General features: G+C 47.3%; 60 protein-coding genes and 1 pseudogene (1 of these 61 running past the window's edge). 51 read left to right on the top strand and 10 right to left on the bottom strand.

Annotated elements, in window-relative coordinates:
* From FLB61_RS05055 to rlmD, 10 genes are all read left to right on the top strand, one after another.
* Positions 1–823, top strand: partial view of a V0D/AC39 family V-type ATPase subunit gene (locus FLB61_RS05055; protein WP_087200634.1) — the 3' portion only. The gene continues 224 nt to the left of window position 1, outside the view; the window shows 823 of its 1,047 coding nt (coding positions 225–1,047); the start codon falls outside the window, past its left edge; its stop codon occupies positions 821–823.
* Positions 820–2,751, top strand: coding sequence for a V-type ATP synthase subunit I (locus FLB61_RS05050; protein WP_221919547.1), 1,932 nt, complete (start codon positions 820–822; stop codon positions 2,749–2,751). The genes FLB61_RS05055 and FLB61_RS05050 overlap by 4 nt, the downstream gene beginning before the upstream one ends.
* 14 nt (positions 2,752–2,765) lie before the next feature.
* Positions 2,766–3,200 (top strand): ATP synthase subunit C, encoded by a 435-nt coding sequence (locus tag FLB61_RS05045; RefSeq protein WP_087200637.1) that lies wholly within the window; start codon positions 2,766–2,768, stop codon positions 3,198–3,200.
* A 3-nt stretch (positions 3,201–3,203) separates the two neighbouring features.
* Positions 3,204–3,512, top strand: a complete 309-nt coding sequence (locus FLB61_RS05040) for a V-type ATP synthase subunit F (protein ID WP_087200638.1) — start codon at positions 3,204–3,206, stop codon at positions 3,510–3,512.
* Between the two features lie 15 nt (positions 3,513–3,527).
* On the top strand, positions 3,528–4,115 hold the full coding sequence (locus FLB61_RS05035) for a V-type ATP synthase subunit E (RefSeq protein ID WP_087200641.1): 588 nt from the start codon (positions 3,528–3,530) through the stop codon (positions 4,113–4,115).
* The gene (locus FLB61_RS05030; protein WP_087200643.1) at positions 4,108–5,874 is read left to right on the top strand and encodes a V-type ATP synthase subunit A; all 1,767 of its coding nucleotides are present in this window, start codon (positions 4,108–4,110) and stop codon (positions 5,872–5,874) included. Before FLB61_RS05035 ends, FLB61_RS05030 begins: the two co-directional genes overlap by 8 nt.
* Positions 5,875–5,892: 18 nt before the next feature.
* Positions 5,893–7,323 carry a V-type ATP synthase subunit B gene (locus tag FLB61_RS05025; protein WP_087200645.1) on the top strand — a complete coding sequence of 477 codons (1,431 nt, stop codon included), beginning with the start codon at positions 5,893–5,895 and terminating at the stop codon, positions 7,321–7,323.
* Between the two features lie 12 nt (positions 7,324–7,335).
* On the top strand, positions 7,336–7,953 hold the full coding sequence (locus FLB61_RS05020; RefSeq protein WP_221919546.1) for a V-type ATP synthase subunit D: 618 nt from the start codon (positions 7,336–7,338) through the stop codon (positions 7,951–7,953).
* 4 nt (positions 7,954–7,957) lie between these two features.
* Entirely contained in the window at positions 7,958–9,580 is a 1,623-nt protein-coding gene (locus tag FLB61_RS05015; protein ID WP_087200649.1) for an amidohydrolase, read from the top strand.
* 179 nt (positions 9,581–9,759) lie between these two features.
* Positions 9,760–11,190, top strand: coding sequence for a 23S rRNA (uracil(1939)-C(5))-methyltransferase RlmD (gene rlmD, locus FLB61_RS05010; RefSeq protein WP_221919545.1), 1,431 nt, complete (start codon positions 9,760–9,762; stop codon positions 11,188–11,190).
* 133 nt (positions 11,191–11,323) lie between these two features.
* Here the strand turns inward: rlmD and FLB61_RS05005 are convergent, their stop codons facing one another.
* The gene (locus FLB61_RS05005) at positions 11,324–11,686 is read right to left on the bottom strand and encodes a hypothetical protein (protein WP_221919544.1); all 363 of its coding nucleotides are present in this window, start codon (positions 11,684–11,686) and stop codon (positions 11,324–11,326) included.
* Positions 11,687–11,695: 9 nt separating this feature from the next.
* Here FLB61_RS05005 and FLB61_RS05000 point away from each other — a divergent pair, with 9 nt between their 5' ends.
* From FLB61_RS05000 to FLB61_RS04900, 23 genes are all read left to right on the top strand, one after another.
* Positions 11,696–12,817 (top strand): DNA primase family protein, encoded by a 1,122-nt coding sequence (locus tag FLB61_RS05000; RefSeq protein ID WP_330625502.1) that lies wholly within the window; start codon positions 11,696–11,698, stop codon positions 12,815–12,817.
* Positions 12,818–13,004: 187 nt separating this feature from the next.
* The gene (locus tag FLB61_RS04995) at positions 13,005–13,190 is read left to right on the top strand and encodes a hypothetical protein (RefSeq protein ID WP_221919543.1); all 186 of its coding nucleotides are present in this window, start codon (positions 13,005–13,007) and stop codon (positions 13,188–13,190) included.
* A 17-nt stretch (positions 13,191–13,207) separates the two neighbouring features.
* Positions 13,208–13,429, top strand: a complete 222-nt coding sequence (locus tag FLB61_RS04990) for a phosphoribosylglycinamide formyltransferase (protein ID WP_087200895.1) — start codon at positions 13,208–13,210, stop codon at positions 13,427–13,429.
* Positions 13,426–14,340, top strand: coding sequence for a MobV family relaxase (gene mobV, locus FLB61_RS04985; RefSeq protein WP_330625501.1), 915 nt, complete (start codon positions 13,426–13,428; stop codon positions 14,338–14,340). The genes FLB61_RS04990 and mobV overlap by 4 nt, the downstream gene beginning before the upstream one ends.
* Positions 14,258–15,601: a relaxase/mobilization nuclease domain-containing protein gene (locus FLB61_RS04980; RefSeq protein WP_330625507.1), complete on the top strand. Its 1,344-nt coding sequence runs from the start codon at positions 14,258–14,260 to the stop codon at positions 15,599–15,601. The genes mobV and FLB61_RS04980 overlap by 83 nt, the downstream gene beginning before the upstream one ends.
* Positions 15,602–16,054: 453 nt before the next feature.
* Positions 16,055–17,275, top strand: a complete 1,221-nt coding sequence (locus FLB61_RS04975; RefSeq protein ID WP_204889954.1) for an IS110 family RNA-guided transposase — start codon at positions 16,055–16,057, stop codon at positions 17,273–17,275.
* Between the two features lie 391 nt (positions 17,276–17,666).
* Entirely contained in the window at positions 17,667–17,801 is a 135-nt protein-coding gene (locus FLB61_RS13125; protein ID WP_275533167.1) for a hypothetical protein, read from the top strand.
* A gap of 213 nt (positions 17,802–18,014) precedes the next feature.
* The gene (locus FLB61_RS04970; protein ID WP_204874005.1) at positions 18,015–19,310 is read left to right on the top strand and encodes a hypothetical protein; all 1,296 of its coding nucleotides are present in this window, start codon (positions 18,015–18,017) and stop codon (positions 19,308–19,310) included.
* 18 nt (positions 19,311–19,328) lie between these two features.
* Positions 19,329–20,276 carry a DUF5104 domain-containing protein gene (locus FLB61_RS04965; RefSeq protein WP_221919542.1) on the top strand — a complete coding sequence of 316 codons (948 nt, stop codon included), beginning with the start codon at positions 19,329–19,331 and terminating at the stop codon, positions 20,274–20,276.
* A 65-nt stretch (positions 20,277–20,341) separates the two neighbouring features.
* Positions 20,342–20,476, top strand: a complete 135-nt coding sequence (locus tag FLB61_RS13120) for a hypothetical protein (RefSeq protein WP_275952200.1) — start codon at positions 20,342–20,344, stop codon at positions 20,474–20,476.
* Positions 20,477–20,509: 33 nt separating this feature from the next.
* Positions 20,510–20,941: a hypothetical protein gene (locus tag FLB61_RS04960; RefSeq protein WP_221919541.1), complete on the top strand. Its 432-nt coding sequence runs from the start codon at positions 20,510–20,512 to the stop codon at positions 20,939–20,941.
* On the top strand, positions 20,929–21,186 hold the full coding sequence (locus FLB61_RS04955) for a hypothetical protein (protein ID WP_221919540.1): 258 nt from the start codon (positions 20,929–20,931) through the stop codon (positions 21,184–21,186). The genes FLB61_RS04960 and FLB61_RS04955 overlap by 13 nt, the downstream gene beginning before the upstream one ends.
* The gene (locus tag FLB61_RS04950; RefSeq protein ID WP_087169880.1) at positions 21,186–22,001 is read left to right on the top strand and encodes a hypothetical protein; all 816 of its coding nucleotides are present in this window, start codon (positions 21,186–21,188) and stop codon (positions 21,999–22,001) included. Before FLB61_RS04955 ends, FLB61_RS04950 begins: the two co-directional genes overlap by 1 nt.
* Positions 21,998–22,327 carry a hypothetical protein gene (locus FLB61_RS04945; RefSeq protein ID WP_221919539.1) on the top strand — a complete coding sequence of 110 codons (330 nt, stop codon included), beginning with the start codon at positions 21,998–22,000 and terminating at the stop codon, positions 22,325–22,327. Before FLB61_RS04950 ends, FLB61_RS04945 begins: the two co-directional genes overlap by 4 nt.
* A gap of 21 nt (positions 22,328–22,348) precedes the next feature.
* Positions 22,349–22,882, top strand: a complete 534-nt coding sequence (locus FLB61_RS04940; RefSeq protein ID WP_087169878.1) for a hypothetical protein — start codon at positions 22,349–22,351, stop codon at positions 22,880–22,882.
* The gene (locus FLB61_RS04935; protein ID WP_070087484.1) at positions 22,879–23,391 is read left to right on the top strand and encodes a hypothetical protein; all 513 of its coding nucleotides are present in this window, start codon (positions 22,879–22,881) and stop codon (positions 23,389–23,391) included. Before FLB61_RS04940 ends, FLB61_RS04935 begins: the two co-directional genes overlap by 4 nt.
* A 314-nt stretch (positions 23,392–23,705) precedes the next feature.
* On the top strand, positions 23,706–24,944 hold the full coding sequence (locus FLB61_RS04930; protein WP_330625499.1) for a ParB/RepB/Spo0J family partition protein: 1,239 nt from the start codon (positions 23,706–23,708) through the stop codon (positions 24,942–24,944).
* Positions 24,920–25,504 carry a plasmid recombination protein gene (locus FLB61_RS04925; RefSeq protein ID WP_246599116.1) on the top strand — a complete coding sequence of 195 codons (585 nt, stop codon included), beginning with the start codon at positions 24,920–24,922 and terminating at the stop codon, positions 25,502–25,504. The genes FLB61_RS04930 and FLB61_RS04925 overlap by 25 nt, the downstream gene beginning before the upstream one ends.
* Positions 25,494–25,676 carry a hypothetical protein gene (locus FLB61_RS04920; RefSeq protein WP_204873998.1) on the top strand — a complete coding sequence of 61 codons (183 nt, stop codon included), beginning with the start codon at positions 25,494–25,496 and terminating at the stop codon, positions 25,674–25,676. The genes FLB61_RS04925 and FLB61_RS04920 overlap by 11 nt, the downstream gene beginning before the upstream one ends.
* Before the next feature lie 110 nt (positions 25,677–25,786).
* Positions 25,787–26,824 (top strand): virulence RhuM family protein, encoded by a 1,038-nt coding sequence (locus FLB61_RS04915; protein WP_204651337.1) that lies wholly within the window; start codon positions 25,787–25,789, stop codon positions 26,822–26,824.
* A gap of 47 nt (positions 26,825–26,871) precedes the next feature.
* The gene (locus FLB61_RS04910) at positions 26,872–28,554 is read left to right on the top strand and encodes a recombinase family protein (protein ID WP_221919538.1); all 1,683 of its coding nucleotides are present in this window, start codon (positions 26,872–26,874) and stop codon (positions 28,552–28,554) included.
* A 221-nt stretch (positions 28,555–28,775) separates the two neighbouring features.
* A complete protein-coding gene (locus FLB61_RS04905; RefSeq protein ID WP_087200681.1) occupies positions 28,776–29,168 on the top strand; it encodes an SRPBCC family protein in 393 nt (130 codons plus the stop codon).
* 318 nt (positions 29,169–29,486) lie between these two features.
* Positions 29,487–30,590: a Fic family protein gene (locus FLB61_RS04900; protein ID WP_221919537.1), complete on the top strand. Its 1,104-nt coding sequence runs from the start codon at positions 29,487–29,489 to the stop codon at positions 30,588–30,590.
* A 102-nt stretch (positions 30,591–30,692) separates the two neighbouring features.
* Here the strand turns inward: FLB61_RS04900 and FLB61_RS04895 are convergent, their stop codons facing one another.
* Together FLB61_RS04895 and FLB61_RS13340 are read right to left on the bottom strand one after the other, a co-directional pair.
* Positions 30,693–32,585, bottom strand: a complete 1,893-nt coding sequence (locus FLB61_RS04895) for an ABC transporter ATP-binding protein (protein WP_221919536.1) — start codon at positions 32,583–32,585, stop codon at positions 30,693–30,695.
* 2 nt (positions 32,586–32,587) lie between these two features.
* Positions 32,588–34,239 (bottom strand): annotated as a pseudogene (locus FLB61_RS13340) (ABC transporter ATP-binding protein).
* Positions 34,240–34,396: 157 nt separating this feature from the next.
* Between FLB61_RS13340 and FLB61_RS04885 the strand changes: the two are divergent.
* From FLB61_RS04885 to FLB61_RS04870, 4 genes are all read left to right on the top strand, one after another.
* Positions 34,397–35,287, top strand: coding sequence for a LysR family transcriptional regulator (locus tag FLB61_RS04885; protein WP_221919535.1), 891 nt, complete (start codon positions 34,397–34,399; stop codon positions 35,285–35,287).
* 22 nt (positions 35,288–35,309) lie between these two features.
* Entirely contained in the window at positions 35,310–35,735 is a 426-nt protein-coding gene (locus FLB61_RS04880) for a GNAT family N-acetyltransferase (protein ID WP_246599115.1), read from the top strand.
* Between the two features lie 81 nt (positions 35,736–35,816).
* Positions 35,817–36,494 carry an HD domain-containing protein gene (locus FLB61_RS04875; RefSeq protein ID WP_087200689.1) on the top strand — a complete coding sequence of 226 codons (678 nt, stop codon included), beginning with the start codon at positions 35,817–35,819 and terminating at the stop codon, positions 36,492–36,494.
* Complete coding sequence (locus tag FLB61_RS04870) at positions 36,445–36,597, top strand: hypothetical protein (protein WP_221919534.1); 153 nt, start codon at positions 36,445–36,447, stop codon at positions 36,595–36,597. The genes FLB61_RS04875 and FLB61_RS04870 overlap by 50 nt, the downstream gene beginning before the upstream one ends.
* Before the next feature lie 65 nt (positions 36,598–36,662).
* Here FLB61_RS04870 and FLB61_RS04865 read toward each other — a convergent pair whose 3' ends face one another.
* Both FLB61_RS04865 and FLB61_RS04860 read right to left on the bottom strand, forming a co-directional pair.
* On the bottom strand, positions 36,663–37,328 hold the full coding sequence (locus tag FLB61_RS04865; protein WP_221919533.1) for a nitroreductase family protein: 666 nt from the start codon (positions 37,326–37,328) through the stop codon (positions 36,663–36,665).
* Complete coding sequence (locus FLB61_RS04860; protein ID WP_246599114.1) at positions 37,328–37,693, bottom strand: ArsR/SmtB family transcription factor; 366 nt, start codon at positions 37,691–37,693, stop codon at positions 37,328–37,330. Before FLB61_RS04860 ends, FLB61_RS04865 begins: the two co-directional genes overlap by 1 nt.
* Positions 37,694–37,978: 285 nt before the next feature.
* Here FLB61_RS04860 and fabV point away from each other — a divergent pair, with 285 nt between their 5' ends.
* Positions 37,979–39,154 (top strand): enoyl-ACP reductase FabV, encoded by a 1,176-nt coding sequence (gene fabV, locus FLB61_RS04855; RefSeq protein WP_087200899.1) that lies wholly within the window; start codon positions 37,979–37,981, stop codon positions 39,152–39,154.
* 82 nt (positions 39,155–39,236) lie between these two features.
* Here the strand turns inward: fabV and lon are convergent, their stop codons facing one another.
* Positions 39,237–41,501: an endopeptidase La gene (lon, locus tag FLB61_RS04850; RefSeq protein ID WP_221919532.1), complete on the bottom strand. Its 2,265-nt coding sequence runs from the start codon at positions 41,499–41,501 to the stop codon at positions 39,237–39,239.
* A 215-nt stretch (positions 41,502–41,716) separates the two neighbouring features.
* Between lon and FLB61_RS04845 the strand changes: the two genes are divergently transcribed.
* The 10 genes from FLB61_RS04845 (at position 41,717) to FLB61_RS04800 (ending at position 51,066) form a co-directional block, all read left to right on the top strand.
* Entirely contained in the window at positions 41,717–43,720 is a 2,004-nt protein-coding gene (locus tag FLB61_RS04845) for a glycoside hydrolase family 31 protein (protein WP_221919531.1), read from the top strand.
* Positions 43,721–43,734: 14 nt separating this feature from the next.
* Positions 43,735–44,373, top strand: a complete 639-nt coding sequence (locus tag FLB61_RS04840) for an endonuclease III domain-containing protein (protein ID WP_221919530.1) — start codon at positions 43,735–43,737, stop codon at positions 44,371–44,373.
* 13 nt (positions 44,374–44,386) lie between these two features.
* Entirely contained in the window at positions 44,387–45,208 is an 822-nt protein-coding gene (locus FLB61_RS04835) for a putative ABC transporter permease (protein WP_246599113.1), read from the top strand.
* A gap of 138 nt (positions 45,209–45,346) precedes the next feature.
* Complete coding sequence (locus tag FLB61_RS04830) at positions 45,347–45,559, top strand: FeoA family protein (protein WP_087200701.1); 213 nt, start codon at positions 45,347–45,349, stop codon at positions 45,557–45,559.
* A gap of 111 nt (positions 45,560–45,670) precedes the next feature.
* On the top strand, positions 45,671–47,671 hold the full coding sequence (gene feoB / locus FLB61_RS04825; protein WP_221919529.1) for a ferrous iron transport protein B: 2,001 nt from the start codon (positions 45,671–45,673) through the stop codon (positions 47,669–47,671).
* Positions 47,672–47,750: 79 nt separating this feature from the next.
* On the top strand, positions 47,751–48,128 hold the full coding sequence (locus tag FLB61_RS04820) for a heavy-metal-associated domain-containing protein (RefSeq protein WP_087200705.1): 378 nt from the start codon (positions 47,751–47,753) through the stop codon (positions 48,126–48,128).
* Positions 48,129–48,183: 55 nt separating this feature from the next.
* On the top strand, positions 48,184–48,369 hold the full coding sequence (locus FLB61_RS04815; RefSeq protein ID WP_221919528.1) for a FeoB-associated Cys-rich membrane protein: 186 nt from the start codon (positions 48,184–48,186) through the stop codon (positions 48,367–48,369).
* Positions 48,370–48,433: 64 nt separating this feature from the next.
* Complete coding sequence (locus FLB61_RS04810) at positions 48,434–48,796, top strand: heavy-metal-associated domain-containing protein (protein WP_087200709.1); 363 nt, start codon at positions 48,434–48,436, stop codon at positions 48,794–48,796.
* Between the two features lie 180 nt (positions 48,797–48,976).
* A complete protein-coding gene (locus FLB61_RS04805; protein WP_221919527.1) occupies positions 48,977–50,179 on the top strand; it encodes a class I SAM-dependent rRNA methyltransferase in 1,203 nt (400 codons plus the stop codon).
* 14 nt (positions 50,180–50,193) lie between these two features.
* Complete coding sequence (locus FLB61_RS04800) at positions 50,194–51,066, top strand: aldose 1-epimerase family protein (protein ID WP_087209019.1); 873 nt, start codon at positions 50,194–50,196, stop codon at positions 51,064–51,066.
* A 23-nt stretch (positions 51,067–51,089) separates the two neighbouring features.
* Here FLB61_RS04800 and FLB61_RS04795 read toward each other — a convergent pair whose 3' ends face one another.
* Positions 51,090–52,031, bottom strand: a complete 942-nt coding sequence (locus FLB61_RS04795; RefSeq protein ID WP_246599112.1) for a radical SAM protein — start codon at positions 52,029–52,031, stop codon at positions 51,090–51,092.
* Complete coding sequence (locus FLB61_RS04790; RefSeq protein WP_087200732.1) at positions 52,031–52,828, bottom strand: Cof-type HAD-IIB family hydrolase; 798 nt, start codon at positions 52,826–52,828, stop codon at positions 52,031–52,033. Before FLB61_RS04790 ends, FLB61_RS04795 begins: the two co-directional genes overlap by 1 nt.
* A gap of 171 nt (positions 52,829–52,999) precedes the next feature.
* On the opposite strand from FLB61_RS04790, the gene rpiB reads away from it, so the two are divergent.
* The 3 genes from rpiB to FLB61_RS04775 all read left to right on the top strand — a co-directional run bounded on the left by rpiB (position 53,000) and on the right by FLB61_RS04775 (position 55,578).
* Positions 53,000–53,446: a ribose 5-phosphate isomerase B gene (gene rpiB / locus FLB61_RS04785; RefSeq protein WP_087200734.1), complete on the top strand. Its 447-nt coding sequence runs from the start codon at positions 53,000–53,002 to the stop codon at positions 53,444–53,446.
* Positions 53,447–53,473: 27 nt separating this feature from the next.
* Positions 53,474–53,896: a bacteriohemerythrin gene (locus tag FLB61_RS04780; RefSeq protein WP_087200736.1), complete on the top strand. Its 423-nt coding sequence runs from the start codon at positions 53,474–53,476 to the stop codon at positions 53,894–53,896.
* 149 nt (positions 53,897–54,045) lie between these two features.
* On the top strand, positions 54,046–55,578 hold the full coding sequence (locus FLB61_RS04775; protein WP_221919526.1) for a nitrite/sulfite reductase: 1,533 nt from the start codon (positions 54,046–54,048) through the stop codon (positions 55,576–55,578).
* Between the two features lie 53 nt (positions 55,579–55,631).
* On the opposite strand, the gene FLB61_RS04770 is transcribed toward FLB61_RS04775, so the two are convergent.
* Both FLB61_RS04770 and FLB61_RS04765 read right to left on the bottom strand, forming a co-directional pair.
* The gene (locus tag FLB61_RS04770) at positions 55,632–56,987 is read right to left on the bottom strand and encodes a hemolysin family protein (protein WP_246599111.1); all 1,356 of its coding nucleotides are present in this window, start codon (positions 56,985–56,987) and stop codon (positions 55,632–55,634) included.
* Between the two features lie 322 nt (positions 56,988–57,309).
* Positions 57,310–57,648: a hypothetical protein gene (locus tag FLB61_RS04765; RefSeq protein ID WP_087200743.1), complete on the bottom strand. Its 339-nt coding sequence runs from the start codon at positions 57,646–57,648 to the stop codon at positions 57,310–57,312.
* Positions 57,649–57,671 lie beyond the last annotated feature (23 nt).

Raw genomic sequence — 57,671 nt, 5'->3', positions numbered from 1 at the left:
TCGGGATTATATGAAAATCTACCGGTTTTCCGGGATGGAGCAGCGGAAGTTTTTGAAGCTTTATCTGAAGAAATATGAGGTGGAGCTTATCAATTACTGTCTGAGGATCGTCATCAATCACTACAAGGAACCGTTTGACCTGAATTATAAAAAAGATTTTTTTGACCGGTATTCCCAGATTTCCATAGAGAAGCTGATCCATTCCAGGACGACGGATGAAGTGATCGAAAATCTAAAAGGGACAGAATATTATCGGACACTAAAGATGTTAAGAGACGGAAAGGCGGCGACACTTTTTGACTATGATCTGGCATTGAATCTTTATTATTTTACAGCGATGTGGAAAGAAAAAAAGAAGATTCTGAAAAAGAAAGAACTTGAGATTTTCACAAGGGACTACGGAGCTCAGATCAATATGCTGAATATCGAATGGATCTACCGTTCGAAAAAGTATTTCAGCCTGCCGCCTGCGGATATTTATTCGCTCCTGATCCCGATCCAATATAAGATAAGTACGGAGTTGATGAAGGAGATGGTGGAGGCTCCGTCTCTGGAGGAATTCTGGAAGGCGCTTCAAAAGACAAGTTACGCCAGACATTATGATTTCGGAAAGGAACTGACGGTGGATAAAATCTATGCTGACTGTCTGTATCATCTGTATATGGCAGACAGAAGAAGAAATCCGTATTCCATCGCTTCTATCAATACGTACCTGTTCCTCAAAGAGGAGGAGCTTCGCAAACTTACTACCGTGATGGAGAGTGTGCGCTATGGCGTTGCTCCGGATGAGATCGCAGTGTATGCAGGAGGGAAGAAGACATGATTGTAAAAATGAAATTCGTCAATATATCCGGACCGCAGAACGATATCGACCGTGTGATGGATCTTTATCTGTCAAGATACGAGATACAGCTTGAATCAGCGCTGTCCGAACTAAAGACAGTGGACAATCTTCGGCCTTTCGTGGAGACGAATCCATATAAGGACGCGCTCCTTAAGGCAACGCAGTTTGTGGGATACCTGAGTGATCCGGAGGATATCGTGCCGGATAACAGTATGGGGCTCAATGAAATCTTTGAGCTGATCCGGACCACCAATGATGAGTACCTGAAGGTTCAGGCAAAACAGGACACACTGAAGAAGAAGCGGGAGGAGAAGGAAGCAAAACAAAGAGTGATCGAGCCGTTTCGCCCTCTTAACGGGGATTTGGGTGCGGTCATGAATTACAAATACATTGCTTACCGATTCGGAAAGCTCCCGGCAGAACAGTATCAGAAGTTAGAGAAATATCTGCTTCACGATCTGGAGGCTATATTTGTAAAAGGGGAACAGGATGACAATTTTGTGTACGGGGCATATTTTGCTGCGCCGGCAAAAATCCAGAAAGCGGACGCGGTCTTCCGTTCCCTCCATTTTGAAAGAATAGAGATTCCGCCGGATTATCAGGGAACCCCAGACGAGGCATGCAGAAAACTTACACAGGAGATCTTTGAGATCCAAAAAGAAATGACGGATCTGGATCGCCAGACGGAAGAGATGCTTGTCAAGGAGGCGCCGAAGCTTGTAGCGGCAAAGAAAAGACTTGAGGAGCTGGCTCACAATTTCGACGTCCGCAAGGTGGCTGCCAAAGTAAAGGATAAAAAAGAAGATTACTATATCCTGTGCGGCTGGATGGCGGAGGATGATGTGGAAAAATTCATGGCAGAGGCACAAAATGACGACAAGGTTTTCGTCGTTGTGGAAGATGACCATGACAGCTATTTCGGGGAACCGCCGACAAAGCTTGACAATCCAAAACTGTTTAAGCCATTTGAAATGTTTGTGGGAATGTACGGACTGCCGGCACATAATGAGCTGGATCCGACGATCTTTGTGGGCATCACATACTCGTTTATTTTCGGTGTGATGTTCGGGGACGTGGGGCAAGGCCTTCTCCTCGTTATTGCAGGGGCGCTCATCTATCACTTCAAGAAGGCGCCGCTTGCCGGGATCATCGCTACCGCGGGGATTTTTTCCACTATATTCGGATTTATGTTTGGAAGTATATTCGGATTTGAAGACTTGATCGAGCCGCTCTGGCTTAGGCCCATCGACCATATGACAACGCTGCCGTTTGTCGGAAAGCTGAATACCGTATTCATCGTGTCTATTGCTTTTGGGATGGGGCTCATCGTGGTGGCCATGGTACTCCATATCATCAACGCCATGAAAGAGCATGATACCCAGAGCGCCTGGTTTGACGCCAACGGAGTGGCGGGACTTGTGTTTTATGCATCGGTCATCGTCGTAGTGGCGCTTTTTATGTCAGGTCACAAGACACCGGCGGGTATCGTCCTGTTTGTGATGTTCGGCGTACCGCTTATCCTGATTCTCTTTAAGACACCGTTGACCAACAAGATCAAAAAGAAGGCAGAAAAGATGGAAGAAAGCAAGGCCATGTTCCTTGTGGAAGGATTTTTTGAATTATTTGAGACGCTGTTGAGCTATTTTTCCAATACGCTGTCCTTTGTTCGTATCGGAGCGTTTGCCGTCAGCCATGCGGCCATGATGGAGGTCGTGCTGATGCTGGCAGGTGTGGAAGATGGAAATACAAACTGGGTAATCATCGTGTTTGGAAACCTTTTCGTCTGCCTGATGGAGGGGCTGGTCGTAGGAATCCAGGTACTCCGTTTGGAATATTACGAGATGTTCAGCAGGTTTTATAAAGGAAGCGGGAGAGTATTTCAACCATATAGCAAAAAGAAAAATTAAAGGAGGAGCTTATTATGACTCTTGCAGCCAAACTGATTTTGATAGCAGCATTGATATTAAGTATTGTGATTCCCTTCGGATACTATCTGATAGGGGAGAGAAACAAAGGGCGTTACAAATGTGCCCTCGGTGTGAATGTGTTCTTTTTCTTTGGAGCATGTCTTGTGGGAGCCATCATGATGTTTACTGGGCAACCGGTAGAAGCAGCGCAGTCAGCTGCTCAGGCATCTTCTATGGCGACGGGACTTGGGTATATCGCAGCCGCTCTGGTAACCGGTTTATCCTGTATCGGCGGCGGTATTGCCGTGGCGAGCGCGGCAAGTGCAGCGCTTGGAGCCATCAGTGAGGACTCCAGTGTGCTTGGTAAGTCGCTCATTTTCGTAGGACTTGCAGAAGGTGTGTGCCTGTACGGGCTTATCATCTCCTTCATGATCCTTGGGCAGCTTTAAGCCATGAAGATGTTTTTGATCAGTGATAATGTCGACACGTACACAGGGATGCGTCTGGCGGGCGTGGATGGAGTCGTCGTACATGAGCGAGGGGAGCTCTACGATGCGCTCCAGAACGTCCTGAAAGATAAGACAGTAGGCATCGTTCTTCTGACAGAGAAATTCGGAAGGGAATTTCCGGACATCATCGATGAATTCCGTCTGGAGAGAAAGATGCCGCTTCTTGTAGAGATCCCGGACAGGCACGGAACCGGCCGCAGCAAAGACTTTATCACATCGTATATTACCGAAGCGATCGGACTGAAATTATAAAAGGAGGGATTCCTTTTGACATTAGAAGAAAAAATCGAACAGCTCAGGGTCACTTCCATGGAGGAGGCGAGAGCGGAAGGAAATGATATCATCAATTCCTACCGTACCGCTCTTGAGAAGGTATTACAGGACCACAAGGTGGAAGCGATCCGGCAGATGGAGACTCGCATTAAGGCAGAGACGACCAATGCGAAGCAGCAGAAAAATCAGGCTATGGCCAAAGCGCAGCTCAACCTGAAACGGAAAGAAGGGAGGGTGCAGCAAGAGTTAAAAGATAAGATTTTCCGGGAAGTCATGAAGATGGCAGAGGAGTACATGAAGACGGAAAGCTACAAGGAATTTTTGTTACGATGCATCCGAAAATCCGTGGAGTTTGCCGGACGGGAGGAGCTTACCTTATATATCAATCCTTCGGACGTGGAGATGAAAGAAGAGCTGGAAGTAAAGAGCGGGACGTTCCTTACGGTAAGCCAGGAAGATTTTATCGGAGGAATCCGCGCTGTGATCCGGGGGAGAAATATCCTGATCGACCATTCTTTCAGGACTGCTCTGCGAAATGAATACGACCAGTTTATTTTCTCGGGAGGTGATGACATTGAGTAAGACAGGAATTATATACGGGATCAACGGACCTGTCATCTATCTGAAGGGAAATACCGGGTTTGAGATGTCGGAGATGGTCTATGTAGGAAAAGAGCGTCTTGTAGGGGAGGTCATCGCCCTTGACAAAGACCGGACAACCATTCAGGTATATGAAGAGACATCCGGGCTTCGGCCGGGAGAGGAAGTCATCGCTACCGGGGATGCAGTGTCAGTCATTTTGGCGCCAGGTATCCTGAACAATATTTTTGACGGTATCGAGCGCCCTCTTGAGAAAATCTCCGAGACAGGCGGTGCATTCATCACAAAAGGAGTGTCAGTAGACAATCTGGATAAGACAAAGAAATGGAAAACCCATTTTACGATAAAAGAAGGGGACTATGTAAACGGAGGAGATATCTTTGCGGAAGTACCGGAGACAAGAGCTATCGTCCACAAATGTATGATCCCTCCGCATCTGCACGGAACCGTTGTGTCTGTCAAGGAAGATGGTGCTTATACGATCGAAGAACCGCTCATTGTCATCGACCCGGGAACCGGTCGGACAGTGGAAATTCCGATGGCGCAGAAGTGGCCAATCCGGACACCGAGACCAGTCAGTCGGAGATTTTCAGCGTCTGTGCCTCTCATAACCGGTCAGCGGATCATCGACACGATGTTTCCTATCGCAAAGGGCGGAACAGCTGCCATCCCGGGCGGATTTGGTACCGGGAAGACGATGACCCAGCATCAGATCGCAAAATGGTCGGATGCAGATATTATTATCTACATCGGATGCGGGGAACGTGGAAATGAGATGACACAGGTACTGGAAGAGTTCGGCGAACTTACGGATCCGCGTACCGGAAATCCTCTGATGGACCGGACGACTCTGATCGCAAATACTTCCAATATGCCGGTGGCGGCCCGTGAGGCAAGCATTTATACCGGACTTACTTTGGCGGAATATTACCGGGATATGGGATATGATGTCGCCATCATGGCGGATTCCACTTCCCGGTGGGCGGAAGCGCTCAGGGAGCTCTCCGGCCGTCTGGAAGAGATGCCGGCGGAAGAAGGATTCCCGGCTTATCTGGCCTCCCGGCTTTCTGCGTTTTACGAACGTGCCGGAATGATGCAGAACTTAAACGGAACGAAAGGATCGGTCAGCATCATCGGGGCAGTCTCCCCGCAGGGAGGCGATTTTTCCGAGCCGGTCACACAGAATACGAAGCGATTTGTGCGCTGCTTCTGGGGGCTTGACAAAAGCCTTGCCTACGCAAGACATTTCCCTGCCATCCACTGGCTTACAAGCTACAGTGAATATCTGCAGGATCTCTCACACTGGTATCAGGACAATGTATCGCCGAAGTTTGTAGACTATCGGAACAGACTGATGGCTCTCCTGAATCAGGAGAGCAGCCTTTTGGAGATCGTAAAGCTGATAGGAAGCGATGTGCTGCCGGACGACCAGAAGCTGATCCTTGAGATCGCGAGAGTTATTCGTCTGGGATTTCTGCAGCAGAACGCATTCCACAAAGACGACACGTGCGTATCTATGGAAAAACAGTTTTTGATGATGGATACAATCCTGTATCTTTATAAACAGGCAAGAGCGCTTGTGACAATGGGGCATCCAATGTCCGTGCTGAAATCGGAACCGATCTTTGAACGGGTCATCTCCATCAAGTACGATGTGCCAAACGACCGGCTTGAAATGTTCGCTCAGTACCGGCGCGATATCGATACGTTTTATCAGAACGTATTGGAAAAGAATGCATAAAAGGGGGAAATGAAAACTATGCCAATCGAATATCTTGGATTAAGCAGCATCAACGGCCCCCTGATCGTACTCGAAGGGGTTCAGGATGCATTTTTCGATGAGATCGTGGAATTCGTCATCAATGGTACAGAGCGGAGGATCGGACGTATCATCGAACTGTATGAAGATAAAGCGGTCATCCAGGTGTTTGAAGGATCCGAAGGGATGTCTCTTCGAAATACCCACACGAGACTTACAGGGCATCCGATGGAGATTGCTCTGTCAAAAGAAATGCTTGGAAGGACTTTCAACGGAATCGGCCAGCCCATCGATGACCTGGGGCCGATCCCGTCAAGACTTAAGCGGGATGTGAACGGACTTCCGCTGAATCCGGTTAAACGGGAATATCCGCGAAACTATATCCGAACTGGGATTTCTGCTATTGATGGACTTACAACGCTGATTCGAGGACAGAAACTTCCGATTTTCTCTGGAAACGGGCTTCCGCACGATCAGCTTGCAGCCCAGATCGTAAAGCAGGCTTCCCTGGGAGAAGAGTCCGGGGAAGAGTTTGCCATCGTCTTTGCGGCTATGGGAGTCAAACATGACGTGGCGGATTTTTTCCGGAGGACATTTGAAGAAAGCGGTGTCGCCGACCACGTGGCTATGTTTTTGAATCTGGCCAACGATCCGGTGGTAGAGCGTCTCATCACGCCGAAAGTCGCCCTTACGGTGGCTGAGTATCTGGCATTTGAGCAGAACATGCACATCCTTGTGATCCTTACGGATATGACTTCCTTTGCTGAGGCCATGCGTGAAGTCTCTTCCTCAAAAGGAGAGATCCCAAGCAGAAAGGGATTTCCGGGTTACTTATACAGTGAGCTGGCTTCTCTCTATGAACGTGCCGGTATCGTGAGCGGAGTGGAAGGTTCTGTGACACAGATTCCGATCCTGACTATGCCAAACGACGACATTACCCATCCGATCCCGGACTTAACCGGATATATTACGGAAGGACAGATCGTTCTTGACCGGAACCTGAACGGCCAGTCCATCTATCCGCCCATCAGTGTACTTCCGTCCCTTTCCCGTCTGATGAAAGACGGTATCGGGGAGGGTTACACGAGAGAAGATCATCAGGATCTGGCAAACCAGCTTTTCTCTGCCTATGCGAAAGTAGGAGATGCAAGAAATCTTGCATCCGTTATCGGAGAAGATGAACTGTCTCCTATCGACAAAGAATACCTGGCTTTCGGAAAGGAATTCGAAGAGAAATATATCGGGCAGGGGATGGAGGAAAACCGGACGATAGAGGAGACATTGGATTTGGGATGGGAGCTTTTGGGCAGGCTTCCGAGAGAAGAACTGGACCGTGTCAATACAAAGATTCTGGACAAGTATTATCATCCAACTAAAAGAGATGAAGGGGTCACGACAAGTGCAAGTCCGGGATCCATTGCGAATAAATAAAGGGGTGATGATGTGGATCCGCGTACATTTCCTACAAAAGGGAACCTGATGCTGGCAAAAAATTCCCTTCAGCTGGCAAAGCAGGGATATGAGCTGATGGACAAAAAACGAAATATCCTCATCCGGGAGCTGATGGAGCTCATCGACCAGGCACGCACGATCCAGGAAGAGATCGACAGTACCTTTACCCACGCGTATCAGTGTCTGCAGAGAGCCAACATTGAAAATGGAATCAATACCGTATCCCAGATCGCCTACACAGTGCCGATCGAGGATTCCATCGTCATACAGACGAGAAGTATCATGGGGACAGAAATCCCACATGTAAAGTATACGCCTCAGACACCGGTTCCAACCTATGCTTTCAGCACGACAAAAGAGTCGGTGGATCAGGCTTTGGAAGCATTTCGGAAGGTAAAAGATCTGACAGTCAAACTCTCCATGGTGGAGAATGCCGCATACCGTCTTGCCAGCAATATCAAGAAGACACAGAAGCGCGCCAATGCTCTTCAGAATATTACGATTCCAATGTATTCCAAGTTGGTATACAGTATCAGCAACGCCCTGGAAGAAAAAGAAAGAGAAGAATTTATAAGGCTAAAAGTTATAAAAAGAAGAAAACAGGGGTAGACAAATGGCAGAAAAAACAAACCAGCGAGTAAAATACAGAAACGGAAAAATTTTCACAGCCGATGAAAACCATTCTTTTGTCGACACTATGATTGTGGAGAACGGCCGCATTGTGTGGACAGGAAAGGAAGAAAATGCAAAAGACTGTGGATACGAAGAGAACGACAGGACGGTAGATCTTGCAGGAGCCTGTGTTCTGCCGGGATTTGTGGATGCCCACATGCACCCGGTCATGCTGGCGGATTTCAGCAAGAAAATATCTGCCCTTCCTCCGAAGGTCCATTCTATCGAAGAGCTGATTCAGGAGATCACACATGTAAGAGAACGGCAAAAGCCAGGACAGTGGATTGAAGGCTGGGGATACGACGAAGGAAAATTTGCGGAAAAGCGCTCTGTCAACAGATATGATCTGGATCGAGGCTGCAGCGATTCCCCGGTATCCATCATCCGCACATGCGGACATATCCGATGCGTCAACAGTATGGCTCTTCGCCTGGCTGGTATCGACCGGAACACGCCGGACCCGGAAGGGGGAGAGATCGAGCGGGACGAAAACGGAGAGCCGACAGGAGTTCTCAAAGAGAACGCAAGGAATCTGATCCTTCCATTCATGCCGGAAGAGAAGGAAGAAGACAAGATCGAAAATCTTGTAGCACTCGGAAATCTTCTCACATCCCAGGGGATCGTAGCAGTCTGCGACATGGGAAATTTAGATGACAGCGACAATGAACCACTTTTCCAAGAGGCAGCCAGAAGAGGGTTTGCCCAAAAAGTAGGGATTTATTATATGTGGGATTATTTCATGGGAAATCAAACATTTGATATTCCGAAAGAAAAGATGGACCGGTCGCGTCAGATCTTTGCTGCAGGGCTCAAGCTCATCGGGGACGGAAGTGTTTCAGGGAGGACGGCATGGATGTCCCGGCCATATGTTGGTTCATGTGAAGAGTATGGGATCTCCGTCTGCACGGACGAACAGATGGAAACAGCATTTTCTTTCTGTAAAGAACACAAATGCCAGCTTTCCATGCACGCTATGGGCGGGCAGGCTATCTCACGCGTCGTCGAGCGGGCATACCGGGAAGACAACTGGATGGAAGATGACACCCCATATGTGCGGGTAGAGCATATAACGGATCCTTCCGACGACAGTATCCGAAAAGCTGCGGAAAAAGGGATCGCGTTTGTGACTCAGCCCATCTTTATGTATGCTGAGATCGAGAGCTACCTGAAAAATTTGGGAGAAGAATGGATGAAGACATGCTATCCTGTACAAAAGATGCTGGATGCAGGAGTGAAACTCTGTTTTTCTACCGATGCTCCGGCTACATCCTGGGCGGTTCCATCAGATCCGTTTCCGTGTATAAAAGGAGCGGTAACAAGAAAAGCCTATGATGGAACCGACTGTGGGCAGGCCGAAGCCATCGATATTCGGACAGCCGTCTGTCTCTATACGAGAGAAGCGGCAAAAGCAGCAGGATTTGGCGTCCTGGGGATGATCAAAAAAGGATATGAGGCAGATTTTATCGTACTGGACAAAGATATCTTTGAGATCCCGCCGGAAGAGATAGATAAGGTAAAAGTAAAAGCGACTTATATCGGGGGAAACTGTGTATACCGCCGGTAACAAGCAGATACAGATAAGATAGGAGAAGAAGCCTTTCTGATGATATGTACATGGATCCTGGATACATATCTCGACAGGCTTCTTTTTCTGTTTCATTTTGATTTTTTGTCTGTTAAGACTAGCCCTGCTGCGGTCGTCTTGTTACAATAGAAAGATAAGAATGAACGAAGAGGTGGAATATGGACACACAGGAATATACATGCAGATTAAAAGAGAAAGGATGCGGGGGATGTCCGCTTCTTGGAATACCGTACGAAGAACAGCTCAAGAAAAAACAGAAAGACGTCAAAAAGCTTTTGGGAAAATTCGGGAAGATCCAGCCGATCCTGGGGATGGAGAATCCATGGCATTACAGGAATAAGGCGATCTCCACGTTCGCTTTCGGGCCAGGCCGCCAGCTGATCAGCGGGATTTATGCGAAAGGCTCCCACTACGTTCTGCCTGTAGAAACCTGCCTTCTGCATCATCCGGAACTGGATGCGGCAGTCAAAGCAGTGCGGAAAGCTGCACGCCTGTGCAAATACAAACCGTACGATGAGGACAGAAAGACCGGACTCATCCGTCACACCCTTGTAAGACACAGCCTGCTCACAGATGAGATTCTTGTCGTGCTTGTCACAGCGGAACCATCCTTGCCGGGAGCAAAAACTTTTGTAAAAGAACTCCGGAAAAGCTGTCCGAAAGTCGCTACAGTGATCCAGAATATCAATCCGCGATCCACAAGCGCCGTCCTGGGATTCCAGGAGAAGATCCTGTACGGAAAAGGCTATATCACAGACTCCCTCTGCGGCGTTCGTTTCCGCATTTCCGGATCCAGCTTCTATCAGATCAATCCGATCCAGACAGAAGTCCTTTACCGTACAGCAATCGATGCGGCAGGACTTACAGGAAACGAGACAGTGCTGGATGCATACTGCGGAGTGGGAACGATCGGACTTGCAGCCGCGGCACATGCAAAAAGCGTGTTGGGAATTGAGAAAAATGCAAGTGCAGTCAGATGTGCCGTACAGAATGCAAAGGACAACCAGATTCAAAATGCAAAATTTATCAACGGCGATGCAACAGAAGTGATACTGAAGATGGCTGCAAGAGGCGAGCGCGCAGACGTCGTCTTTCTGGATCCGCCGAGAGCCGGCAGCACACCGGAATTTTTGGGCGCGGTAAGCCGCATGAACCCGGAAAAGATCGTCTACATCTCCTGTAATCCGGAGACACAGAAGCGAGATCTGGAAACACTGCGCAAGACAGGATGGAAAGCGAAGAAAATTGTGCCGGTGGATCTCTTTCCGGGGACAGAACATGTGGAGACGGTTGTTCTTTTGTCCAAACTCAATACTAAGCAACATATCGAGGTGGAGTTGAATCTGGATGAGCTGGATTTGACAGCGGCGGAGAGCAAGGCTACCTATGAGGAAATCAGAGAGTATGTGCTGGAACATACAGGGCTGAAAGTCAGCCACCTCTATATCGCTCAGGTCAAGCAGAAGTATGGCATTATTGAGCGAGAAAACTATAATAAACCGAAGTCTGAGAATTCCAGACAGCCGAAATGCCCACCGGAAAAGGAAGCGGCAATTACAGAGGCATTGAAGTTCTTTGGGATGATTTAACGCACAATATAAGTCATCCCATATTGTGCTAACATAAAATAGGTATTTAAAGAATTCGAAATTGCTAATATATCTGAACGAAGCAACATCGCCCACCGATCCTCAGTGATTGGTGGGCGATGTTTTACTTTACTTATTTGGCTTGAGAATACTCTGCTGTTTCTACCATCCTAATCTCATCTGCCGTTAATCCAACCAGATTATAAATATAGGCATCAAACTCGTTATCACTCATAGATTGAAAATCTGTTTGCTCTGATGGTAAGAGAATTGGCATAGTTTTTAAGAAAGCGTTTTTGTATATTGAATAGCCATTTGCTTTAGGAACCGATATTTTTTTATATACATACGTGGCGAGCTTGCTATTTAGATAACGATATATAAAAGTTTCATATTGCTTGTACTCATCTTTGAGTTCGGCTCCACAGCAACTATCGGTATAGAAGCACTCATCTGCTAATACAAAATCGTTTATCAAACCAATTTCAGAAAACACAAATTTTCTGTGGAGGATTTTCCCCCGGAGCCGGATCGGATTCATCTCTCCAATGGGACGCTTTTTCTGGATGGAACTTTTGCGAAAGGAAAGCCGAAAATCGTCCGCAACCGGTTCCCCGTGTCCTACAACCCCAACGCTCCAAAACCTGTTCTCTGGCTGAAATTTCTGGATGGCCTGCTCTATCCGGAGGACATCTCCACCTTGCAGGAATATATCGGCTACTGCCTGATTCCCAGCAACAAGGGACAGCGGATGATGGTGATTAAAGGCAACGGCGGCGAAGGAAAGTCGCAGATCGGCGCTGTGCTGGGAACCATGTTCGGCTCGAATATGAAGGATGGCAGCATAGGGAAAATATCCGAGAACCGCTTTGCCCGTGCGGATTTGGAACACATCCTCCTGTGCGTGGATGACGATATGCGGATGGAAGCCCTGCGTCAGACCAACTATGTAAAGTCCATCGTCACTGCCCAGGGCAAAATGGATTTGGAGCGCAAGGGCAAGCAGAGCTATCAGGGATGGATGTGCGCCCGACTGCTGGCTTTTTCCAACGGGGATTTGCAGGCACTGTTTGACCGGAGCGACGGATTTTACCGCCGCCAGCTGGTGCTGACCACGAAAGAAAAACCGGCTGGCCGTGTGGATGATCCTGACCTTGCCGAGAAGATGAAATCCGAGGTGGAGGGCATTCTACTGTGGGCTTTTGAGGGATTGCAGCGGCTGGCCACCAACAATTTCAAGTTTACCGAGAGCCAGCGCACAAAAGACAATCGGGAGGCTGTCAAACGAGATAACAACAATATCTTTGATTTTCTGGATTCAGACGGGTATATTCGCCGGAAAGCCGATATGTCTGCCAGCTCCAAAGAGCTATATGAGGCATATCAGATTTACTGCACCGAAAATAATCTGCCCGCCCTAAAACCCCGCAGTTTCAGCGAAGCCCTGATTGCCTGCCAGAGCCGCTACAATCTGGAATACTGCAACAATGTGACCAATGCTGCCGGACGGCGGGTGCGTGGCTTTCTGGGAATTGAGGTACTGGTGAGAAACAATATGTCGGTGTTTTCCGGTGATTCGATGCGTACGTACGTACCGGAAGATGTACCGGAGGAATGGAGGCGCTGATACCGTGTACGTACGTACACTTTGATTGACCGTTGTTCTCCCTTTTATAAGCAATTCAGCGGTTATGGCTCAAAATTACCGGCAAAATTGGAGGGGTAAATCAAGGCAAGTGAGAATCGGAAAGTATTTGACAATTGGCAGAAATTATTTTACGAAACCATGCTTCTCGAACCAGCGAACTGGGTGCATGGAATCATGGGAAAACGCACGGCTTCGAGCCAAGTCACACGGAACGGGAAAGTCGGAAGGTGCAGGTAATGGACAGGACATCGCACCGGCAATTCTGAACGGATTTGGTAACAAGAGAAGTTTTCACGACACAGCGAAGCGGCTATGCCTGAGGGCGTACCGGCTTCGCTTTTTTATTAAGTAAATTTAGGAGGATTTTTGATTATGACGGTACGCAACGAGATTAAGGCGCAGATCGTCCGGGCAGGATACACCATGCAAGAGGTAGTTGACTTGCTCCATGAGGAATACGACTGGTCGGACAGTGTTTCCAACCTGTCGGCCAAGCTCCAGCGGGAATCTATTCGCTACAAGGAGGTCGTGGAGCTGGCCGACGTGCTAGGCTATGACCTGATTTGGCAGAAAAGGAGGGACAGAGTATGAGCAAGCCGCAGTATGCCATTCTCCGCTTTGCCAAATACAAAGGGCCAGAGATCGGGAACATTGAAGCCCACAACGAGCGCACCAAAGAGAAATACGCTAGCAATCCCGATGTGGACATCAGCAGGAGCAAGTATAATTTCCATCTGATCGAGCCGGAACGAAAATATCGTGCGGAGGCAGAGCGGCAGATCAAAGAGGCCGGTTGCCGTACCAGGTCAGACAGTGTTCGAGTCGTGGAAGCCCTGGTAACTGCAACGCCAGAGTTCTTTCAGGGAAAGAAGAAATCTGAGGTCAGAGCCTATTTTCAAGAGGCGCTGAACTTTCTCCAGCAAAACCAAGACCCCAAAACAATCATATCCGCTGTGGTGCATATGGACGAGAAAACGCCCCATATGCACCTTTCTTTTGTCCCGCTGACTGCGGATGGCAGACTCAGCGCCAAGGAGATTGTGGGAAACAAGAAAAAGCTAATCCAGTGGCAGGACAAGTTCTGGGAACACATAGTGCGCAAATACCCTGATTTGGAGCGTGGGGAAAGTGCCAGCCAGACCGGACGTGACCATATCCCGCCCAGAGTGTTCAAGGAGATGACCCGCCTGACCAAACAAAAAGCCAAGCTGGAGGAACTACTGGCCGGTATTGGAGCCTTTAACGCAAAAAGCAGAGCTGCCGAGATTGCGGCTCTGCTGGATAAGTATATGTCAATCCCCATGAAAAAAGCAAAAATCTTCTTCGTTTACGGGAAAGGAGGAACTTGTTATGGCTACCACCCGCATCATGCCGCTGCATACCGGCAAAGGCCGAACCGAGAGCAAAGCGGTCAGCGACATCATCGACTATGTGGAAAACCCGCAAAAGACGGACAACGGCAGGCTCATTACCGGCTATGGCTGCGACAGCCGGACCGCTGATGCAGAATTTCTGCTGGCAAAGCGCCAGTATATCGCTGCCACCGGGCGGATACGCGGCGCGGACGATGTAATCGCCTACCATGTGCGCCAGTCCTTCAAGCCCGGCGAGATCACCCCGGAGGAGGCCAATCGCCTGGGCGTGGAATTTGCCAAACGCTTCACCAAAGGCAGACACGCCTTTGTAGTCTGCACTCACATAGATAAATCGCACGTTCATAATCACATCATCTGGTCGGCGGTGAATCTGGACTGCGACCGGAAGTTTCGCAACTTCTGGGGCAGCACCAGGGCCGTCCGCCGTCTGAGCGACACCATCTGCATCGAGAATGGCCTGTCCATTGTGGAGAATCCGAAACCGCATGGGAAAAGCTACAACAAGTGGCTGGGAGACCAGGCCAAGCCCTCCCACCGGGAGCTGCTGCGGCTGGCCATCGACCAGGCGCTGGCGCAGAAACCCGCTGACTTGGACGTGCTGTTTCAGTTGCTCCGGGAGGACGGCTGCGAGGTATCAAAGCGCGGGAAATCGTACCGGCTGAAGTTGCCCGGCTGGGACAGAGCGGCCCGGCTGGACAGTCTGGGCGCGGGCTACACGCTGGACGATCTTCTGGCGGTCCTCTCCGGCCAGAAAGAGCACACGCCCCGCAAGAAAACCACCGCACAGGCCGAGCCGCCGAAAGTCAATCTGCTGGTGGACATTCAGGCAAAATTACAGGCCGGAAAGGGCGCGGGGTACGTCCGCTGGGCGAAGGTATTTAACCTGAAGCAGATGGCCCGGACTATGAATTTCCTCACCGAGCACAACCTGCTGGAGTACGCCGAACTGGCGGACAAAGCGGCGGCGGCCACCGCCCATCACAACGAGCTGTCGGCGCAGATCAAGGCAGCGGAGAAGCGCATGGCGGAGATCGCCGTACTGCGCACCCACATTGTCAATTATGCTAAGACCCGCGAGGTCTATGTTGCCTACCGGAAGGCCGGTTACTCCGCAAAATTCCGGCAGGAGCACGAGTCGGAAATCCTGCTTCACCGGGCCGCCAAGGATTCCTTTGACAATCTGGGCGTGAAGAAGCTGCCCAAGATGAAGGAGTTGCAGGCGGAGTACGCCAAGCTGCTGGAGGAAAAGAAGAAAAACTACGCCGAGTACCGCCACTCCCGCGAGGAAATGCGGGAGCTTTTGGCGGCCAAAGCCAACGTGGATCGCATCCTGAACATGGAGGCAGAGCACGACGCCGAAAAAGAAAAAGACCACGGCCAGCGGTGAGCTGGCTATGGTCAAAAGCGTTCGCAGAACGCGCAGCCGCAGATTGAAAATCTGCGTTCAAGGGGGCTTGGGGGCGATGCCCTCAACAAGCATAGCGGGACGGAAATCCCTGGGGGGATTTTCCGTCCCGCGGCCTGTGTGTATTAACACAGGCATTGCTTGCTACAATATGTTTGACCCCAAGGACAGCGTTCCCAAGTAATGCTGTTCAGAGGTTCAAGCCTAAGCTACAATGATGAGGTAATCGGTCTAACGGGGCATTGCTTGAGCTAACCACGCTCGTCCGTGCAAACTGTTAACCGACCCTCTCATTGCAGCGTTCGATTTACGCAGGTTGAATCATCGGAGCAATCCGTACATTCGTGTAACTAAGCAAGCTGAATCGGTAATGAACTGTGGCGGTCGCCGATTATAAAACCAAACAAGGGAGGAATGTGTATGAGTGCAGGAGTCATTACAGCGGTTGGGATAGATGTCTCAAAGTATAAAAGCACAGTTGCGGCCAGAAGGCCAGGCGGCGAAGTGGCCTTGCTCCCATTTGATGTCAGCCATGATGTCGCCGGTATCAAGAAGCTGCTTGAAAAACTGCATAGCCTTGAAGATGAAGATGGCGAGATTCGGGTTGTTATGGAGCATACGGGAATGTATTGGAGACCCGTGGCTTTGGCTCTGCAACAGGCCGGATTTTTTGTCAGCGTTGTGAACGCGATCCTGATTCACAACTTCAGCGATAATTCACTGCGCAAGATCAAAACGGATAAAGCGGATGCGTTGAAAATCGCAAATTATGGTCTTACATTCTGGATGGATCTGAGGGAATATTCCACAGAGGATGAAACTCGGCAAATGCTGAAGATCCAGAGCCGACTTTATGAGCGGACAACTACCACTGGTACGATGTTAAGAAACGGCTTGATTTCACTCCTGGATCAGACATTCCCTGGTGCAAATAAGCTGTTTCTGAATGAAGGCAGGAACACAAAGGGCCATGTCAAATGGGTGGATTTCGTGATCCGTTTTTGGCATAAAGAATGCGTGGCAGCATTATCCCTACATACTTTTGCAGACACCTTCCAAAAATGGTGCAAAAGAACCGGTTATAGATTCAGCACTTCTGATGCCGAACGAATCCATACCGCAGCCAGGAATGCCGTTGCCACGCTTCCTAAAAATGATAGTACAAAACTGCTGATAACACAAGCGGCAATCAGCCTGAATACCGTGTATGACTCGCTCCATGCTCTCCGCACGGAAATGAACCGGCTGGCCTCCCTGTTGCCAGAATACGAACTGGTAATGGCGATGGAAGGCGTCGGAAAAATCACCGGACCGCAGCTGATGGCTGAGATCGGTGATGTCCGCCGTTTTTCACACAAAGGCGCTCTGGTTGCTTATGCCGGTGTGGATGCACCACCGTATCAATCTGGTACATTCGATGCAAAGAATCGCCATGTTTCCAAGCGCGGTTCGCCTCACTTGCGCAAAGTGCTGTTTGAGATCGCCTCCATGATTCTTGTTCACGGGAATCCCGACAATTCTGTATTCTGCTTCATGGATAAGAAACGAGCAGAAGGAAAGCATTTCTACGTTTACACCGTGGCCGGAGCTGCAAAGTTCCTGCGGATTTATTATGCAAGAGTAAAAGAATATCTGAACACGCAAGAAATCGCTTAACTCTGCTGTAAACACAAAATCTCAAAGTCACAAAACACTCAGGTCTGCAATTTTCACTTTGTTGCAGGTCTGTTTTGTTATGCTCATTTTCTGACATCCGATTTTCCATTTTGGGGCTTGACACCTATTAGCAGGTTTGCTGCTCGCTGCTCGTGTGCTTACATTATTATATATAGCTTCTCAAAGTGCGTATTTGTAATTTCCCGGCGCAGAATGCCCATCCTATACAATAAATATGAAAAAAGTATAGGAGGCAGGAATCTAAAAACAATACATGGAATCACAGCACAGGCTGCTGCGCCGTAATCTGTACCAGCAGTAAAATTTTTCATAATTTTATGGTATTCTTATCTATATACCCGGATATGTAGAAATAGAAAATCCGTAGTTTGTGATCTCAGACTCTAAAGCGGCGCCGCAGTTTGTCGATATTGGCATGGAGAATGAGGGAAGCAGCGTGACATATACAGACGTCGAAGGCAGAGTATATGAATATGAGATCACGGCAGTAGTGACCGGATACTAGTCAGAAGAAGGCGGTGGAGCACTCGTACTAATCATGGAAGAACAGTTGTCAGGACAGAGAGTGGAGATACATTGCGCACAGATACCCTGACTGCCTGGGGTGTTGCCGTTCTTAGCAGATCTGAGATGAAAAAATCTATAAAAACGGTAACTTTTACAGCTTGAATATGGTATTATTATCAGCATAGAAATGTGTTTTCAGAGGAGTGAGAGGATGGACAAGCTATATAAAACAGTGCTCGCAGCGGTAACAGCTGCTTCGGTACTCGTCTGCAGCGCCTGTGCGGGCGCTCCGGCAGCAGATCAGGTCCAGGACCCGGATGCCGGAAAAACATTGCCGGAGATGACAGAGAAGATTACCATACCTGCCTCGATATTTAAGTTTGCCAATACAGATATCGAGGACAACATGGAGGCTTTTGAAGATTACTGTACCGATGTAAGGCGTGACGGGGATGATCTAATTCTGGAAGTGACGCCGACGCAGAAAGAAGAACTTATAGAGATGTACGCCGGGTCCATTGACGATGTGCTGGAAGATATGGAGAAAGACGAACAGGGCTATTATGTAGAGGCGGATACCGATCACAGCCGTTTCATATATCATATCGACGAGAATATCGACGGTATTCTACAGGCAAAGATGCTGTTGACGATCACGACATCGGATGTCCTGACCGGAATCATGGAAACAGGGGATCCAAACTGGAGTGTCAGCGCAAAGATCGTGAACTGCCATACGGGGCTGACTGTCGGTGAAGGCACATTTCCGGACGGGAGCATCACCTTCGGGCCCGGCGAATGGAAGGCCAGCTATGACGGCGGCGCATGGCTTGGTGCCAGACAGGAAGAGGTTATGGACATGACAGGCCTTACCGGGCCTTATGAGGGACTGACCGATACACAGAAAGGGGTCGTTACATCTGTCGTGCAGATGCTGGACTGGATCGAAGGGAAATATGAGCAGCAGTTTCATTATATATCCTACGCGCCGGGAGACGCCGTCGAGCAGGAACACCTAAAGGTGTATCCGGAACAGGGCGGTGAATCGGATGTCGTGACAGTGTACCGTACCTATGAAAACGGCCTGTACCGGTATGAAGATGATTACGGAGAAATTCTGAAGCGCCCTTCCTACGAAGAGCAGGTCCGCATATTTGCGGAGCAGTATCTGCCTTCCGAAGGGATAAAGATATACACGGAAATTAAGGATGGAGGAAACGGTGCGGCGGATGGAGAATCGTTTTTAAAGGAGGTTTCCGCTGTGACGTATATTTTTATGGATGAGGCCCTATGTTCAGGCCAGTACGAGACATTTTTGGAAGCCGTACCGGACTGGCTGACGGAGAACTGTCAGGGCGTGCCGGCTGGGATCTATCTGCGCATGGCAGAGTCTGAAGCGTGGAAACAGATTGGCAGATCTGATTATGAGGATAAGCTCCGGGAAGATATCTATACCGAAGAGGCGGAGTGCGCGATATCCGGGAGCGGGAAAGTGACCGTATATTAGCTGAAAGGAAGAGAATTTATGAGGAAGGTATTACTGCTTATCGTATGCTGCGCCCTTGTATGCAGTTTGAGCGGATGCATCGTTTTCAAGCGGGGATCATCCAATGCATATCGTTCTGATGAAGAATTGGCGGATGAAATGATAGAAAACATTATCGGGTGCGCAGAGAAGGAAGATGCAAAAGCGCTGACGGGATTATTTTCGCAGTATGCCGGGGAAAGTACGTTAAACTTAACGGAACAGGCGGAAGAATTCATAGAGTTTTTTCAGGGCGAATGCAAAAGCTGGAAAGGAAATGCAAGTTCCCATGAAAAAAGTGAACACGGAAAAATAACATGGCGGGAATTGAGAGGGCACTATTCGGTTATTACAGATGAAGCACAATATGAAATCGCATATATTTATATTCCTTTTTACAGAGAAGAACCGGATAAAGAAGGGCTTACTGCGATAGAGATCACTACGGAAGAAACTTTTAACAAGGATGAATTTCTCTGGAGTCTGGATCAGAAACCGGGTATCTATGTGACAGAAACCGGGGAAGAGACGTATTCGGAACAGAGGCTGATCACTCCGGAAGAACTGATCCGGGCGGCAGGACTTACAAAAGAACAGTACAGCAAAGTTGATCTGGAACAGTTTATTGAGGATTTTGACATCACGACAGAAGATGTGGATACGCTCAACATACCTTTGCTCCTGGAAGAATACGAACCGGAACGCAAATTCGGCATGTATGATGTAAGTTATCTCCTTGAAGACGGCATAGAAGAACGCACATCTGACTTTACGGAAAATGTATATGCTGTCGCTTTTATGGAAAATAAGAACACAAGTACAGAATGTGTATACTATGATCTGTTGGACAGTAAAAGATATCGAACGTCGGATGCGTATCTTTTGATGATCTCCACCAGGTACAGGGCGGATATTATGCGGATGGACAGCAGATTGTTGAGGCGTTAGACAAGTATGGTGTTTTTGACTGGGAATCCGGAACGGGTGAAGAGGAAATCACAGATCCCCAGCATATGGTGCTGGCTGTATTATATGATGACGGAACGGTCTTCCGTGTAGAAGCGTCCGGCTTGTTGTCGCAGGCGCTGCCGGACGAGTACGATGAAGTGAGGGATATGCTCCTGTCAGGAGAATACAGCGGAAGTTAGGGGAAAATAAGTATTGTTTCAAAGGAGGAGGCTATGGACAGAGTATTTGAAGATGAATTTATGGAGGCCCAGTCGCGGATTGTTGCACTATGCGTCGAATTCGCGGGCAACAGGGCAGATAAGGTTTATGCTTATGGATCCATCGAAGAAAGCAGTATTTCTTTCAATGCATTTTTCAACATTGACGGTCAGATTAAAACAACAAATAATATAGCTGCCGATTCGGACGCGATATGGGATTTTCTGGATCTTGGAGAATCAGATCTGGAGAAGATAAGACAAATATGCATACATTACGGAAAACCTGTCCCCACAGAATTAAAAATAATCTATGACTGTAAAAGCGGTAAAATAGACACGGAATATAAGTATGAAAGTATCTGTTCCGCAAAGACGGGGATAGATTCAAGCGAGATTTTTATGAAGTGGTTAGATGAGGTTCGCCAAAGCACATGGAAGAGATAAAACAGCATTGTGAAAAAGTCATACAGATACTCTGTTCCGATTATAGTATGCAGTTACAGTATTCGGGAATAATCAAAAAAATATACGACGTTATGCAGCAGATCATATCCTGCGATAATGTTAATGAACTCCCGGATATCCACTGGAACAGCATAGCGCGGTGCTTTGCTGACGAAACGACGGATTATCAAAGTCCTGTACTTTTTGAGATAGATAAAATCGCGAAGCTGACAGAGGAAAAATAATGAAACAGTTGAGAAAAACAGAATGGCGGAGAGGATACCCCATTAAGAAAAACCTTGCCCTGTGTGCATGGGGAATGCTGGCGCTCGCAGGCTTCGCCGGGATACTGGCGCGCCCGGAGAATATTCCGTCGCTGGCAGCGTGTGTTCTTGCATTGGCGGGCGCAGTCCTGACGCTGCCGCGCCTGCTCCGATATTATAGAACAACATACCAGAGTCTGCCCGCTCTGAACAGGCGGTTTACAAAAGAAGAGCAGGAGGAGCTGATCGAACAAGAAAATTTTGAGACGATCACTGAGTTGAAGACAGAATCAATGCGGTGGACAGACTTTGCTGAAAGTGTGCACTGGCTCCGGATTAATGGAAGATATGTTCCGAAAGAACTTGTGATCTTAGGAGGGGCTGAAGTAACTTACAGTGTAATGAATCGGGACACAACACCGTTGATATTCCTTTATGCGACCGGTGATATGGTAAAAATTGACCTTGGAGTTCAGGTCAGTGTTCAGAAGATCCGGGAACTTAACGCATATCTCTGGTCCTGTTATCATATTTTCCCGGGACGCACAGACAGGAAAAAGGCAGATGAACTCAGCAGTATATTCAGGGTAATTTACACAGAATATCTGAAAGAAAAAGAACCCAGGAAAGAGAGCAGAGTTCTTGCAGACCTTATAGAAGATGCAGGAGAATTGCGGAAGAAATGTATCGAGAGAATGCCGTCATATTTGAAAAAGGTTGACGAAAAAGCATGGTGGAATGAGAAAACGAGAAAGAAGATGCAACAGTGGAAAAAAGACCGGGAGAATACATCATGAGTGAAATAAAGTTTAAAGTTATTAAAGATGGGAATGAAAAGAAATATATTCCCTTGATCAGAAAAATGCTGAATCGTTCCCTTATGGAAATAAAAGAATGCTTAAGTAATAATGGCTATATTGATATATGCAGTCTGGATAACATAGACGGACTGCAGCATATGAATGAACTGATTGATGAGTTACAGAAAAAAGGAGCGGAAATTGTACTGTATGAGAATGACAGAGTTGTAGAAACTGAATTCTTGAAAAACATTCTTGAATCACATTTCGATACAGAAAGATATATGCAGGAAACGGACGATAAAGTTATTGAGCAAGATTGAGTGATTTTAGGAGTGAGATTTATGAGGATTACAGACATTTTTGATGCGGTAAGAGACGCAACTTATTCGGACTTCCGGAAGTTTTATACAGGTGATCCGAATCTATTCCATAAGTATACAGGATTAAGTTTGTTTCAGTTACTGTTTGTCAATGACCACAACACAGACGAAAAAATAAAGATGATTCGATTTTTAATATCTGAGGGGGCGGATGTTAACTTTAAAAGTCCAAAAGATCAAAGAAATGCACTGCATATATTTTACTTTTCGGTTATGAGGCCCGATCCACAGTACATATTAAAAGTAACTCAGCTGCTGGTTGAGGCTGGGGTGGACATAAACGCCAAAGACAAATATGGGGCAATTCCACTTAATTATGCGATTACTGTTGTAAAGCTGCCGACAGAGACGGCTATGCCGGTATATCAATATTTAATAGATCACGGTTCAAATATCTATGAAAAAGACAATTTTGGGAAAGCATGCATTGATTATGCAAAGGAATTTTCATGGAGAAATGATCTTGTAAGTCTAATGGAAGGAACCGAATCATGAGCAAAGTGAGAAGAAAAATAACAAAATATGAGATCATTCTCTGTGTTCTTGTACTGGCGGTCATAGTTGCCGGTCTGCTTCTGCCTAAGACAGGAGAGCTGGTGTTACTGGATGAATTCTGCAATATATCCGTCATATGGATCGTGTGCATCTATGTGGTCGTGCGGGTCATACATAACTGGAAAACAGGGGAAAAAAGTAACAAAACAGCAGGAGTGATCATCGCGGTTTTCTGTGCGGCAGTCTGCATGTGGTTTACGAAGGATTTTGCCGCTGATCTGGCGTCGGGTACGAAGACGGTCACGCTGACAGATATAGAAGTAAGTGAAACACAAGCGCATACCAGCATTTTTTCGCATCATTATTATCTGATGGGGACGGATTCTCAGGGATTAAGGACCCGTGTGGAAATATCAGCAGATGACTATACGATGATGAGCCAGACAGGAAATGGAACTGCGGTTCTTGTGTATTATGAGCATACCGGACGGGCTGTGTCGGCACGCTGAGAGGAAGTTATTGCTACGACAGCATAAGGGAAGTGGTACGCAGGGTTAATCGAAACACCGGGATAGGGATCTTGAACAAAACGACCATATATACAAAGTCCAGACATGTCTCGGTGGAAACCCTTGCAACGGTGTACAAAGGGAACATAATAAAAAACTTAATAATGGACTGCCAATCTTACAAAAAGTACCGCCCAAACGAGACTACGGGCGGTATTTTTGTATCTTGGCGGAGAAAGGAGGAACTTCCCACGGGGGCTTGACTGAAAAGTTGAGCCCCTTTTTTTACGCCCAAAAACAGGAGGTAAATGCTTATGGCAGATGATAAAACCACGAATATGCCGGAGCAGCCGGTAACGGATACCGGGCCGGGCAAGGAAACTCCGCCCGAGCAGGAGAAAACGCCTACTCCCCCGGAGGCCGAAAAAAAGACGGAACAGCAGGCAAAGAGCCCGCAGGTGTCCGTCTATGACTTCGCTGAAATTATGAAAGGAAAGAAAGCCGAGGAACGGGCGGCAGCTTCCGGCGGGGAAAAGCCTGCCCCGGCAAAAACGGAGAAACCGGAAAAGCAGCCGGAGGCTCCGAAAAAGGCCGAAGGAAAACAGGAAAAGCCCAAAGAGCCCGAGCAGCCGAAGCGCCGGGGCCGTCCTCCGAAAGAGGATAAGGACAAGGCCGCCGCTCCGAAGCCCAAAGCCCCCGCACAGAAAAAGCAGGAAAAGGCCCCCAAAGAGAAACCGGAGAAAAAAGCGGCTCCTACGGTGCAGGCCGCTCCCGCTCCAAAGGAACCCGAGGGACCGAAAGAGGCTCCCCGCCGTGGCGAGGAACAGATCGTATATATCAAGCTGAACGAGCTCCACGCCTTCAAAAACCATCCCTTTGAGGTCCGGGACGATGAAGAAATGCGGGCCATGGTGTCCAGCGTCAAGGACAAGGGCGTTACCCAGCCCGCTATCGTCCGTCCCCGTGAGGATGGCGGCTATGAGATCGTGGCCGGCCACCGCCGCCAGAAGGCCAGCGAGCTTGCCGGATATGCGGATATGCCCTGTATCGTCCGCAACCTGACGGACGATGAAGCCATCACGCAGATGGTGGAGGACAATCTGAACCAGCGCGAAGAAATCCTCCCCAGCGAGCGGGCCAAAGCTCTGAAAATGCAGCTTGAGGCCATCAAGCACCAGGGCTCCCGCACTTCGGGCCAGATTGACCCGAAGGACGCCGGCAAACGCTCCAACGAGATCGTGGCCGAGCGGAACAAGATGGCCGTCAAGCAGGTACAGCGGTATATCCGGCTGAATGAGCTGGTCCCCGACCTGATGAAGCTGATGGACGAGAAAAAGCTGGGCTTCACTACGGCGGTGGAGCTTTCCTACATCGGCAAGAAGAACCAGAACTATATCGCCGTCGCCATCGACAGCCAGCAGTCCTCGCCTTCGCAGGCGCAGGCAAAGCGTATGCGGGAGCTGGACGAAAAGAAGCTGCTCAACGGGGATGTGATCGACGGCATTATGATGGAGGACAAAAAGGAGGTATGCACCTTTGTTTTGTCCCCCTGACTGAGGACGGCAGGCTTAGCGCCAAAGACATTATGGGCAACAAAAAGAAGCTGACATGGTGGCAGGATGAGTTTTGGAAACACATGGTCAAGAAGTTTCCAGATTTGGAACGCGGTGAGAGCGCCAGCCTGACCGGGCGCGACCACATTCCGCCCCGCGTGTTCAAGGAGATGACCAGGTTGACCAAACAGAAGGAAAAACTGGGGCAGTTGCTTACCGGAATCAATCCTTTCAACGCCAAAAGCCGGGCGGAGGAAATCTGCAAAATTCTGGATACCTATATTCCCAGCGTAGAGAAGATGGACACACTGCTGCGGAAATATGGTGTGGCTTTTACGAAAACAGCATCCGAAAATAAAAAGTTGAAAACAAAAAATGCTGAATTGGAAGAATCCCTTGCATCGGCGCAGAAGGTCAGCACCCTAAAGCAGATCGAAGACCTCAAGCTGCGGCGCGACTATGACAGTGCTGTGGCTATTTTGGAGCAGATACCGGCAGAAGTATTGGAATTTTACAAACAGCCTCATAGAAAAGAAAGGGAAAATGCCTATGATAGATGAATGGAGCGGTTTTGCAGACCTGCTGGCCAACCTGATTGAAAAGTATGTTTCGGAATTGGATGTTGAGAACTTGCCCGCACCGGCAGTATCGTTTGATAATCAGGATAGCGCAGCAAATAAAAAAGACTCTGAGTTCAATGCGGAAGCAGTTGAAAGCAAAATTGCTGCATGATATAATAAACGTGATATAAGTGTCCAAACAAGAGGATGGGTCTACTCCCTGTCCTCTTGGAACATAAAAACGGAATCAGATGGGAGCGTGAACAAATGGCGGAAGATAAAATGAGACCAAATCAGGGCCAGGGTGAGATTGTAATTTATCAGGCGGAAGATGGACTTACAAAGGTAGAATGCCGGTTTGTGGACGAAACCGTTTGGCTGACACAGCAGCAGATGGCGGAACTGTTCCATACGTCCAGAAGCAACATTGTGGAGCATATCGGCCACATCTATGAAGAAGGCGAACTGGATGAGACTTCAACCTGTCGGAAATTCCGACAGGTTCGAATGGAGGGCAACCGGCAAGTAACCAGAGAGCTGCCTTTCTATAATCTGGACATGATCATTTCTTTGGGGTACAGAGTAAAATCTTTGATTGCCACCCAGTTTCGCCGGTGGGCCACTGAGCGCCTAAAAGAATATATGATCAAGGGCTTCACGATGGACGATGAGCGCCTAAAAAATTTGGGCGGTGGCAACTATTGGCGCGAACTGCTGGAACGGATTCGGGACATTCGTTCTTCGGAAAAAGTCATGTATCGTCAAGTGTTGGACTTGTACGCCACCAGCGTGGACTATAACCCCAGAAGTGCGGAATCTGTTGCGTTTTTCAAAATGGTGCAGAACAAGCTTCATTATGCAGCGCATGGACATACGGCTGCGGAAGTGATCTATGAGCGGGCCGATGCGGATAAGCCATTTATGGGGCTTACCACCTTTTCCGGGGATTTTCCCACGGCAAAAGATATTGGGATTGCCAAGAATTATCTGACGGAGGAAGAACTGCGGGTTCTGAATCAAATGGTATCCGGTTATTTCGACTTTGCCGAGGTGCAGGCCATTCGTCACCGGCCCATGTATATGAGTGATTATGTGGAGCAGCTGGATAACATTCTTCGGGCGACTGGGGAAGAAGTATTGACCCATGCAGGGAAAATCAGTCATGCACAGGCGATGGAAAAAGCGAAAGCAGAATATAAACGTTATCAAGCACAAACCCTTTCCCCTGTCGAGGAAGAATATCTGAAGACCATCAAACAGTTGGGGAAAACGGCCAAGACGGAAGCGGAAAAGCAGGATGATACTTCTAATCCAAGTTAAAATAGCCAATCCAATTTTTCGATTGGCACCACATGAGGAAGATTAAGATGCAGAAAGAGAAGATAAAAGTTTACACCTATACCAGAGTCTCCACCGCTATGCAGGTGGATGGCTATTCGCTGGATGCACAGAAAGCCAAAATGAAAGCCTACGCAGACTATAACGATTATGAGATCGTCGGTGAATATGAGGACGCGGGAAAGTCTGGAAAATCCATTGAAGGCCGGGCGCAATTCAGCCAGATGATGGAGGACATCAAATCCGGAAAAGATGGCGTGTCCTATGTTCTGGTATTCAAATTGTCCCGCTTCGGCAGAAATGCGGCGGACGTGCTTTCTTCCCTTCAGGTCATGCAGGATTTTGGCGTCAATCTGGTATGTGTGGAGGACGGCATTGATTCTTCCAAAGACGCGGGCAAATTGATGATCTCCGTCCTGTCTGCTGTGGCGGAGATTGAGCGCGAAAATATCCGTGTCCAAACCATGGAGGGCCGTATCCAAAAAGCAAGGGAGGGCCGCTGGAACGGTGGCTTTGCCCCCTATGGGTATCAGCTGGTGGATGGGAAACTGATTATCAACGAGGAAGAAGCGGAGGCGATCCGCGTCATCTATGACCAGTATGTACATACGGATATTGGTGCAAACGGAATCGCTAAATATCTGGAGAACCATGGCATCCGCAAAATTCCCCGGCAGAATGGGAAGAATCCTCTGTTTGACGCACATTTGATTCGCTTGATTTTGAAAAATCCGGTGTACTGCGGGAAAATCGCCTATGGCCGACGCAAGACGGAAAAAGTTCGTGGCACAAGAAACGAATATAAACTGGTGGAGCAGGACAACTATTTGCTTGCAGACGGGCAACATGAAGCGATTGTTTCGGAAGAAGTCTGGCAAGCGGCGCAGGTGAAGCTGCTGGCACAAGCAAAAAAGTATGAACACGTCAATCGCGGGAAGGACGAGCATGTACATCTTCTTTCCGGCATTGTAAAGTGCCCTGTCTGCGAGGCAGGAATGTATGGGAACAAAAGCATCAAGCACAAAGCGGACGGCACCAAGTATAAGGATTTTTACTACTACGGTTGCAAGCACCGCTCCATGATACGTGGGCACAAGTGCGATTACAAGAAGCAGATTCGGGAAGAACTGCTGGACGATGCCGTGGCAGAAGTCATTGTAAAGCTGGTGAGCAATCCGAAGTTTGCTGCCATGATGCAGGAAAAAATCAACATGAAGGTGGATACTGCTGCCATTGACCAGGAGATTGCAAACTACGAGAAGCAGCTTCGCCAGCACTATTCCATCAAAACAAAGCTGGCAGAAGAAATTGACTCTCTCGACCCGGATGACCGGCATTATGTCCGGCGCAAGGCTGATCTTGATGACCGCCTTTACAGGATGTATGATAAGATTGAAGATACAGAATCGTTGTTGATTGCCGCCAGAGCTAAAAAGCAGGCCGTTGAAGCAGAAAAGCTGACCGGCGACAATATCTATAAAGTTCTGATTTATTTTGAGAAACTGTACGGCGTGATGAACGATGTGGAGCGGCGGCAGCTGATCGAGGCGCTGATCTCTGAGATACAGATTTACCCGGAGCGTCAACCTAATGGACAGTGGCTGAAATCCATCAAATTTAAGCTGCCGATCATCGAGGAAGACATAAGTATCAGTTTGGACAACGAAGAACAAATCGAGACGGTTGTACTGATGTCACGGGTTAAGAACTGATCGCTGAAAAAGTGCAGTATTTCTGGGATTTCCGGGCATTTACTCGTCAGATTCGGAACGGCATGCCATCCTTTGCTATTTCTTTGTATAAGGAATACCGGGGGCAGGGAATCGGCTCACAGCGTATGGTCAAAATACTGGAGTTGCTGAAATGGCAGGAATATATTATGATGTGTGAATTATAGTAGTGAGTTGCACTATATTTATGGAGGATTCAAAATATGGCAGTTTCAAATATAAAGGCCAATTTTCAGTGTGATATCCAAAAAGTCTGGGACGTTGTGACTTCTATCCACAACTATTCATGGCGTAGCGATCTGAGCAAAATCGAAATCTCGGGTAAGAATCAGTTTATTGAATATACAAAAGATGGATATCCAACAACATTTACCATTACCTGTACAGAACCATGTAAACGCTGGGAGTTCGATATGGAAAACAGTAATATGAAGGGACATTGGACAGGTGTTTTCACTGAGAAAGACAACTATACAGAGATTGATTTTACCGAGGAGGTAACGGCAAAGAAAATTTTTATGAAGCCGTTTGTCAAAATGTATTTGAAAAAGCAGCAGGAATTATATGTTGCAGATTTGAGAAAGGCTTTACCGTAATGCTTCAAATCAGTTTTCGAAAGTCACAGTGAATATTGAAAAATATGATAGATGAATTGCAATTTGCGGTGGGAAAGTATGAAGTTCTTTTCTATATTGTTAATGGTAGCTGTTATAGTTTCCAGTTAGCGGAACTGAAAGAATACAAGCCAGCGCAAAAATGCAAAGTCGCAGCAATTCTGCCAGCCACAGGGAATGTTCAAAAGGTGTTCAAATCCAAAGTAAAAAGTGTGATTGTATCAAATACCTCGGATTGGTAGATTAAGCATAAGGCAGCGGCGGCTTTCTTACAGAGACCAAAAAGGCAGGTGACGTAAATTGAACAATGATCCTTTTAAAGAATATATTAGAGAGTCTGAACCAAATAAACGTGACAAGGGATATGCATGGCATACGGCAATTGGACTGCAGGCAGTTGACGGACTGAAGACATCCGAATACTTGGTGCATACGGCTGTCCGCAATATTGAGGGCAAGATATCTTTTGAGGAGGCAAATGCTCTTCTGCAGGCCTATTATGAGGAGAATCCTGCCCACGATGCAGAAGATCGTACCGAGGAGGCGGACAAGGTCTCAGTTAGAATTGCAGCGCTCCTTTCCGAGAAAGCGTTCAGCTTTACTCCAAATGAATATCTTTCCATTCACAGAAAGCTGTTTACCGGCATCTACTCTCATGCAGGATGTATCCGGAATTACAACATCACGAAGAAAGAATGGGTGCTTGATGGGGCGACGGTAATCTATGGCAGCGCTACGGAGCTTAGAGCAACGTTGGATTACGATTTCTCAGAAGAGAAAAAGTTCTCTTACCGCAATCTTTCAATGGATGAGATCATCCATCACCTTGCGGTATTCATTTCGAGACTGTGGCAGATCCATGTCTTCGGAGAGGGAAACACCAGAACAACGGCAGTGTTCTTTATTAAATATCTGCGTATCCTTGGTTTTGATGTGACGAATGACATTTTTGCTGAGAATGCGTGGTACTTCCGCAATTCTCTCGTCCGGGCAAACTATAATGATCTGAAAAACGGTATACATGAGACGACAGAGTATCTGGAGATGTTCTTAAGAAACCTTCTTCTGAATGAGAACCATCCGCTCCATAACCGGGCATTGCATATCAGCGGTACATTCAAAGAAGTAGAAAAACCGGACATTGACACTGTAAAACCGGACATTGAAGAATTAAAAGCGGACATTGAGAAATTATTTCGACGGAAAACAGTAAGACATATTGTGGAGCTTCGAGAGGCGTTTCCCGATCAGGCGATTTTTGGACGCTCGGATGTGATCAGGGTAATTGACATCAAACCGTCCAGAGCATCGGAGCTTTTGAAAGAGATGTCAGAGCACGGAATCATCGAACCAGTATCCGGACACGGCAAAGGAAAGTACAGATTCAGGAAGAAGCAGGATTGAGACTGTAGTACTGCTTTCCAAGTAACAAATCAATGGATTTAATATATAACTAGCCAGCTTGCGCAGGATTTACCTGCACAGGCTGGCTAGTTTAGTCATAGCTTATGCTCCGATGGCATTTCCGGTATAAAGCTGGTAGTATCGCCCTTTTTCTGCAATCAGCTGGTCATGGGTTCCGCGTTCAACAATGCGTCCCTGCTCCAGCACCATGATGCAGTCGGCATTTTTGACGGTAGAAAGCCGGTGCGCGATGACAAAGGTAGTACGCCCATGCATCAGGCCGTCCATGCCCTGTTGTACCAGCGTTTCTGTGCGGGTGTCGATGGAACTTGTCGCCTCATCGAGAATCAATACCGGCGGGTCGGCTACAGCAGCGCGGGCGATGGCCAAAAGCTGCCGCTGTCCCTGGCTCAAGTTAGCGCCGTCGCCGGTAAGGACTGTCTGGTATCCATCGGGCAGGCGGCGGATAAAGTCGTCCGCGTTGGCCAGTTTTGCCGCTGCGATACAGTCTTCATCGGTGGAATCCAGACGTCCATAGCGGATGTTATCCATGACAGTGCCGGTAAACAGATGGGTGTCCTGAAGTACCATTCCCAAAGAGCGGCGCAAGTCGGATTTTTTGATTTTATTGATGTTGATGCCGTCATAACGGATTTTACCGTCAGCGATGTCATAGAAACGGTTGATCAGGTTGGTAATCGTGGTTTTTCCAGCGCCGGTAGAGCCCACGAAAGCAATCTTCTGCCCAGGAGTTGCGTATAGTTTAATATTGTGCAGGACAATCTTTCCTTCCTCATAGCCGAAGTCCACATCGTGGAAAGTAATGTCGCCCTCCAGTTTCTTGTAGGTAATCGTGCCGTCTGCCTTATGGGGATGTTTCCAGGCCCATACGTTGGTGCGGTCTTTGGTCTCTGTCAGACTGCCGTCAGCATTTTCTTTCACATTGACCAGTTCCACATAGCCCTTGTCCGTTTCCGGCTGTTCATCCATCAAGTCAAAGATTCGCTGAGCACCGGCCATGGCCATGACAATGCTGTTAAGCTGCTGGCTGATCTGGCTTACCGGCTGGGTAGAATTTTTGTTCAGCGTCAGGAAGGAGACCAGGGTTCCAAGGGTTAAGCCAAGATAGCCGTTCAGAGCAAAAACAGCGCCGACAACAGCACAAAGCACATAGCTGACATTGCCAAGATTCACATTTACCGGCATACTGATGTTGGAAAAAGTATTGGCCTTATCCGCGCTTTCCCGCAGTTCATCGTTGAGTTTACGGAACTGTTCCAGGCTCTTGGACTCATGGCAGAACACCTTCACTACTTTCTGCCCGTCCATCATCTCCTTAATGTAAGCGTTGACTGCCCCCAGATCTTTTTGCTGACGGGCAAAATAAAGGGAGGATTTTGCGGCAATCTTGGAGGTGGCAAAAGCCATGACACCAATGACGGCCAAAGTAATGATGGTCAGGGGAATGTCCAGGATGAACATACTGACAAAAGAGGTCAGGATGGTTATGATGGAGTTGATAACCTGTGGGATGCTCTGACTCATCAGCTGGCGAAGGGTATCCACATCGTTGGTATAGACGGACATAATATCCCCATGAGCGTGGGTGTCAAAGTAGCGGATGGGCAGGGACTCCATGTGCTGGAATAATTCGACGCGCAGGTTTCGCATCGTGCCTTGGCTGACATTGACCATGATCCGGTTATAGCCATAGGCGCAGAGAATGCCAACTCCATAGGTAATTGCCATAGACACAAGAGCTGCCGCCAATTTAGAGTAATCCGGCGTCTGTGCCTGAGTCAGAGGCACGATGTAGTCATCAATCAAGCTCTGCATAAACAGAGTGCCCCGAAGTGTTGCAAGTGCGGATCCGAGGATACACACCACCACCATGAAGAAAGAAAACTTGTAGTCTTTCAGCATGTAGGCAAGCACTCGTCCCATAGCGCTAAGCTGCTGACGGACACTCATTTTGCTGTTTTTTTGTCTTGTCATATCTAAACACCACCCTTTCCATTCAGGACGGGCTGATCAAAATCTCCGCCGCCCTGGGTCTGCGCTTCGTAAATTTCACGGTAAATCGGATTGGTTTTCAAAAGATTTGCAAGGGTGTCAAATCCGCTGACGGTTCCGTTTTCCAGGACAAGAATACGGTCTGCATCCTGCACACTGGAGATCCTCTGTGCCACGATCAGCTTTGTGGTGCCTGGAATCTTTTTTGTAAAGGCTTCGCGGATCTTCGCATCGGTGGACGTATCCACGGCACTGGTGGAATCGTCCAAAATCAGAACCTTAGGTTTTTTCAAAAGAGCACGGGCGATACAAAGCCTCTGCTTCTGACCGCCGGAGACATTGCTGCCACCCTGATCGATCCAGGTGTTGTATCCGTCAGGAAAACGCTCAATAAATTCATCGGCACAAGCCAGATGACAAGCCTCAGCACACTCTTCCTCGGTAGCGTCCTCCTTGCCCCAGCGAAGATTATCTAAAATGGTACCGGAGAACAGCACATTCTTCTGAAGTACCACAGCTACCTGGTTTCTCAGCACTTCCATATCGTAAGAGCGGACATCCTCGCCTCCTACGCAGACGCTTCCGCTGTCCACATCATACAGACGGCTGATCAGGCTGACCAGACTGGACTTGCCGCATCCAGTGCCGCCAATAATACCGATCTTTTTGGCTGTGCAGGATCGGTCATATCGGGAGCCTCATTCAGAACTTCAGTGATCCGGCGTCCGCTGGCAGCGCTCATAGTAATCATCACAAAAATCATAGAGAGCATCATCAGGGACATCAATACGCTCATTACATAGCTGAACAGGCTGGTAAGATTGCCGGTGGACAAGTCGCCTGCTACGATGAAGTGTGCGCCAAACCAGGACACAGCCAAGATGCAGCCATAGACTACCAGCATCATTACCGGGTTGTTCAGGGCCAGGGTACTTTCTGCCTTGACGAAAAGACGGTAGAGTTTTTCCGCTGCTTTTTGGAACTTGCTGTTTTCGTAATCTTCCCGCACAAATGCTTTTACGACCCGTATAGCAGAGACATTTTCTTGTACGCTGGCGTTCAGATCGTCGTATTTACGGAATACTTCGTTGAATACCTTTGTGGTGCGGAGCATGATGAAAATCAGAGCTGCGGCCAAAATCACAATGGCCGCCAAAAAAATCGTACTTAGCTTTACGCTGATAAAAAAACACATGACCATGCTGCAGACCAGCATCAACGGAGCTCTGACAGCGATCCGCAAAATCATCTGATAGGCGTTCTGTACATTGGTCACATCGGTAGTCATACGGGTAACCAGACCGGCGGTACTGTACTTGTCGATATTGGAAAAGGCAAAGGTCTGTACTTTTTCGTAAATACCATCCCGCAAGTTGCAGGTCAGGCCGGAGGAGGCCTTTGCGGCATATCGTCCTGCCAGGATGCCGAACATCAGGCTCAAAAATGCCATGGCAAGCATAATGCCGCCATAAAAATAAACTTGATGAATATTTCCCGCTTCAATTCCCTTGTCAATGATTGAGGCGGTAACAAAGGGGATCAGCACTTCCATCAATACCTCTCCCGCTGTAAAAACCGGCGCAAGGATGGAAGCAGATTTGTATTGCGTTACCTGCGCCAACAGTGTTTTAATCATATGCTTTCCTCCAATTTCGTTTCCATTGATTTTTAGAGGCGGACCGTTCGGTCCCGGGCGTCCGCCTAAATAATATTATACGGCTTTCTTATTGAAAGTGAATTTAGAAAGTGTTAATATTGGAAAGAAAACCTTACTAATCAAAAGAGGTGATACAATGAATACGTTTCAGCTTTCCTGTTTCCTGGCTGTCGCGGAATATCTCAATTTTGCACAGGCAGCCAAGCAGCTGCATGTGACACATCCGGCGGTCAGTCAGCAGATTCAGTCACTGGAAAAGGAATTGAATGTAAAACTGTTTCAGCGCACGACACGGTCTGTCAAACTGACAGATGAAGGCAAAGTATTTTTGTGGGACGCCAAACAGATCGTGGCGATTTCGGACCGGGCAAAAAAGCGATTTGGTGGTGTGGCAGGAGGAAACATCGAAACCCTTTCAATCGGGTGCTACAATTTCCCTTGTATGTTTTTGCTGGCTGATACACTGGAAACGCTGCGTACAATCCGCCCTGAGCTGCATCCTCGGCTTCAGGAAATTCCATTCCAGCATATTTACCGGATGTTGGAGGAGGGAGATCTGGACGCGGTCGTAGGATTCAAAGAGTCCGCAAATGTGAAGATCAATGCTCTCTACAAGGAAGTTGCAAAGGTTCCTATGGTGTGTATCTGTTCTGGAAGCCACTCTCTGGCCGGCCAAAAAGAATTACGTCTGTGTGATATAAAAGAAGAACGCTTCGTGCTGTTTGTACCGCCAAAAGGAATGCTTTCCATTGCCCAGACACAGGGGCAGCTCATGGGAGAACGTCCGCCTTCCGAATTTTATTTTTGCGAATCGGCAGAAGCGATTACCGTTCTTGTCAAAGCAGGATATGGGATCTCTGTCCTGCCGGATTTCCTGGTGCCGGATACGCCCCTGATTTCCAGAATTCCATTAAAAGATGTAGATCAGGTATCTTTTGGTATATACTACAAATCGTTGCAAGGGAATCCGGCATTGAAAGCATTTATACAGTGTGCAAAAGAAAACTTGACTGCCTTGGATATATAAAGAGAAAATATGGAGGAAAATTATGATGGAAGTTAGAGAATATTCGTCTTACAATGAAGAGGAAATTTTAACATTGTATTCCAGTGTAGGCTGGACTGCATACACAGACCATCCGGGTGTTTTAAAAAAAGGATTCGAAAACTCTCTCCTGATTCTGGCTGCATATGAAGATGACAAGCTTTTAGGAATTGTTCGTGTAGTTGGCGATGGGTATACGATTATTTTTATACAAGATCTTTTGGTTTTTCCGGAATATCAGAGAAAGGGAATTGGAACCGTGTTGGTACAACAGGTTTTGGAACGGTTCCGTCATGTCCGCCAAATAGAGTTGGCAACTGATAATACCCAGAAAACCATAAGATTTTACAAATCATTAGGTTTTCAGAATATGTCTGAAATTGGGTGCTGCGGATTTATAAAAATGTCAAGTGAAATGGATGGAGTATAAAGAGTTGACTTCTTCTGATTGGAAGATCAGAAGTGTGAATCAGTTTCGTATATACAGGAAAATGAAAAGAGGACAAGCAAGATGAATGACAGGGGACAAGAGGGAGATACTTGCAAAGAACGAAAAGATGGTATTCCATCTGTTCGTGAGGCCCGAGCACTGCTCGAAGAGGCAGGAAGGAGGAATCCGGGATCGTGGATCCGGCACAGCGAATACGCAGCCGAAGCGGCCGGGAAAATCGCGGCACAATGTGATGGTATAGATGAGGAAAAGGCTTATGTATGTGGATTGCTGCACGATATTGGGCGGCGGTTTGGCGTCGGCCACCTGTCACATGTCTATGATGGGTACCGTTACCTGATGGATCTTGGTTACGAGAAAGCTGCGAGGACGGCTCTTTCTCATTCTTTCAATCTGAAAAAAATAGAAGATTACATTGGAAAGTTTGACATATCAGAAGAAAAGCAGGAGACACTTAGAAGGATGCTGGAAACGATGGAGTACGACGATTATGATTATCTGATTCAGCTGTGTGATTCCATCGCTGTGGCGGACGGCATCGTGACGCTGGAAGAGCGGATGAACGATGTAAAGAGCAGATATGGTTATTACCCGCAGGAAAAATGGGACCGAAACATGGAATTGAAACAATATTTTGAGGAGAAGATGGGAAAAGAACTATATAGGTCTTGCAGCGATGGAAGACTGGATGAGAGCATTGGGTGCAGTGATGAACATCACAGAACTTGGCGCCAGTGAAGATATGCTGGAAAACTATGCGGATGTCACACTTCCTATGACAGGCGGATATAAGGCACTTAGCCGCAGCGAGATCATTGAAATATTTAAAGAGAGCCTGTAAAAACTACAAGTCCGGGGTGGCAAAGCCAGCCCGGACTTGTGATGTAAGCGGAATCTGTTTTTTCATTACTTCCAGTCGAAATTCTCTTTTCCGGCACCGATTTCAAAATGATATTTTACAATACCCAAATCTATTTTGGTGTAAAAGCCATTTCCCGCTTTTGCAGATACCGTACTGCCATGGCAGGTAAGTGTAAATTTCTGTTGATTGATAGCTGTAGGGGCGAGGAGCGCTGCTTCGACCCCTGCTTTAAACCATCTAGGAGAATCAGAACGGATATTGCTTACAGCTTCCGCGGACTTTGATTTGCGTGCGGATCCCTGGCTTTTTCCGTATCCAAGCGAAATGACGACGGTCAGTTTTTCTCCCTTTCTGACTTCGTACGCACCGGAGACTTTCTTGTAAGTCATTGCAACCCAACAGGTGTTCAATCCAAGCTGCTGCGCTTTTAACACCAGTCTTTCGCCGTAATAACCGCAGAGTTCGTCAAGCCTGCTGCTTTTTGGACCGATCAATGCGATATAATTTGTGACACCGCTGAATTTTCCGTAATGAGCCATAAAACCGTCAAATGCCTTAGGCTCATTTTTCACAAGCTGGATGTGCAGATTTCCTTCTCGGTTACATGCATCTATTTCCGCCTGCAGCTCTGTCAGGATCTTTGTTTCGATCGGTCTGTCTGTATACTGGCGAACACTATGCCTGTTTTTCATTGCGTCCATTATTTCCATTAATATTTCCTCCACTTATCATTTTCTTCGCTTCTGTCTGGCAGATTTTCCATAATATGTTTTGCGTGGGTAAGCATTTGCAGAAGCTGATTCATTGCTTCCGTGTCTGCATCGAAATAATAATAGTTTTTTGTCCCTTCACGACGCATCTTGATAAGACCGGCATCTTTCAGGATTTGAAGATGGTGGGACACCGCGGGACGTGACAGATTTGTCTTTTCAGTAATTGCACCTACTCGAACGCCTCCGCATTCTCCCATTTGCATCATTTCCAATATGAGATGCTGACGGTTCTCATCGCCCAAAGCCAACAGTATCTTACGGCACTGTTTGAATTCAATCGCTAATTTTTTTATATCCTGCAAGTTCTCACACCTTTCGCTCATTTACTTAAACCATTATACCACAGCGCTCGGAAAAATGTTCGTTGGTAAAGAAAATCGAGACGAATGAAGGACAATTATCCTAGGCAGTTCTCTGGCAGTGCTGCAAAATGGCTTGGGCTATATTCCATCCTGAATCCTCAGATTTTATGGACGCGGCGGCATGTTTGTGGTAAAATGCGTGTAGTGGAATTTATCGGATGGAGAAAGATTCTCCAGCGAGTCCTGAATCGGACAAGAGAACATGACGATCACAGGGAGGAAAAAATGATTATAAAGCCAAGAGTAAAAAACTTTATTTGTACAACAGCACATCCGGACGGATGCAGACAAAATGTATATGAGCAGATTCAGTATGTAAAAAGCCAGCCGCAGACGAAGACAAAGAAAAGGACACTTGTCATCGGATGCTCTACGGGATATGGTCTTTCTTCCCGTATCTGTGCTGCCTGGGGAGACGACGCCCCGACGATCGGTGTCTGCTTTGAGCGTCCGGCATCCGGAAACCGGACGGCGACGGCAGGATGGTACAACACAGCTGCTTTTGAAGAATTTGCCAAAGAAGACGGAATTTATGCAAAGACGATCTGCGGGGATGCGTATTCCAAAGAGATCAAAGATGAGACAGCTAAGCTGATCAGCCAGGATCTGGGACAGATCGATCTTCTCGTATATTCTCTGGCAGCTCCACGCAGACAGATGCCGGACGGCACAGTGTATACTTCTGTGTTAAAGACAGTGGACGAGACATTTACAAGCAAGAGCCTGGATCTGGGGAAAAATATATTGACAGAAAAGACTGTGGAGCCAGCTACTCCGGAAGAAGTCGAGGCGACTGTCCGTGTGATGGGAGGAGAAGACTGGAAAGACTGGGTTAAGGCGCTGAAAGAGAAAGGACTCCTTTCCGAGAATTTCCGGACAGTTGCATACTCCTACATTGGACCGGAGATGACTTATCCGATCTACAATGACGGAACCATTGGACAGGCTAAAAAAGATCTTTACAATACAGCTGTCGAGATGGAAAAAGAAGGGGTTTCTGCATATGTGTCTGTGAACAAAGCGGTTGTGACGCAGTCAAGTTCCGCCATTCCGGTTGTGCCTCTGTACATGTCTATTTTATATAAAGTCATGAAAGAGAAAGGGCTCCACGAAGACACGATCCAGCAGATGTCACGTCTGTGGAACGGAGGACTTATCGAAGGAGAACCTAAGACAGATATCCCGGGAAGAATCCGCCTTGACGATTGGGAGATGCGTCCGGATGTTCAGGGAGAAGTGCAGGAATACTGGGACAAACTGACAGATGAAAATCTGAAAGAGTACGCAGATATCGACGGATACTGGGAAGAATTCTACCATCTGTTTGGATTTTCTTTTGACCATGTCGACTATGAGGCAGATACAGAAGCGGAGAGAGAAATCCCAAGTATCAGTAAATAAAAAACAGGTAGAAGATAGACAAAAAAGAGGACAGACGCGCTGTCCTCTTTTTGCGTTTTCGTTATGTGACAGGAAACTGCTTTTACAGGAGCAGATCCAGTACTTCAGACACGGTTTTGACTGGAATGATATCCAGTTTTTCACGGACTTCCTCTGCCACATCTTCCAGATCTTCCATATTGTCATACGGAATCAGTACCTTGCTGATGCCGGCACGCTGGGCGGCCATCAGTTTTTCCGGGAGTCCGCCGATAGGCAGGACGTTGCCGCGAAGGGAAACTTCCCCGGTCATGGCGTACTGAGGATCCACTGCTTTTCCGGTTACCAGAGAGGCAAGAGCAGTCACAATGGTAATGCCGGCAGAAGGCCCGTCTTTCGGGACGGCTCCGGCTGGAACGTGGACGTGAAGACTCTGGTTTTCCAACATCTTTGTCTCTTCCGGGAAAAGGGATTTCACGAGGCTTAGTGCAATCTGAACAGACTCTTTCATAACATCTCCGAGCTGTCCGGTAATCAGGAGCTGTCCTTTGCCTTCGGTTATCTTACTTTCAATAAAGAGAATCTCGCCTCCGGACATCGTCCAGGCAAGGCCGGTCACAACACCCGGAATGCCGACTTCCAGGCGGCGTTCGTGGTGGAGCTGGCTTCTGCCCAGGTAGTCACGAAGATTTTCCGGCGTGATATCAAGGCAGGCAGCTTCGTCTTTGACGAGTTTGACCGCCGCGGTCCGACAGAGGGTGTCGATCTGCTTTTTCAGGTTCCGGACACCGGATTCCATCGTATATTCTTCGATGATTTTGCGGATGGCATCATCCGTTACAGTAAGAATATCTGGACTGATACCTGTGGAGGACAGTGCTTTTGGCAGGAGATGCCTGCGCGCAATGTGATATTTTTCCACCGCAGTGTATCCAGGGAAGGAGATGACTTCCATACGGTTCAAAAGCGGTTCCGGGATCGTGTCCGTCGTGTTGGCTGTACAGACGAACAGTACGTTGGAGAGATCGTAAGGTACGTTCATATAGTGGTCGGTAAACGTACCGTTTTGTTCCGGATCCAGCACTTCCAGAAGAGCACTTGCCGGATCTCCGCCGTAATCTTTCGCCAGTTTATCTACCTCATCCAGCACCATGACAGGATTGGAAGCGCCGCTTCGTTTCATCCCTTCCATGATCCGTCCAGGCATGGCTCCGATGTATGTACGGCGATGTCCGCGGATCTCAGCTTCATCCCGGATACCACCCAGGCTGATGCGGACGTATGCGCGGTCGAGGGCACGTGCGATGCTCTGGCCGATACTTGTCTTTCCGGTTCCAGGAGCCCCGACAAAGAGCAGGATGGAACCAGACTGTTTTTTATTCAGAGCCATAACGGCAAGCTGCTGGATGATACGCTCTTTGACTTTCTTAAGACCGTAGTGATCTTCGTCGAGGATTTCCTCAGCCTTTTTCAGATCGATGGATGCGGCTTTCGGAGTCTTCCAGGAAAGTGATGTGACGAAATCCAGATAGTCATAAAGCATGCCGTATTCATGGCTTTCATTTCCTTCCTGGCGCATCCGGTTCAGGACTTTCTCTGCTTCCCGCCGGGCATCTTTGTTCATCCCGGAACGGGCGATCTTTTTCTCAAATTTCCTTACATCGGAGATATTCTCCGGATGCATGTCATCAAGCTCTCTCTGAAGATAATCGATCTGTTTTTTCAGTGCAGCTTCCCTGTAAAGCTGATTCTGGTCATCTTTCTGGGCAGCCTGGGCTTCATCAGACACTTTGATAAACTCGATCAGTTCGTTGACTGCCTTGATGATCAGTTCATCCCGCTCTCTGCGTGAATCGGCTGCTATGATGGCATATTTTTCATCTGCAGTCAAGTTCAGATAATCCGAGAGGGCGCACGCGGTATCATTTAGATTTTTGCGCTGAAGGAGAAATCCTCTTGCCCACAGACCCCACTGATAGTTCTGGACAAATTTCAGGAGAGTGGACCGCAGTCGGGAAAACGCTTCCTGCTCCTCTGCCTCAGAAATATCGACGTTCTCCGGACGGATGGAAGCGGAAGCGGTAATCGTGCCGTCTGTGATTTCCAGGTCCGAGATATCCACACGTTCCAGTGTGCGAACCTGGATGTTCTCATCTTCCCGGACAGCCTCCACTTTTGCGGAGACACCGATAGGATAGAAATCCGCAGCGGAAAAATCCTGATCTTCTTTATCATCTTTTAAAAACAAAAACAGAATCTCCGTGTTCGGTTCGATGGGCTCATCGGTCCAGCCAGAGAAGAAATCTTTTTTGAAAAAATAGGAAACTTCCGGTAATAGAAGTGTACTGTATAATGGTCGTATAATCATGTCTGCACCTCGCTTTATCAGCACTCTTATGAAATGAGTGCCAAAGAATAAACGAAAAAGACAGCGAATAAGAATATTATTCGCTTAATCATTTTCACAATATATTGTCATTAATGGAAAATTAGCACAAATCTGAAGAAGTGTCAATAGAAAATTCGCTTAACAGAAAAAGCATTTGATGTTAAAATGGAGAAAATTGCAGGAGGAAGATGGAAATGATTAGAAGATATGTATTTGGTAATATGATCGAGACAGAGGCCGTTTTGAATAAACCTGAAAAAAGCGAAGGACCGCTTCCATATCTGGAAGTAAGGGAAGAGAAGAAGTCATTTCTTTACCGGATGGATCCGGAAGAAAGGATCTACGGACTTGGAGAGAACGTGCGGGGCATCAATAAAAGAGGATGGATCTATGAGAGTAAGTGCAGCGACGACCCGGAGCACAGGGAGGATAAACATGCACTTTATGGAGCACACAATTTTTTTGTGGCGGATGGAAAAGAGCCGTTTGGTGTGTTCATCGACTACCCAGGTATCCTGACATTTGATGTTGGATATGAAAAAAGCGATGAACTTCGGATCACGGCGTCGGACTGGAACCTGGAAGTTTACATTATCACGGGAGAAAATGTGAAAGACATCGTAAAACAGTTCCGCCGCCTGATCGGGAGAAGCTATATCCCGCCGCTTTGGGCTTTTGGATATGGGCAGAGCAGATGGGGATATAAAAGTGCTGATGATGTGAGAGAAGTGGCCAGGAAGCACAGGGAACTTGGCATAGGACTGGACAGCATTTATCTGGATATCGACTACATGGAGCGGTTCAAAGATTTTACTGTCAATGAGGAGACATTCCCGGATTTTCCTGATTTTGTAAAAGAGATGGAAGAAGAACACATCCATCTTGTGCCGATCATCGATGCCGGAGTCAAAAAGGAGGAGGGCTACCCGGTCTATGAGGAGGGAATGGAGAAAGGATATTTCTGTAAAAAAGAGGACGGCACCGAGTTTGTGGCCGCCGTGTGGCCGGGCAAAGCGCTTTTCCCTGATATGTTAAATGAGGAGGCCAGACAGTGGTTCGGAAACTGGTATCGGTTCCTTTTGGATCAGGGGATCGAGGGATTCTGGAATGATATGAACGAACCGTCTATATTTTATACAGAAGACCGCCTGAGCGACGTCATGGAAAAGATTAAAGAGTACCAGGGGAAAAATCTGGATCTGAATACTTTTTTCGAATTCCAGGGGCTTGTGACCGGACTGTCCAACAATACGAATGATTACAAGTATTTTTATCATGAAAGGGACGGAGAAAAGATCCGTCACGACCGGGTTCACAATCTGTTTGGATTTGCCATGACAAGGGCGGCAGGAGAGGCGTTTGAACGTCTGGAGCCGGAAAAGAGGATTCTTATGTTCTCAAGATCTTCCTATATCGGAATGCATCGTTACGGGGGAATCTGGCAAGGAGACAATATGTCCTGGTGGTCCCATCTGCTTCTCAATATCCGGATGATGCCGTCATTAAATATGTGCGGCTTCCTGTATACGGGAGCGGATCTCGGAGGCTTTGGGGCGGACACGACGGAAGATCTGCTGCTTCGCTGGCTTGCCTTTGGCATTTTTACACCCCTTATGAGAAACCATTCCGCCATGGGAACCCGCAGACAGGAAGTCTATCAATTTGACCGCATCGAGGGATTCAGACATATCATCGGGCTTCGTTACAGACTGATCCCATATCTGTACAGTGAATATATGAAGGCGGCTGTCCGTGATGAGATGATGTTCCGGCCGCTTGCATTTGACTATCCGGAGGATCGATATGCGCTTGATGTGGAAGATCAGCTCCTGCTTGGCGAGGAGATTATGCTGGCGCCTGTCTATGAGCAGAATGCAAGGGGCAGATATGTGTATCTTCCGGAAGCTATGAAGATGGTCCGCTTCTGCCAGGACGGCATTCAAAAGGAGGAAATCCTTGAGGCTGGGCATCACTATGTAGAGATCCCGCTCACAGACGTGGTGTTCTTCATCCGGCCGGGACGTCTTGTCCCGCTTGCAGGGCCGGCTGTGTGCACGAAGGAGATTGACTTTGAAGATCTGACATATATTTCCTATGTGGAAAAGGGAGAAGCACTCTATGAATATTACCGGGATGACGGATACGAAAAAGATTACGATAATCCGGATCATATCACAGTCATCCGTGTACAGAAATAAAGGAAGGAAAAAAGATGACAAAGAAAAAACTGACACTTGAAGTGATCGAAAGACTGAAAAAAGAATACCCGGATGCCGAATGTACACTGGACTACAACGAAGCATGGAAACTTCTGATCAGTGTGCGGCTTGCGGCGCAGTGTACAGACGCCAGAGTCAATGTCGTAGTTCAGGATCTGTACGCAAAATATCCAACTTTGGAAGATGTGGCCGACGCGCCCGTGGAAAATATTGAGGCGATCATAAAACCATGTGGGCTAGGAAAAAGCAAGGCCAGGGATATCAGCGCGTGCATGAAGATTTTGAGAGATGAGTACGGCGGGAAAGTGCCGGACGATTTTGACGCACTTTTGAAGCTCCCTGGAGTAGGACGAAAAAGCGCGAATCTTATTATGGGAGACGTTTTCGGAAAGCCTGCTATCGTGACGGACACACACTGTATCCGTCTTGTCAACCGAATGGGGATCGTAGATGGGACCAAGGAACCGAAAAAAGTCGAGATGGAACTTTGGAAGCTTGTTCCTCCGGAGGAAGGGAACAGCTTTTGTCATCGTCTTGTATACCATGGACGGGAAGTCTGTACGGCCAGGACGAAACCGTACTGTGACAAATGCTGCCTGGCAGATATCTGCAAGAAAGCGGGAGTAGAATAAAAGAGAGGAGAATATGGTGTATCAGTATACAATTACCGAGTGGATTTTATTTTTCTTCATTTACAGTTTGATCGGATGGATATGGGAGTCCTGCTATGTATCTCTGAAAAAAAGAAGATGGGTCAACCGCGGATTTATCCACGGCCCATTACTTCCGATCTATGGGACGGGAGCCATCGTCGTGCTGCTCTTTACGATCCGGGTGCGTGACAATGCGTTTTTGATCTTTTTGCTTGGCATGATTGGGGCAACAGTCCTTGAATATGTTACCGGAGCCTGTATGGAGAGGCTTTTTCGGATGCGCTACTGGGACTACAGCAACCAGAAATACAATGTAAACGGGTATATTTGCCTGACGTCCTCTCTCGGATGGGGAGCGTTCTCTGTCCTTCTTGTGATGGGTATCCATGTGCCTGTGGAGAGAGCCGTCCTCTGGCTTCCACAGATGGCAGTGGATGTGGCGGCTGTCTTGCTGACTGTCATCTTCACGGCAGACTTTACTCAGTCCTTCAACGAAGCGATGGATCTAAAAGAAATCGTTGTCCGTCTGGCTCAGAAAGACGAGCGGATCCGAAGGCTCCAAAAAAGGGTGGAAGTTATCTCTGCTGTGGCGGAAGATGACTTCCAGCAGTATCAGACTCGGGTAGAAGAGAAAAAGGAAGAGCTCTTAAAATGGAAAGAACAGTTTGAACAGGAAATGCGAAATCTGGGAATGCATAAGGAAAAAGTATATCGCCATGCATTCAAAGTGCTGCACCGCAATCCTGGCACTGTCTCTAAAAAATATGCGGATGCTCTCAGACAGATACAGGAAATTTTAAAGAAAAGGAAATAATGAAAATTTTCAAATAGTTATTGACAACTTACTGAGGTTAGCTTATACTAATCTCGTAAAAAATAGAAAATATAACGTATGCATTTCGAAATAAATCATCTACAAATAAAGGAAATAAATTTACAAGGAGCGAGTCATATGAATCTGCTGGAAGCCAAAGAGGGAGAAGAATATATCATAAAAGAAATCATAACCGATGATGAAGAACTGAACGCTTTTTTGTTCTCCTTGGGATGTTACAGCGGCGAACCGATTACGGTAATTTCTCATTTAAAAGGGGGATGTGTAGTCTCCATTAAGGATGGACGTTATAATATTGATAGTGATCTGGCGCAAGCTATTTCCATATAAATATATTAAAAAGTAGTGAGCCAGATCACTATTTTTACGCAAATGTTAGTTGTGTCTAACTGTATTAAATTAGTTAATGCTAATTAGAAGAGAGAAGGAGGAGATTGCATTATGAGGATTGCTTTTGCGGGAAATCCTAACAGTGGAAAGACAACCATGTACAATGCTCTGACCGGCAGAAACGAACATGTCGGGAACTGGGCAGGTGTTACGGTTGAGAGAAAGGAAAGCACAATCAAAAAAAGTTATTACGATGGATTGGAGGAGATGATTGCGGTAGATTTGCCGGGAGCATATTCCATGTCACCATTTACCTCTGAAGAAAGCATTACGAGCGGATATGTAAAGAACGAAAAACCGGATGTGATCATCAATATCGTAGATGCCACAAATTTGAGCAGAAGCTTATTTTTTACCACACAGCTTTTAGAATTGGATATACCGGTTGTGGTTGCGCTAAATAAAAGTGATATCACTGAAAAGAAACAGACTCAGATCAATGAAAAACTTTTGGCCGAAAAACTGGGGTGTCCGGTAGTTAAGACGGTTTCAACAGAGTCTGGGCATGAAGGATTGAAAAAAGTTGTAAGCGAAGCGATATCTTTAAAAGGGAAACAGCAAAAAGCGCCATATGTACAGCCAGATATTAATCTGAAAAATAAAGCTGCTGTAGAAGCCGCTGACAGGAAACGTTTCGAATTTGTCAATGGTATTGTGAAACAGGTAGAAAAGAGGAAGGTCTATACAAAGGATAAAAATGTACAGGATAAAATTGACAGTGTGATTACCCATAAGATTATAGGCATCCCGATTTTTGCGGGGATTATCTTTTTGGTGTTCTACATATCCCAGACTACTTTAGGAACATGGATTGCAGACTGGCTTGTTGCCTGGATTGAAACTTTCCAGGGCTGGGTCGGAGGTCTGATGGAGAATACGAATCCGCTTCTGCAGGCACTCCTGGTAGAAGGCATTATTGGCGGTGTCGGCGCCGTTGTTGGGTTCCTCCCGCTGGTTATGGTTATGTATTTCCTGATCGCCTTGCTGGAAGATTGTGGATATATGGCGCGGGCAACTGTAGTGTTGGATCCGATTTTTAAACGGGTTGGACTTTCCGGCAAATCTGTGATACCGATGGTAATCGGTACAGGATGTGCAATTCCGGGCGTTATGGCATGCCGTACTATTCGGAATGAAAGGGAACGCAGAACTACGGCTATGCTGACCCCATTTATGCCTTGTGGGGCAAAGATACCAGTTATTGCTTTGTTTGCGGGAGCGTTTTTCGCAGATGCATGGTGGGTTTCTGCGACAATGTATCTGGTTGGTATTGTTCTCGTATTGTTAGGCGCATTGCTTGTTAAAAGAGTTACAGGTCAGAAGTATAGAAAATCATTTTTTATTATGGAACTTCCAGAGTACAAACTGCCGAGCCTCAAACGGGCATGCGTGTCTATGTTAGAACGCGGCAAGGCTTATATTGTAAAAGCCGGAACAATTATTCTGGTATGCAACACAGCAGTACAGATCATGCAGAGCTTTAACTGGCAGTTTCAGCTTGTGGAAGAAGGAGCGGAAAGTACGTCTATTTTAGCATCTATTGCCCATCCGTTTGCAATTTTATTTATTCCGCTTGGATTCGGGGTATGGCAGCTGGCCGCAGCTTCAGTGACAGGTTTCATAGCAAAAGAGAACGTGGTGGGTACTCTGGCAGTTGTTTATGGTGTTACAAATCTAATTGATACAGACGAACTGGCATTGGTTGGAAGTGGAAGTGAAGTTGCAACGATTATGGGGCTCACAAAAGTAGCAGCCTTAGCATACCTGATGTTCAATCTCTATACACCGCCATGCTTTGCAGCTCTTGGTGCAATGAATTCAGAAATGAAAAGCGGAAAGTGGCTGTTAGGAGGTATCTGCCTTCAGCTTGCGACGGGTTATACGGTAGCGTTTCTTGTATATCAGATCGGTACGTTGATCACAACAGGTTCTCTTGGCACAGCTTTTGTCCCAGGGTTGATAGCGGTAATAGTATTTGCTTTGATCATCCTGTGGAGAATACGTAAGTCTGATAAAGAATTTGCAGCACAGTATAGTTTACATTCTGCATAATTGTAAATGTGGTAAGGTATATGGCGGCGGGCAGAGCAGGATAGCTTTGTCTGCCGTTTGTCATTCGGGAGATGGATATATGGAAAATTTGATTGCTGTTTTTATTTTAATAGTAATTGTCGGAGGGGCAGGCACATATTTGATTAAAGCGAAAAGAAGCGGAGTGAAATGTATCGGATGCCCGGCAGGAGGAGCCTGCTCGGATAACAATAAAATAAAAAAGAAGAAACTGGAAGGACCCGTAATTGCAAAAAAGACCATTGTTATTTCAGGAATGCACTGTGCACATTGCGTGAAGAGTGTGACAGACAGTCTGAACCGGATAGATGGAGTCGCTGCCCGGGGCAATCTTTCCAAAGGCTGTGTGGAAATATTGCTTGACCGGGAAGTGGAAGAATGTGTTATGATTAGTGCAGTGGAAAAGGAAGGATTTTCAGTTGATTCGATTCGGAGCTAGTACTTCAAAATCTGTTAAAAAGCTAAAACCAAGGAGAGATAGAAGGAGGGGGCAGATGATCGGTGATATTTTGGATGTTCTCATCCTTGTACTGATCATTGGATATTGCGCGTTTATTATTTATAAACATCAGAAAGATAAAAAGAGTGGAAAAGGCGGATGCTCCGGGTGCAGCGGATGCCAAAGCTGTGGTGGAAACTGTTCCTTAAACGGAGGCTGTTCCTCTCATGGAAAAAGATAGAAAGGCTGATATCAAAAATAAAAAAGTTTGATTCAGGAAAAAATCAGTACGGGAAGGAAATATCATGGCTGACATTATCATATTGCTGATCGTTCTTGTCGTCATTATATTTGCGGTAAAAGGGACGATCAAACATTTCAAAGGCGAAGGCCCGTGCTGCGGAGGCGGCGGAAAAGGGCTTGTTGATTCGACGAAAAAAACGTTGGAACATCCGGAAATCGGGGAAAAAACGGTAAAGATTTCCGGAATGCACTGCGACCATTGTGTCAGCAGCGTGACGGCAGCTATCAACAAGATTGACGGAGCTGTGGCAAAAGTAAATCTGAAAAAAGAAGAGGCAGTCGTTTCCTACGACCGCCAGATTTCGGACGATGAAATCCGAAACGCTGTGGAAGATGCAGGGTTTACGGTAGTATCTATCTGCTAGCAGATCAGAGGGCAGAAGGCCAGGATGAGCCTTCTGCCATTTTTGCGCGATAAGACTGGCAAGCAGCCGCCATGCTTTCCCTATTCGATTCCCTCCATTCCATTTGCAGGGGAAATATGCTATGATAGGGATGTTATAAAACGGTATTAGACAGAATGATGATACAGGAGATCAAAGAGTATGAGTTTTGCAGTTGTTATATTAAAAAAGGGAGAAGGAAGGATGTTGAAAGCCGGCGGCGCATGGATTTTTGACAATGAGATTGCGCACGTTCTTGGAACATATGAAGACGGAGATATCGTCATTGTAAAAGATTTTGACGGATTTGCCATGGGGCGAGGGTTTATCAACAGAAATTCCAAAATACGGGTGCGGATGCTGACGAGAAATGCAGACCAGGAAATCGACGAGGCATTTTTCAGAAGACGCCTTGCCGACGCCTGGGAATACCGGAAAAAGACAGTGGACACTGGAAGCTGCCGGATCGTCTTCGGGGAAGCAGACTTCCTTCCGGGCATGGTCATAGACAAGTTTTCGGATGTTCTCGTATTTCAGGCGCTGGCTCTTGGAATGGACCGATACAAAGAGCTTCTGATCCGGCTTTTGAAAGAAATCCTTTTGGAAGACGGGATACATATACGGGGCGTGTATGAGCGCAGCGACGCCAAGGAAAGAGAAAAAGAAGGACTGAAAAAAGTAAAAGGATTTTTCGGAGATGAGTTTGACACGAACGTACTGATCGAGGAAAACGGGGTAAAATATATTGTAGATGTGAAAGACGGACAAAAGACAGGATTTTTCCTGGATCAGAAATATAATCGTCTTGCGATCCAGAGGTTATGCAAAGACGCGCGTGTCCTGGATTGCTTTACCCATACCGGTTCTTTTGCCCTGAACGCTGGTATTGCAGGGGCAAAAAGCGTTTTGGGTGTGGATGCGTCGGATCTGGCGGTGGAGCAGGCTCGGAAAAATGCAGAGCTAAACGGTCTGGAAAAGAGCGTGTCATTTCTGAGCGCCGATGTATTTGAGCTTCTGCCGGAACTGGAGAAACAAGGCGAACAGTACGACGTCGTCATCCTGGACCCGCCGGCTTTCACGAAATCAAGAAGTTCGGTCAAAAATGCTGTGAAAGGATATCGGGAGATCAACATGAGGGGGATGAAGCTCGTAAAAGACGGGGGCTATCTTGTTACCTGCTCCTGCTCTCATTTTATGGATTATGAGCTGTTTACAAAGACGATCGCGCAGGCCGCTAAAAGCGTCCACTGTCGGCTCAGACAGGTGGAATTCCGGACACAGGCACCGGACCATCCGATCCTCTGGGCGGCGGATGAATCGTATTATCTGAAGTTTTACATCTTCCAGGTATGCAAAGAAAAATAAAAGGAGCGAGGAATATGTATCGCATTTTTAACAAGGAATTGACTGTGGAGATCACAGCACAGGGAGCGGAGATGAAATCGCTGAAGGATAACTCTACAGGAGTGGAATATCTCTGGCAGGGAGATCCGAAGTACTGGAAACGGACATCTCCGGTCCTGTTTCCGCTGGTAGGAAATTACAAAAACAAGGAAAGTATTTATAAAGGGCAGACATACACCATGTCCCAGCACGGATTCGCACGGGATATGGAGTTTGATCTTGTATCTCAGACAGAAAATGAGATCTGGTTTTCTTTAAAGGACACGGAAGAAACAAAGAAAGTATACCCGTTTTCTTTCTGCCTGTCCGTAGGATACCGTTTGGAAGGAAGAAAGGTACGGGTTCTGTGGAAAGTGGAGAATATCAATGAAGAGACGATGTACTTCTCCATCGGAGGACATCCGGCATTTCAGTGTCCGGTAAATGGAAAAGGAGAACAGACGGACTACAGCATCTGTTTTGATACCGACCAGATGCTGACCAGCAGCGTCATCGGGGAAGGCGGCCTTCTCACGGAGAAGAAAGCGCTGTATCCGCTGGAGAACCGAAAGATGCGGATCACAAAAGATCTGTTTTCTCAGGACGCGCTTGTTATAGAAGGGAATCAGGCCCACCAGGCGGCTCTGGAAGATCCGGACGGAAAAGCATATGTGAAGGTGGACTTTGAAGCGCCGCTTTTTGGCATCTGGGCGCCGAAAGGCGGAGAGGCGCCGTTTGTCTGCATCGAACCGTGGTATGGAAGATGTGACAGAGCAGATTTTGATAAAAAGCTGGAAGAGCGTGAGTGGGGAAATGCCCTTGCGCCGGGGCAGGTCTTTGACGCATCCTACACGATCACTCTGGCATAAGTATTTCATGAGAACGTTCCAAGTCAGATACCTTCCAGATTGAAAGGCGGGGTATATTCTTCTTTGGCGCTTGATTTTTCCTGCATATATCCTTCGGTAAGACCAAGAGAAATGGCAGTGTCAAGCACTTTCCTATATTCGTATGTCGTGATGCGGCGGTTGATCTCCGGATATTGGTCCGCTTTGTAAAATGGTGTATACTGGCTTAAGAGACTAAGAAGATAAGAACCTTTTTTCAAGTGTTTTTCCATCCAGTGAAGAAGCTGGATGGAATCTTCTTTTTGTCCGGGAAGTACCATGTGACGGATGATGACGCCTTGCTTCATGACATTGCGTTCGTCAAAGACAGGCGCTCCGGTCTGCCGGATCATTTCCTGAATGGCAGCAGAGGCGTGGGAAAAGTAGTCTTTTGCCTGAGAATAGCGAAGGGCAGTCTCATTGCTTCGGTATTTCAGATCCGGCAGATAGATGTCCACGAAGCCTTCCATCATCCGAAGCGTCTCCACGCGCTCATAGCCGCCGCAGTTGTAGACGACAGGGATGGTAAGGTCGTCTTTTATCCGGGAAAGTGCACAGAGGATAGATGGGAGATATTGGGTGGCAGTCACGAGACTGATGTTTTCTGCCCCTTGTTCCTGGAGGGAGAGGAAGATTTCGGACAGCCGTTCCGGGGAAACCTCCTTTCCCACTTTTCCTGAGCTGACAGGATAATTCTGGCAGAAACAGCAGCGAAGTGTGCAGCCGCTGAAAAAGACGGTGCCACTGCCTCCGGTACCGCTGATGCAAGGTTCCTCCCAAAAATGGAGAGCGGCTCTTGCAGCCCGTATAGAAGTACCGCAGCCGCAAAATCCCGGTCGGGAAGTCCGGTCGGCATGACACATACGGGGGCAGAGGACACAGTCTTTGTAAAGGGCTTCTGTATCGTAGCATGCGCCATTAAAATCAGATAAAAGAGAGGACATCATTACGCACCTTCCTGTCCGATCGTTCCGTCAAGGATCTGTTCCAGAATCTTTTCCACGGAATCTGTTCTGTGTGTGGCATAAGTCTCCACTCCGGCGGCACAGTCGGACATGGCATAGCTTGTGCCGGCAAACTGCAGCATTTCTACATCGTTAAACTGATCTCCAAAGGCAGCGCACTCTTCACGGGAGATGCCAAAATGATCTGCAAGCCCGGCGAGAGCGGTCCCTTTGTTTGCGTTCGGAGCGATAAAGTCAAACCAGATATTGCCGGATGTGACGATCTTGATGCGGTCTGCGTACTTTTCGGTAAAGTAGCCCATGGAACGGTAAGCGCCGTCAAAATTGCAGATGGCCACTTTGAGGCAGGTGTCCGGAATGAGAGTCAGGTCGTCGGCTAGTATGGTGTCATATCCAACGTGGTTTTTCACATGGTCATACAGGCGTTCATTTCCTTTTTCTACATAACAGTGATCCTTGCAGGAAAAAAGAAGGGAACAGTCAGGCTGTTTCCTTGCGTCCAAAACGATTTCGTTGACAAGATCCCGGTCAATATTCCCTGAAGAGAGGATGGCATTTTCATGCACACAGAGGGATCCGTTTTCCGCTATGTAGGAAATATCGTCGCGGACTGGGCCAAAGAGACGGTACAGGTTGGCATACTGTCTCCCGCTTGCGGCTGCAAAGCGGATGCCTTGCTGTTTTAATGCGTCTATCAGTTCAAAAAGTCTCGGATTGAGGTCCTGGGCGCCGTTTTTGAGAAGGGTGCCGTCCAGGTCGCTTGCAATCAGTCGTATCATAATCTTCCTCCTGGATTTATCATTAAAGTCAGATTCATTATATTTCCGGACGGGGAGTTTGTAAAGGCGAAAGGGAAATCTTCGGGCGAAGAAGGTTGTAAAATAGTAAGGAAACAATTATAATAAGACATACAGACATCTATTATAATTGCAAGAAGGAAGGGAAAAGCCATGAAAATAGGATTAGGAAACGATCATTCAGCGGTAGAGATGAAGCGGCAGGTCGCAGAATATCTGAAAGAAAAAGGATATGAAGTCGTAAATTACGGCACAGATTCTGAGGAGAGCTGCGATTATCCGGTATATGGAGAGAAAGTGGGACGGGCTGTCGCATCCGGGGAAGTAGATTTGGGGATCATCATCTGCGGAACTGGGCTTGGAATTTCACTGGCAGCCAACAAAGTCAGAGGAATCCGTGCGGTCGTGTGCAGCGAGCCATACACGGCGAGACTTTCCAGACAGCATAACAATGCCAATGTGCTGGCATTTGGGGCGAGAGTGATCGGAATCGAGCTGGCAAAGATGATCATAGATGAATTCCTTGGCACAGAGTTCGAGGGAGGACGCCATCAGAGAAGAGTCGACATGATCATGGATATAGAAAACAAAGAAAGATAAACTATTTATATTAAGGAGGAAAAGAAAATGTATGCAGTATTTGACGACAGTCTGGTAACAGGAAACGAAATGATCGATGGGCAGCACAAAGAGCTGATCGAAAAGATTGCATCCCTTGAGGAAGCATGCGAGACGAATCAGGACAAGGCGACAGCAGTGAAGCTTCTGAATTATCTGGCAGATTACACAGATTTTCATTTTGCGGAAGAAGAAAAACTGCAGGAAGAGATTGCATATCCTGGTATCGAAGAACATAAAGCAAAACATGCAGAGTTCAAAAAAGCGGTAGAAGAGCTCCACGAAATGCTGGAAGAAGACGAAGGTCCGACAGATGCGTTTGTGGCACAGCTCAATGAAAAAGTGACAGACTGGCTTTTCCATCATATTAAGGGATTTGACCGTTCCGTGGCAGAGTATAAAAATATGAGAAAGAACAGCGAGATCCTGTAAGAGTGTCAAAGAGGAGGGTACCGGCAGCAGAGGAGCTTACCGGTACCTTCTTTTGGTTGGAGGATGATCCGGAGACAGTATGAAATAAGGAACCACTCTTCTGTATAAAAAAAGGGAACACGTGTACATTAAAAGAAGGAGGAGAAGAAATGGACAAGACAGCAGAACGATTTCTGAAAGACTATGAGTATTTTGAAGAAAAGACAAATGAATTTTATGAAGGGGTGCTTCCGAGAAATGAGTACAAAGGAATCTCCGGAGGATTTGGAAGTTATGCGGAGAAAAGCGGAGAATCGGGAATGCTGCGGATCCGGATACCGGGTGGTCAGCTCACAAAAGAACGATTTCGCTTTTTGATGGAAATGAAGGACGTCTACCATATCCCAATGATGAAATTCACAACCTGTGAGACGATCCAGCTTCACAACCTGCAGGCGTGGGAGATATGCTCCATCGCGGCGGAAGCATTGGAAAATGGGATTATCTGCAGAGGAGGCGGAGGGGATTTTCCGAGAAATGTCATGGTATCCCCCTTGACAGGTGTGGATCCGGACGAAACTTTTGATGTAATGCCTTACGCAAAAGCCATGTCCGATTATCTGCTCTCTTTTATCGGAAAAGTTACACTCCCGAGAAAACTGAAGGTCTGCTTTTCCAATAACAAGGACAATGTGGTGCATGCCACATACCGGGATCTGGGATTTGTGGCAAACAGCGACCGAACATTTGACGTGTACATTGCGGGAGGACTTGGATTAAAGCCGAAACTTGGCGTGTGTGTGGCAGAGCACATTTGTCCGGAGGAAGTCCTGTACTACGCAAAAGCGATGGTAGATCTTTTTGTGGAGCATGGAAACTATAAAGTGCGTTCCCAGGCGCGGACGCGTTTCATGCAGGATACGCTCGGAAGGGAAGGTCTGAAAGAGAAATATCTGGAAAAACTTCAGGAAGCGAAAGCAGGGGATGATCTTAGAATCTGTCCGGAAGAAACGATCATCCGCAAGACCGGAAAAGGCGAGATCGTACACAAGAGGGTAATTCCACAAAAGCAGGAAGGATTGTATGCCGTTTCCTACCATCCAATCGGAGGTGTGCCGGACCTGAAAGTAATGCAGAACCTTTACTATGCCATCAAAGAGATGGAGGAGGCAGAAGTACGACTCTCCACAGATGAGACAGCTTATATCATCAATCTCACGGCGGAGGAAGCCGGAAAAGTATTGGAAATCACAAAAGGCGGGGCAGAGACATGTTTTGAACATTCTGTCGCATGCATTGGAGCAAAAGTCTGCCAGCACGGTCTGCGAGACTCACAGGATCTGCTGCGAAAATGCGTGGAGGCGGTGCGGGAAGCAAACATCCCCGACGGGGCGCTTCCATCCGTCCACATCTCCGGATGTCCGTCATCCTGTGGTACGCATCAGACGGCCGCCATCGGATTTCAGGGCGGAGCCAAAAAAGAAGACGGAGAGATGGTTCCTGCCTTTACTGTCTATCTGAACGGGTGCAGTCTTCAGGGACAAGAAACGATCAGCCAGTCTTCCGGCATGATGCTGAAAAGAAATATACCGAAGTTTTTGACAGAGCTTGGGAAAACGGTGGAAAACTCCGGAAAAACTTACGAAGAATGGGTAAAAGAGCATTCTGAGGATGTCAAGGCCATAGCAGAAAAATATTTGTAAACAAAAAAGCCAGGTGCATTTCGTACCTGGCTTTTGTTAAATGAAAAAAACGGTTATTCTTCTTCCGGATCAGGGGAGTCCGATTTTGACACAAGTGCTGAATGGATCTTTCGCCGGGAAATGGAATCCACATGGATATGAAGCCCACAGGCGTCCACATCAACGGTCGTACCGTCTTTTGGGATCCGCTTCAGGTGGCTGAAGACCATTCCGCCAAGGGTCGTGTAATCTGTAGACTCCGGCAGGTCGATATCGAGCTTTTCTCCGATATCTTCCACGGAAGTCATTCCGGAGATTCGCCAGAGATTCTCCCCTACCTGTTGTATTTCTTCCGGTTCATCCTCATCAAACTCGTCGTAAATATTTCCGAAGATTTCTTCCATCAAATCCTCCAGTGTCACAATACCAGACGTATCCCCGTACTCGTTTACCACTACCGCGAAGTGGATGTTTTTCTGCTGCATATCTTTGAAAAGAGTGGAGGCATGTACTGTCTCCGGGATAAAATAAGCAGGCCTTAAAAGCTCTTCCAGATGAATTTCAGCAGCGCCGGTTTCCGTATGATTCCGATCGGAAAGCTTCAAAAGAAAATCACGGGCATACAGGATGCCGATGATATCGTCGCGGTTTTCCCGGTACACAGGAAAACGGGAAAGCCCGGTTTCCTGGATAAGCTTTGTTATTTCCTCTACAGAAGATTCCGCATCGATTGCTTCGATATCAGATTCGTGAGTCATACAGTTGCGGACTATCGTATCGTCAAACTCCAGCACATTCTGGATCCATTCCTTTTCACTGCTGTCGATCGTTCCCTTTTCTTCCCCGAGTTCTACCATCATGCGGATTTCGTCCTCCGTCACAGACTCCTCCTCAGCTTCCGTCTTCATACCGAACAGACGAAGCACAATATTGGTGGAAAATGATAAAAAGGCGATGGCCGGACGCATGACAACAGATACGAAAGACACAACTCCGTAGACGAGGCGTGCAGTTTCCATTGATTTTTGCATGGCGATCCTTTTCGGAACAAGCTCCCCTAAAATTAATGTAAAGTACGACAAAATGATCGTGATGAGCACGACGGAAATCGTGCTGAGCGTTCCAAGCGGAATGGCTGTAAATCCAAGACGATAGTAGATGAAATCAACCATATAGCCGGAAAAATTGTCGGCGGCGAAGGCACTGCCGAGAAAACCGGCCAAGGTAATACCGATCTGGATGGTAGAGAGGAAACCGGAAGGCTCTTCTACCAGCTTCAGGAGCTTCCCGGATGTTTTGTCTCCCTCTTCCGCAGCGTGGCGGAGTTTGGTGGCATTGAGGGAGATAACGGCAATTTCTGCCGCCGCAAAAAATGCATTGAGAAAAATTAAAACTGCCTGTAATAATAATTGTGGTCCTATTGAGTTCAAAATTGATTCTCCTTTATTCATTATTTTTGTAAAATCTTATTTCGCTGTGTTCTGAGATAAAAGTGGAAAGACAGATTGTCTGCCGTATGTTCGATTTACCTCCGAAGCCGTATAAAAATACGCAAAAAGGCATAGCCCGCTGTCCCATGGAACGGCAGACTATACCTTATATCCGTATCTATATGAGATTTTACAAAATTATGATGCTCAGAATCACTGTCGCTTGAGTCGTCCATAAAATTGTCTTTTCATCCTTTCTAAAATAGTTGCATCTATGTGCACTGTCTTGATTATATCGGAGCGGAAACCTTTTGTCAAGGGGTTATGACATCATGACAAGGCGAGCCACGGCGATGGGATCATCTTCCGCAAAACCTTGTGCACAGTAGAGGATCGTGTGGATATATTCTGTGTCCAGACAAAGTTTTTCCGCGATTCCGGCGATATCAAGCCCCTGGGAATAGATATCCAGCACGCGCTGCACGTCAGAAACAACTTTGGCAAGTTCCGGATCCTCAAAATCTGTTGGAGAAGAAGAGTGTTCTTCCTCCGGAATCATAAAATCCTCCAGGCGAAGTTCTTTTTGCTCCGCGTTTTCTGTATAAAAATCATCAGACAGTTCCCAGTCTGATGCGTCAAAAGAATTCGGTAAATCTGACATTTGGAAAACCTCCTTTAAAAATA

It is taken from the genome of Sellimonas caecigallum, assembly GCF_019754295.1.
Taxonomy (GTDB): Bacteria; Bacillota; Clostridia; order Lachnospirales; family Lachnospiraceae; genus Sellimonas; species Sellimonas caecigallum.
This window is presented reverse-complemented; position numbering and strand designations above follow the sequence as displayed.

Bases quoted from the DNA above. Each gene is read 5' to 3' on its own strand.
- FLB61_RS04765 (WP_087200743.1), bottom strand. From the start codon at position 57,648: ATGTCAGATTTACCGAATTCTTTTGACGCATCAGACTGGGAACTGTCT.
- fabV (WP_087200899.1), top strand. From the start codon at position 37,979: ATGATTATAAAGCCAAGAGTAAAAAACTTTATTTGTACAACAGCACAT.
- FLB61_RS04810 (WP_087200709.1), top strand. From the start codon at position 48,434: ATGGCTGACATTATCATATTGCTGATCGTTCTTGTCGTCATTATATTT.
- FLB61_RS04830 (WP_087200701.1), top strand. From the start codon at position 45,347: ATGAATCTGCTGGAAGCCAAAGAGGGAGAAGAATATATCATAAAAGAA.
- FLB61_RS04800 (WP_087209019.1), top strand. From the start codon at position 50,194: ATGTATCGCATTTTTAACAAGGAATTGACTGTGGAGATCACAGCACAG.
- FLB61_RS04925 (WP_246599116.1), top strand. From the start codon at position 24,920: ATGCACCTTTGTTTTGTCCCCCTGACTGAGGACGGCAGGCTTAGCGCC.
- FLB61_RS04780 (WP_087200736.1), top strand. From the start codon at position 53,474: ATGTATGCAGTATTTGACGACAGTCTGGTAACAGGAAACGAAATGATC.
- lon (WP_221919532.1), bottom strand. From the start codon at position 41,501: ATGATTATACGACCATTATACAGTACACTTCTATTACCGGAAGTTTCC.
- FLB61_RS04840 (WP_221919530.1), top strand. From the start codon at position 43,735: ATGACAAAGAAAAAACTGACACTTGAAGTGATCGAAAGACTGAAAAAA.
- FLB61_RS04940 (WP_087169878.1), top strand. From the start codon at position 22,349: ATGAGGATTACAGACATTTTTGATGCGGTAAGAGACGCAACTTATTCG.
- FLB61_RS05050 (WP_221919547.1), top strand. From the start codon at position 820: ATGATTGTAAAAATGAAATTCGTCAATATATCCGGACCGCAGAACGAT.
- FLB61_RS04820 (WP_087200705.1), top strand. From the start codon at position 47,751: ATGGAAAATTTGATTGCTGTTTTTATTTTAATAGTAATTGTCGGAGGG.
- FLB61_RS04920 (WP_204873998.1), top strand. From the start codon at position 25,494: ATGATAGATGAATGGAGCGGTTTTGCAGACCTGCTGGCCAACCTGATT.
- FLB61_RS04915 (WP_204651337.1), top strand. From the start codon at position 25,787: ATGAGACCAAATCAGGGCCAGGGTGAGATTGTAATTTATCAGGCGGAA.
- FLB61_RS04885 (WP_221919535.1), top strand. From the start codon at position 34,397: ATGAATACGTTTCAGCTTTCCTGTTTCCTGGCTGTCGCGGAATATCTC.
- FLB61_RS04805 (WP_221919527.1), top strand. From the start codon at position 48,977: ATGAGTTTTGCAGTTGTTATATTAAAAAAGGGAGAAGGAAGGATGTTG.
- FLB61_RS05045 (WP_087200637.1), top strand. From the start codon at position 2,766: ATGACTCTTGCAGCCAAACTGATTTTGATAGCAGCATTGATATTAAGT.
- FLB61_RS04960 (WP_221919541.1), top strand. From the start codon at position 20,510: ATGGACAGAGTATTTGAAGATGAATTTATGGAGGCCCAGTCGCGGATT.
- FLB61_RS04880 (WP_246599115.1), top strand. From the start codon at position 35,310: ATGATGGAAGTTAGAGAATATTCGTCTTACAATGAAGAGGAAATTTTA.
- FLB61_RS04930 (WP_330625499.1), top strand. From the start codon at position 23,706: ATGGCAGATGATAAAACCACGAATATGCCGGAGCAGCCGGTAACGGAT.
- FLB61_RS04845 (WP_221919531.1), top strand. From the start codon at position 41,717: ATGATTAGAAGATATGTATTTGGTAATATGATCGAGACAGAGGCCGTT.
- FLB61_RS04935 (WP_070087484.1), top strand. From the start codon at position 22,879: ATGAGCAAAGTGAGAAGAAAAATAACAAAATATGAGATCATTCTCTGT.
- FLB61_RS04865 (WP_221919533.1), bottom strand. From the start codon at position 37,328: ATGGAAATAATGGACGCAATGAAAAACAGGCATAGTGTTCGCCAGTAT.
- FLB61_RS13120 (WP_275952200.1), top strand. From the start codon at position 20,342: ATGGTGCTGGCTGTATTATATGATGACGGAACGGTCTTCCGTGTAGAA.
- FLB61_RS04970 (WP_204874005.1), top strand. From the start codon at position 18,015: ATGGACAAGCTATATAAAACAGTGCTCGCAGCGGTAACAGCTGCTTCG.
- rpiB (WP_087200734.1), top strand. From the start codon at position 53,000: ATGAAAATAGGATTAGGAAACGATCATTCAGCGGTAGAGATGAAGCGG.
- FLB61_RS04965 (WP_221919542.1), top strand. From the start codon at position 19,329: ATGAGGAAGGTATTACTGCTTATCGTATGCTGCGCCCTTGTATGCAGT.
- FLB61_RS04835 (WP_246599113.1), top strand. From the start codon at position 44,387: ATGGTGTATCAGTATACAATTACCGAGTGGATTTTATTTTTCTTCATT.
- FLB61_RS04955 (WP_221919540.1), top strand. From the start codon at position 20,929: ATGGAAGAGATAAAACAGCATTGTGAAAAAGTCATACAGATACTCTGT.
- FLB61_RS04950 (WP_087169880.1), top strand. From the start codon at position 21,186: ATGAAACAGTTGAGAAAAACAGAATGGCGGAGAGGATACCCCATTAAG.
- FLB61_RS04795 (WP_246599112.1), bottom strand. From the start codon at position 52,031: ATGATGTCCTCTCTTTTATCTGATTTTAATGGCGCATGCTACGATACA.
- FLB61_RS04905 (WP_087200681.1), top strand. From the start codon at position 28,776: ATGGCAGTTTCAAATATAAAGGCCAATTTTCAGTGTGATATCCAAAAA.
- FLB61_RS05025 (WP_087200645.1), top strand. From the start codon at position 5,893: ATGCCAATCGAATATCTTGGATTAAGCAGCATCAACGGCCCCCTGATC.
- FLB61_RS04870 (WP_221919534.1), top strand. From the start codon at position 36,445: ATGAGAGCATTGGGTGCAGTGATGAACATCACAGAACTTGGCGCCAGT.
- FLB61_RS04895 (WP_221919536.1), bottom strand. From the start codon at position 32,585: ATGACAAGACAAAAAAACAGCAAAATGAGTGTCCGTCAGCAGCTTAGC.
- FLB61_RS04995 (WP_221919543.1), top strand. From the start codon at position 13,005: ATGGAATCATGGGAAAACGCACGGCTTCGAGCCAAGTCACACGGAACG.
- FLB61_RS04775 (WP_221919526.1), top strand. From the start codon at position 54,046: ATGGACAAGACAGCAGAACGATTTCTGAAAGACTATGAGTATTTTGAA.
- FLB61_RS04945 (WP_221919539.1), top strand. From the start codon at position 21,998: ATGAGTGAAATAAAGTTTAAAGTTATTAAAGATGGGAATGAAAAGAAA.
- FLB61_RS05040 (WP_087200638.1), top strand. From the start codon at position 3,204: ATGAAGATGTTTTTGATCAGTGATAATGTCGACACGTACACAGGGATG.
- FLB61_RS04815 (WP_221919528.1), top strand. From the start codon at position 48,184: ATGATCGGTGATATTTTGGATGTTCTCATCCTTGTACTGATCATTGGA.
- mobV (WP_330625501.1), top strand. From the start codon at position 13,426: ATGAGCAAGCCGCAGTATGCCATTCTCCGCTTTGCCAAATACAAAGGG.
- FLB61_RS04875 (WP_087200689.1), top strand. From the start codon at position 35,817: ATGAATGACAGGGGACAAGAGGGAGATACTTGCAAAGAACGAAAAGAT.
- FLB61_RS05015 (WP_087200649.1), top strand. From the start codon at position 7,958: ATGGCAGAAAAAACAAACCAGCGAGTAAAATACAGAAACGGAAAAATT.
- rlmD (WP_221919545.1), top strand. From the start codon at position 9,760: ATGGACACACAGGAATATACATGCAGATTAAAAGAGAAAGGATGCGGG.
- feoB (WP_221919529.1), top strand. From the start codon at position 45,671: ATGAGGATTGCTTTTGCGGGAAATCCTAACAGTGGAAAGACAACCATG.
- FLB61_RS04910 (WP_221919538.1), top strand. From the start codon at position 26,872: ATGCAGAAAGAGAAGATAAAAGTTTACACCTATACCAGAGTCTCCACC.
- FLB61_RS04790 (WP_087200732.1), bottom strand. From the start codon at position 52,828: ATGATACGACTGATTGCAAGCGACCTGGACGGCACCCTTCTCAAAAAC.